Annotated in this window: 48 protein-coding genes and 1 riboswitch (2 of these 49 cut by a window edge); of the genes, 22 read left to right on the top strand and 26 right to left on the bottom strand. The window is 43.7% G+C overall.

Features of this window, described 5'->3' with window-relative positions:
* Positions 1-484: the 3' portion of a hypothetical protein gene (locus ACVBJC_RS04700; protein WP_447159666.1), read on the top strand. The gene continues 1,505 nt to the left of window position 1, outside the view; 484 of the gene's 1,989 nt are visible here — the last part of the coding sequence; its start codon lies beyond the left edge, outside the window; it ends in the stop codon at positions 482-484.
* Between the two features lie 56 nt (positions 485-540).
* Here ACVBJC_RS04700 and ACVBJC_RS04695 read toward each other — a convergent pair whose 3' ends face one another.
* On the bottom strand, positions 541-1,035 hold the full coding sequence (locus tag ACVBJC_RS04695) for a peptidylprolyl isomerase (protein ID WP_447159667.1): 495 nt from the start codon (positions 1,033-1,035) through the stop codon (positions 541-543).
* A 424-nt stretch (positions 1,036-1,459) separates the two neighbouring features.
* Between ACVBJC_RS04695 and ACVBJC_RS04690 the strand changes: the two genes are divergently transcribed.
* Positions 1,460-2,845, top strand: a complete 1,386-nt coding sequence (locus ACVBJC_RS04690; RefSeq protein ID WP_447159668.1) for an aminotransferase class V-fold PLP-dependent enzyme — start codon at positions 1,460-1,462, stop codon at positions 2,843-2,845.
* A gap of 159 nt (positions 2,846-3,004) precedes the next feature.
* On the opposite strand, the gene ACVBJC_RS04685 is transcribed toward ACVBJC_RS04690, so the two are convergent.
* From ACVBJC_RS04685 to ACVBJC_RS04660, 6 genes are all read right to left on the bottom strand, one after another.
* Positions 3,005-5,383: an EAL domain-containing protein gene (locus ACVBJC_RS04685; protein ID WP_447159669.1), complete on the bottom strand. Its 2,379-nt coding sequence runs from the start codon at positions 5,381-5,383 to the stop codon at positions 3,005-3,007.
* A 1-nt stretch (position 5,384) separates the two neighbouring features.
* A complete protein-coding gene (locus ACVBJC_RS04680) occupies positions 5,385-6,323 on the bottom strand; it encodes a transporter substrate-binding domain-containing protein (RefSeq protein ID WP_447159670.1) in 939 nt (312 codons plus the stop codon).
* Positions 6,324-6,646: 323 nt separating this feature from the next.
* The gene (norW, locus tag ACVBJC_RS04675) at positions 6,647-7,867 is read right to left on the bottom strand and encodes an NADH:flavorubredoxin reductase NorW (protein ID WP_447159671.1); all 1,221 of its coding nucleotides are present in this window, start codon (positions 7,865-7,867) and stop codon (positions 6,647-6,649) included.
* Between the two features lie 4 nt (positions 7,868-7,871).
* The gene (gene norV, locus ACVBJC_RS04670) at positions 7,872-9,353 is read right to left on the bottom strand and encodes an anaerobic nitric oxide reductase flavorubredoxin (protein ID WP_447159672.1); all 1,482 of its coding nucleotides are present in this window, start codon (positions 9,351-9,353) and stop codon (positions 7,872-7,874) included.
* A gap of 281 nt (positions 9,354-9,634) precedes the next feature.
* Complete coding sequence (locus tag ACVBJC_RS04665; protein ID WP_447159673.1) at positions 9,635-10,726, bottom strand: cysteine synthase A; 1,092 nt, start codon at positions 10,724-10,726, stop codon at positions 9,635-9,637.
* A 257-nt stretch (positions 10,727-10,983) separates the two neighbouring features.
* The gene (locus ACVBJC_RS04660; protein ID WP_447159674.1) at positions 10,984-13,389 is read right to left on the bottom strand and encodes a PKD domain-containing protein; all 2,406 of its coding nucleotides are present in this window, start codon (positions 13,387-13,389) and stop codon (positions 10,984-10,986) included.
* Between the two features lie 870 nt (positions 13,390-14,259).
* Between ACVBJC_RS04660 and ACVBJC_RS04655 the strand changes: the two genes are divergently transcribed.
* Both ACVBJC_RS04655 and ACVBJC_RS04650 read left to right on the top strand, forming a co-directional pair.
* Positions 14,260-14,571, top strand: coding sequence for an Mg2+ and Co2+ transporter (locus ACVBJC_RS04655; protein ID WP_447159675.1), 312 nt, complete (start codon positions 14,260-14,262; stop codon positions 14,569-14,571).
* Entirely contained in the window at positions 14,568-15,599 is a 1,032-nt protein-coding gene (locus tag ACVBJC_RS04650; protein WP_447159676.1) for an HlyD family secretion protein, read from the top strand. The genes ACVBJC_RS04655 and ACVBJC_RS04650 overlap by 4 nt, the downstream gene beginning before the upstream one ends.
* A gap of 63 nt (positions 15,600-15,662) precedes the next feature.
* Here ACVBJC_RS04650 and ACVBJC_RS04645 read toward each other — a convergent pair whose 3' ends face one another.
* Entirely contained in the window at positions 15,663-16,343 is a 681-nt protein-coding gene (locus ACVBJC_RS04645; protein ID WP_447159677.1) for a Bax inhibitor-1 family protein, read from the bottom strand.
* A gap of 228 nt (positions 16,344-16,571) precedes the next feature.
* Between ACVBJC_RS04645 and ACVBJC_RS04640 the strand changes: the two genes are divergently transcribed.
* The 3 genes from ACVBJC_RS04640 (at position 16,572) to ACVBJC_RS04630 (ending at position 18,527) form a co-directional block, all read left to right on the top strand.
* Entirely contained in the window at positions 16,572-17,393 is an 822-nt protein-coding gene (locus ACVBJC_RS04640; RefSeq protein WP_447159678.1) for a helix-turn-helix domain-containing protein, read from the top strand.
* 134 nt (positions 17,394-17,527) lie between these two features.
* On the top strand, positions 17,528-18,109 hold the full coding sequence (locus ACVBJC_RS04635; RefSeq protein ID WP_447159679.1) for a GNAT family N-acetyltransferase: 582 nt from the start codon (positions 17,528-17,530) through the stop codon (positions 18,107-18,109).
* 166 nt (positions 18,110-18,275) lie between these two features.
* A complete protein-coding gene (locus tag ACVBJC_RS04630; RefSeq protein WP_248471200.1) occupies positions 18,276-18,527 on the top strand; it encodes a DUF2999 family protein in 252 nt (83 codons plus the stop codon).
* 246 nt (positions 18,528-18,773) lie between these two features.
* Here the strand turns inward: ACVBJC_RS04630 and ACVBJC_RS04625 are convergent, their stop codons facing one another.
* Positions 18,774-20,105 carry a toxin-antitoxin system YwqK family antitoxin gene (locus ACVBJC_RS04625; RefSeq protein ID WP_447159680.1) on the bottom strand — a complete coding sequence of 444 codons (1,332 nt, stop codon included), beginning with the start codon at positions 20,103-20,105 and terminating at the stop codon, positions 18,774-18,776.
* Between the two features lie 238 nt (positions 20,106-20,343).
* Positions 20,344-20,850 (bottom strand): MarR family winged helix-turn-helix transcriptional regulator, encoded by a 507-nt coding sequence (locus ACVBJC_RS04620; protein ID WP_447159681.1) that lies wholly within the window; start codon positions 20,848-20,850, stop codon positions 20,344-20,346.
* Positions 20,851-21,011: 161 nt separating this feature from the next.
* Between ACVBJC_RS04620 and ACVBJC_RS04615 the strand changes: the two genes are divergently transcribed.
* Together ACVBJC_RS04615 and ACVBJC_RS04610 are read left to right on the top strand one after the other, a co-directional pair.
* A complete protein-coding gene (locus ACVBJC_RS04615; RefSeq protein WP_447159682.1) occupies positions 21,012-21,908 on the top strand; it encodes a DMT family transporter in 897 nt (298 codons plus the stop codon).
* A gap of 154 nt (positions 21,909-22,062) precedes the next feature.
* A riboswitch (purine riboswitch) is annotated at positions 22,063-22,162 on the top strand.
* 137 nt (positions 22,163-22,299) lie between these two features.
* Positions 22,300-23,670, top strand: coding sequence for an NCS2 family permease (locus ACVBJC_RS04610; RefSeq protein WP_447159683.1), 1,371 nt, complete (start codon positions 22,300-22,302; stop codon positions 23,668-23,670).
* Positions 23,671-23,820: 150 nt separating this feature from the next.
* On the opposite strand, the gene ACVBJC_RS04605 is transcribed toward ACVBJC_RS04610, so the two are convergent.
* The 3 genes from ACVBJC_RS04605 to ACVBJC_RS04595 form a co-directional block, all read right to left on the bottom strand.
* A complete protein-coding gene (locus ACVBJC_RS04605) occupies positions 23,821-24,576 on the bottom strand; it encodes a hypothetical protein (protein ID WP_447159684.1) in 756 nt (251 codons plus the stop codon).
* A 2-nt stretch (positions 24,577-24,578) separates the two neighbouring features.
* Entirely contained in the window at positions 24,579-25,745 is a 1,167-nt protein-coding gene (locus tag ACVBJC_RS04600) for a BamA/TamA family outer membrane protein (protein ID WP_447159685.1), read from the bottom strand.
* A 241-nt stretch (positions 25,746-25,986) separates the two neighbouring features.
* Positions 25,987-29,235 carry an HD domain-containing phosphohydrolase gene (locus ACVBJC_RS04595; protein WP_447159686.1) on the bottom strand — a complete coding sequence of 1,083 codons (3,249 nt, stop codon included), beginning with the start codon at positions 29,233-29,235 and terminating at the stop codon, positions 25,987-25,989.
* Between the two features lie 280 nt (positions 29,236-29,515).
* Here ACVBJC_RS04595 and ACVBJC_RS04590 point away from each other — a divergent pair, with 280 nt between their 5' ends.
* Both ACVBJC_RS04590 and ppnP read left to right on the top strand, forming a co-directional pair.
* Complete coding sequence (locus ACVBJC_RS04590; protein ID WP_447159687.1) at positions 29,516-29,788, top strand: DNA polymerase III subunit epsilon; 273 nt, start codon at positions 29,516-29,518, stop codon at positions 29,786-29,788.
* A 402-nt stretch (positions 29,789-30,190) separates the two neighbouring features.
* Positions 30,191-30,472 carry a pyrimidine/purine nucleoside phosphorylase gene (ppnP, locus tag ACVBJC_RS04585; protein ID WP_447159688.1) on the top strand — a complete coding sequence of 94 codons (282 nt, stop codon included), beginning with the start codon at positions 30,191-30,193 and terminating at the stop codon, positions 30,470-30,472.
* A 118-nt stretch (positions 30,473-30,590) separates the two neighbouring features.
* Here ppnP and ACVBJC_RS04580 read toward each other — a convergent pair whose 3' ends face one another.
* Both ACVBJC_RS04580 and ACVBJC_RS04575 read right to left on the bottom strand, forming a co-directional pair.
* Positions 30,591-30,995, bottom strand: a complete 405-nt coding sequence (locus ACVBJC_RS04580; RefSeq protein ID WP_447159689.1) for a hypothetical protein — start codon at positions 30,993-30,995, stop codon at positions 30,591-30,593.
* Positions 30,996-31,129: 134 nt separating this feature from the next.
* Complete coding sequence (locus ACVBJC_RS04575) at positions 31,130-32,140, bottom strand: tetratricopeptide repeat protein (protein WP_447159690.1); 1,011 nt, start codon at positions 32,138-32,140, stop codon at positions 31,130-31,132.
* A 293-nt stretch (positions 32,141-32,433) separates the two neighbouring features.
* On the opposite strand from ACVBJC_RS04575, the gene ACVBJC_RS04570 reads away from it, so the two are divergent.
* Complete coding sequence (locus tag ACVBJC_RS04570; RefSeq protein ID WP_447159691.1) at positions 32,434-33,597, top strand: tetratricopeptide repeat protein; 1,164 nt, start codon at positions 32,434-32,436, stop codon at positions 33,595-33,597.
* Positions 33,598-33,638: 41 nt separating this feature from the next.
* Here the strand turns inward: ACVBJC_RS04570 and ACVBJC_RS04565 are convergent, their stop codons facing one another.
* The 3 genes from ACVBJC_RS04565 to ACVBJC_RS04555 all read right to left on the bottom strand — a co-directional run bounded on the left by ACVBJC_RS04565 (position 33,639) and on the right by ACVBJC_RS04555 (position 37,073).
* Positions 33,639-34,367 carry a DUF6445 family protein gene (locus tag ACVBJC_RS04565; protein ID WP_447159692.1) on the bottom strand — a complete coding sequence of 243 codons (729 nt, stop codon included), beginning with the start codon at positions 34,365-34,367 and terminating at the stop codon, positions 33,639-33,641.
* A 280-nt stretch (positions 34,368-34,647) separates the two neighbouring features.
* Positions 34,648-36,255, bottom strand: a complete 1,608-nt coding sequence (locus ACVBJC_RS04560; protein WP_447159693.1) for a BCCT family transporter — start codon at positions 36,253-36,255, stop codon at positions 34,648-34,650.
* A gap of 440 nt (positions 36,256-36,695) precedes the next feature.
* Entirely contained in the window at positions 36,696-37,073 is a 378-nt protein-coding gene (locus ACVBJC_RS04555) for a hypothetical protein (RefSeq protein ID WP_447159694.1), read from the bottom strand.
* A 238-nt stretch (positions 37,074-37,311) separates the two neighbouring features.
* Here ACVBJC_RS04555 and ACVBJC_RS04550 point away from each other — a divergent pair, with 238 nt between their 5' ends.
* From ACVBJC_RS04550 to ACVBJC_RS04540, 3 genes are all read left to right on the top strand, one after another.
* Positions 37,312-38,964 (top strand): SulP family inorganic anion transporter, encoded by a 1,653-nt coding sequence (locus ACVBJC_RS04550; RefSeq protein ID WP_447159695.1) that lies wholly within the window; start codon positions 37,312-37,314, stop codon positions 38,962-38,964.
* A gap of 36 nt (positions 38,965-39,000) precedes the next feature.
* Complete coding sequence (locus tag ACVBJC_RS04545) at positions 39,001-39,672, top strand: excalibur calcium-binding domain-containing protein (protein ID WP_447159696.1); 672 nt, start codon at positions 39,001-39,003, stop codon at positions 39,670-39,672.
* Positions 39,673-40,042: 370 nt separating this feature from the next.
* Positions 40,043-40,891, top strand: coding sequence for a hypothetical protein (locus ACVBJC_RS04540; RefSeq protein ID WP_447159697.1), 849 nt, complete (start codon positions 40,043-40,045; stop codon positions 40,889-40,891).
* A gap of 331 nt (positions 40,892-41,222) precedes the next feature.
* Here ACVBJC_RS04540 and ACVBJC_RS04535 read toward each other — a convergent pair whose 3' ends face one another.
* From ACVBJC_RS04535 to ACVBJC_RS04525, 3 genes are all read right to left on the bottom strand, one after another.
* Positions 41,223-42,137, bottom strand: a complete 915-nt coding sequence (locus tag ACVBJC_RS04535) for a DnaJ C-terminal domain-containing protein (protein WP_447159698.1) — start codon at positions 42,135-42,137, stop codon at positions 41,223-41,225.
* Positions 42,138-42,597: 460 nt separating this feature from the next.
* On the bottom strand, positions 42,598-43,569 hold the full coding sequence (locus ACVBJC_RS04530) for a transposase (RefSeq protein WP_447159699.1): 972 nt from the start codon (positions 43,567-43,569) through the stop codon (positions 42,598-42,600).
* Between the two features lie 31 nt (positions 43,570-43,600).
* Positions 43,601-44,587: a PD-(D/E)XK nuclease family protein gene (locus tag ACVBJC_RS04525; RefSeq protein ID WP_447159700.1), complete on the bottom strand. Its 987-nt coding sequence runs from the start codon at positions 44,585-44,587 to the stop codon at positions 43,601-43,603.
* Between the two features lie 222 nt (positions 44,588-44,809).
* Between ACVBJC_RS04525 and ACVBJC_RS04520 the strand changes: the two genes are divergently transcribed.
* Complete coding sequence (locus ACVBJC_RS04520; protein ID WP_447159701.1) at positions 44,810-45,880, top strand: nuclease-related domain-containing protein; 1,071 nt, start codon at positions 44,810-44,812, stop codon at positions 45,878-45,880.
* Between the two features lie 349 nt (positions 45,881-46,229).
* Here the strand turns inward: ACVBJC_RS04520 and ACVBJC_RS04515 are convergent, their stop codons facing one another.
* Positions 46,230-47,531, bottom strand: coding sequence for a HipA domain-containing protein (locus tag ACVBJC_RS04515; protein ID WP_447159702.1), 1,302 nt, complete (start codon positions 47,529-47,531; stop codon positions 46,230-46,232).
* Between the two features lie 3 nt (positions 47,532-47,534).
* Entirely contained in the window at positions 47,535-47,771 is a 237-nt protein-coding gene (locus ACVBJC_RS04510) for a helix-turn-helix domain-containing protein (protein WP_447159703.1), read from the bottom strand.
* A 579-nt stretch (positions 47,772-48,350) separates the two neighbouring features.
* Between ACVBJC_RS04510 and ACVBJC_RS04505 the strand changes: the two genes are divergently transcribed.
* The 3 genes from ACVBJC_RS04505 to ACVBJC_RS04495 all read left to right on the top strand — a co-directional run bounded on the left by ACVBJC_RS04505 (position 48,351) and on the right by ACVBJC_RS04495 (position 51,567).
* Positions 48,351-49,727 carry a tyrosine-type recombinase/integrase gene (locus ACVBJC_RS04505; protein ID WP_447159704.1) on the top strand — a complete coding sequence of 459 codons (1,377 nt, stop codon included), beginning with the start codon at positions 48,351-48,353 and terminating at the stop codon, positions 49,725-49,727.
* A 367-nt stretch (positions 49,728-50,094) separates the two neighbouring features.
* The gene (locus ACVBJC_RS04500) at positions 50,095-50,622 is read left to right on the top strand and encodes a hypothetical protein (protein ID WP_447159705.1); all 528 of its coding nucleotides are present in this window, start codon (positions 50,095-50,097) and stop codon (positions 50,620-50,622) included.
* 372 nt (positions 50,623-50,994) lie between these two features.
* Positions 50,995-51,567 (top strand): recombinase family protein, encoded by a 573-nt coding sequence (locus ACVBJC_RS04495; RefSeq protein WP_447159706.1) that lies wholly within the window; start codon positions 50,995-50,997, stop codon positions 51,565-51,567.
* Positions 51,568-52,263: 696 nt separating this feature from the next.
* Here the strand turns inward: ACVBJC_RS04495 and ACVBJC_RS04490 are convergent.
* Positions 52,264-52,500 carry a hypothetical protein gene (locus tag ACVBJC_RS04490; protein WP_447159707.1) on the bottom strand — a complete coding sequence of 79 codons (237 nt, stop codon included), beginning with the start codon at positions 52,498-52,500 and terminating at the stop codon, positions 52,264-52,266.
* 179 nt (positions 52,501-52,679) lie between these two features.
* On the opposite strand from ACVBJC_RS04490, the gene ACVBJC_RS04485 reads away from it, so the two are divergent.
* Complete coding sequence (locus ACVBJC_RS04485; protein WP_447159708.1) at positions 52,680-53,225, top strand: hypothetical protein; 546 nt, start codon at positions 52,680-52,682, stop codon at positions 53,223-53,225.
* Between the two features lie 229 nt (positions 53,226-53,454).
* Here the strand turns inward: ACVBJC_RS04485 and groL are convergent, their stop codons facing one another.
* Complete coding sequence (groL, locus tag ACVBJC_RS04480; RefSeq protein ID WP_447159709.1) at positions 53,455-55,101, bottom strand: chaperonin GroEL; 1,647 nt, start codon at positions 55,099-55,101, stop codon at positions 53,455-53,457.
* A gap of 96 nt (positions 55,102-55,197) precedes the next feature.
* Positions 55,198-55,488 (bottom strand): co-chaperone GroES, encoded by a 291-nt coding sequence (locus ACVBJC_RS04475; RefSeq protein ID WP_220782516.1) that lies wholly within the window; start codon positions 55,486-55,488, stop codon positions 55,198-55,200.
* 246 nt (positions 55,489-55,734) lie between these two features.
* Here ACVBJC_RS04475 and ACVBJC_RS04470 point away from each other — a divergent pair, with 246 nt between their 5' ends.
* Together ACVBJC_RS04470 and ACVBJC_RS04465 are read left to right on the top strand one after the other, a co-directional pair.
* Positions 55,735-57,096: an MATE family efflux transporter gene (locus ACVBJC_RS04470; RefSeq protein ID WP_447159710.1), complete on the top strand. Its 1,362-nt coding sequence runs from the start codon at positions 55,735-55,737 to the stop codon at positions 57,094-57,096.
* Between the two features lie 66 nt (positions 57,097-57,162).
* Positions 57,163-57,671 carry the 5' portion of a Qnr family pentapeptide repeat protein gene (locus tag ACVBJC_RS04465; RefSeq protein ID WP_447159811.1) on the top strand. The gene runs 148 nt beyond the window's last position, so only the first 509 of its 657 coding nucleotides appear in the window; it begins with the start codon at positions 57,163-57,165; its stop codon lies off the right edge, out of view.

The following is a 57,671-nucleotide window of genomic DNA, read 5'->3' as shown; positions in this document are numbered from 1 at the left end:
TCACAAGCTGTTTACCCTACATAAAGAGAGGAATAACAGCGATCAATGGTTAAGTCAGTTTGAACTAAACGCAGGCTCTATCGAGTTTATAAAAAAAGTTAAAGCTAATGATGGTGAAAGTACAAACAACATCATTTTGATGGGCAGTGCTAATGGCCTAGTGTTTACAGAAAAAGGAAAGTTTTTTAATGCTGAGACACTCAATTTAGAATGGAGTGCGCCTTTTGAGCCTTGGATGGAAGCTAAACCATACCCTTTAATAATTAGTAGTGAACTAAATAAAGTTTATCAGCTACATGGAAGTAACTGGGAGCCAAGTTTCAAAACATTCTCACTCGATACTGGTACTTATATTAACCTAGAAAAAGCAGATTTTATTGAAGGGGCTTATCAAGGATTAATTATCAGTAACGGAGGAGCAGGATATATTGTCACTGTTGCACCAAATAAAATTACTCGAATAGGTAAGAGTTACCTTCCCTAACCTAGAAACAAATGCAGTCTCTGCCACGAGACTGCATACTAATTATGCCTTAAAAGTTACTGATTGATGGTGACTTTCTCAATAATTATCACCTCTCTTGGCACGTCATCATGATCGCCCTTTGAGCCCGTTTTAGCCCGACCAATCTTAGTCACCACATCCATACCTTTGGTCACTTGACCAAACACAGCGTAGCCCCAGCCAGCGTTGGTGGTGGCCGTATGATCTAAAAAGCTGTTATCGGCTAAGTTAATAAAAAACTGCCCTGTTGCAGAGTGCGGCGCGTCGGTGCGAGCCATGGCAATACTGCCACGCACATTTTTAAGCCCTCTATTAGCCTCATTGACGATAGCTGCACGGGTTGGCTTTTCTTCCATTTCAGTGGTGAATCCGCCGCCCTGGATCATAAACCCTTTAATCGCACGATGAAAAATCGTGCCCTCAAAAAAACCGTCTTCACAGTACTTGATAAAGTTCTTAGCACTGACAGGTGCCTTGTCAAAATCAAGCTCTATCTCAATATCACCAAGGTTAGTGGTAAAGGTAATCATGGTCGTTTCACTCTCATCAAAAAATTATGCGGCGAAGGTAGCACTTTTAGTCAAACTTGACTGTAAAAATATAGCTTCTACTCGCATCAATTTTTGCCTTTTAGACAATGAATTTCATTTTGCTACAAAATGCTAAGTCACACTGGCTAGCCCTGCTAGTTTTTATGAAAAAGTTAAATTAATCAATAAAAAATCAAGTTTAAACACGTCAATAACACAAAGCGTCAAATTACCGTCAAAGCTATTGAAATCCATGGATTTATGACAAAAAAGCAAAATACTATATGCGATATAAATCACGTTATTAGCTATTTTTAGACTATAAAATCCATCAATAAACATAGCATTTACCACCTAACAACCAAAAACAACAAATAAAAATATAAACAATTAATTTTAAAGACAATTAAAGGCGAGGATAAATATGAAACATGAAAATCAAGCAAGCTTAGCTAATGTCGATCGCAGACGTTTTTTGAAGACAACGACAGGTGTTGCACTGGCGGCTGCCGGAACAACGCTATTACCTGCAAGCGCTCAAGCGAGCACTGATGAGTATATTGAGACTTTCCATGGTCACGGTTCAGATCATGGCTTTTGGAACAAGGTACGTAATGAATTCATTTTAAATAAACGCACCACTTACATGAATATCGGTACAGCAGGTACCATGCCTAAGCGCGTACTGAAGAACTATAACCGCACCAATGAGCAGATCTCGATTAACCCTTGGAACAGCAATATTCCAACCTTAGATTATGCTAAGCAGATCGCCCCGAGTTTTGGTGCAGATGAACATGAATTGGTGCTATGTCGCAATACTACTGACGGTTTATGCACCATTATCAATGGCCTGCAGTTTGAATATGGCGATATCATTTTAACCACCAACCATGAGCACCACGGCGTTACAACGCCACTAAAGCATGTGGCACAACGCTATGGCGCCGAAGTCATTGAGTTGGCACTGCCGGTGTATACACCGAATAATGAAGTCAGCAGCGATGATTTCGTGCAGGTGTTTAACGACGCAGTCAACCTGTATGGTAACCGAGTACGCTTGATGGTGTTCTCTCACGTCACCTTCACTACAGGCACCACCTTGCCTGCTAAGCAAATCTGTAAAAAAGTCGCCATTCCAAATGGGATTATCACCATTGTCGATGGCGCCCACACGCCAGGTATGTTCAATCTCGATTTCCATGATATCGACTGTGACTTTTACTCTGGTGCAGGCCATAAGTGGCAGTGCGGCCCTGGCGCAACCGGCTTTCTATATGTACGTGATAACGCCAATCGTCTATTTGAGTTTTGGAGCGATCGCGAAACACCACTATGGTTCATCAATACCTCTTCATCTGCAGCTGAAGTACAAACTAAGTTGCAATCAGTTGGTCAGGATAACTACCCAGCAAAACGTGCATTAGCAGACGCTTGCGCACTGTGGGATGAAATTGGACGTGATGCAATTGAAGAGCGTATTTTAGATTTAAGCGCGCTGTGTAAGAAAGAATTAGCTAAGAAGTTCCCTGATGCAATGATCTTCGCGCCGAATATTCGCAAGCTTTCAAGCGGCCTAACCACGTTTAACCCATTTGATGACTTAAACAATGGCGAGCTACTGACCGAGTTTCGCGACCGTTTACATGAGGAGTATGGTTATATCGTTAGAACCACCTCTTTCTATCTAGACCCAAATGACCACATCAAGACTCACTCTTTGCGTATCTCGACTCACCTTTTCCACGACGACGATGATGTTAAGGGACTGGTTAAGGCGATGAAGCAACTCTATCGCGAAATGAAGTAATACCAATAGGTGTAAAGTGAGGTGAATCCCCTCGCAAAATTTACGCTTACAGAAATAAAAACGGCCTGTCTTTTATCAAAGACAGACCGTTTTCTGATTTAATCGCAGCGACTGGGCCTGCTCACTGACTTATTCAACTGGCTTATTCAACGGGCTCGTTCAACTGACTTGCTTAATATCCCGATTTTGGGTGATATCAGTTTGCTGGCTGCATAACGGCTCATTAAGTGATAGCTGATCATTAATTAATAGCTGGGTAAACTCAGCCGCAGGAACCGGACGACTAAACAGATATCCTTGACCGAACTCACAATTATTTTGCTGTAAAAACAATGCTTGCTGTTCGTTTTCAATCCCTTCAGCAACCACCTTAAGCTTTAACGATTTCGCCATCGCCAGTATGGCTAATACCAGCGATTCATCGGAGCTACAGGTGCTCATATTATTGATAAAGGCGCGATCAATTTTTAACTTTGAGAATGAAAACTTCTGCAGATAGCTGAGCGCCGAATAGCCAGTACCAAAGTCATCAATAGATAAGCCGACGCCGAGTTGCTTCAAGTATGACAACATCTGCATCAGGGCATGACCTTGATCGATCAATAAGCTCTCAGTCACCTCCATATCGAGCTGACTTGCAGGTAAGCCTGTAGTCCTTAATACATCCACAATCCGCGCCTGTAACTGCTCACAATAACGGAACTGTACACTAGAGAAGTTGATCGCTATCGTGATTGGGCTAATCGCCTGCCAAGCAGCAGCTTGAGTACAAGCCTCATGTAAAACAATGTCACCGAGTCGGTGGATCAAACCATTTTTTTCCGCCAAAGGAATAAAGTCTTCAGGCGAAACAAAACCAAGTTCACTGTCGGTCCAGCGCATAAGCGCTTCGGCAGCAACTATTTTGCGTGTGGTAAGATCTAAGATCGGTTGATAATAGATCTCGATATCACCTTGCTGAACAGCCTGATGCAGACGCACATTGAGTGCAAAATTTCGCTGTATATCGAGGTTCATACTCTCATCGTAAAAACTGAAACCGTTTCTGCCCATATCTTTAACGCTATACAGGGCCGTATCAGCACGTTTCAGTAATGTCGACGCATTGCTGCCATCTCTAGGATACACAGACATACCAATACTGGCAGAAATAAAGAACTCTTGTTGCCCAATATGGAACGGCTTTTCAAACACAGATAAAATACTATTTGCCACCAGCTTGGCTGAATCTTGATGCTGGATCTCTGGCACAATAACCAAAAACTCATCACCGCCTAAGCGCGCTACAATATCAGTGGTACGCACAGCATTTATCAAGCGTTCACTGGCTTGCTTTAATAGTAGATCCCCTGCGTGATGTCCCTCGGTATCGTTCACCTGCTTAAAATTATCTAAGTCGATAAACAGCAGTAAAACTTGAGCCTGTTTCGCATGCGCGGTACGAATCGCCTCTTGTAAACGAGCCATACCATGGGTGCGATTAGCTAAGTTGGTTAATTCATCATGAGTCGCCTGATAAGCCAGCTGACTTTCCGAGGTCTTACGTTTGGAGATCTCTTCATGCAATTGAGTATTTTGCATCGCCAGTTTTTGCTGTTGCTCTGCAGATAACTCCACTTGTGTCTGGAGCACTAAGTTGGCGTTATTGACGCGCATTAGAAAGATCAAGCCCATAAATACTGGCAGCGCAAGCAGCGAAATCGCAGCAATAAACCAAGCAGAGGTAAAAATATCTTGTTCGCTAACAGGTTCAAACCAAGCTTCTAATGTAAAAGGAGTCGAATATACCCTTTTTTCAAAATAGATGAGCCCAGAAGAGTCTTGTCCGCTTAAGTGTCTTAACTTTGTCTGGTTGTTAGGCAGAGAATCCCAAACTGAAATATCGCCAGCAGACGTGATCAACTTGATACAACTGCCGCTGTCTTTATGTTCCTGAGTCGAGAGTAATTGAATAAGCAGGTCGGTATTAAAATAAGCAACCAAGATAGCCATAGGCTTATTCTGATGATAAATCGTCTGCAATAACTGAACGCTAATGCCATTAGCATCTTTAACGAGGTGCATCTTCTGGCCAACAGTCTCCATCTCTTTAATTGGCAGTTGGCTAATATCAAATTTCTGCTCAGGCTCAGTATCGATAATGACTGTTTCACCTAATCCAACAATCATCACCCTAGAATAGATCAGCTGATCCTCCATCTTATTGGACTGGGTAAAATTATCTATCGTCCGAGTAAGGCTAAACAAGCTTGTTCCTAAGCCATACTGCAGCGACATACCTGCGGCTAGGTTTGAAAAATAAGTATTCACATCACGTTGAAGACTTAAATTAGCAATGCTCTTTTCACTGGCATCGAAGAAAAAACTTAAACTCTCGGTGTAATTACTTACCCTGAGATTCAGCGCGCTATTCTGTGATTCCTTTAAGCGACTCTGACCTAAGTTAGTTACAGTCAAGATAAGGATTAAATATCCGCTGAGTAAGATACCCGCGATAATGATGGTGGTTTTACTATTAAACCATTTTAAGTGTTTCATTTTAATGATGAATACCAGCAGCAGACTGCTCAAAATAGTTTTGATAATAATGGAACACTGTCGGATAGTACTTTTTCACTAACCGATTATAGCTACCATCTAAACGGATCTGCTTTAGATACTGATTAAAGGCCTCACGCAGCTGCGGCGAGTTCTTACGAAAGCCAATAGCCATTCTTTGGTCTTCTGAAATGGGACCGATAATCTTAATCGAATTAGGCCATTTATCTATGGCAATAAGTGAATCTGCAACATCGAGTAATGTCGCTTCAGCTTCAATAGTCAGTAAAAATGGCACCATTTCATTCAACTGCAACTGCTTAGTGGGCAAAATGATATTTGCTTGCGTCAAATGTAAGTCATAAAGATCAGGCTCTAAGCAAGACTGCTCCATCGCCAAAATATCACGACCTTTGAGTAATTCTTTAACCATGGCGACATCCTTAAGCGTTGACCCCGTCGGCTTAATGGGCTTCAACTCTGATCCGGTACGTGCCACTAGCCATACCGCCGATGGAAAGTAGTCATCAGAGAAATCAATAACTTCCTTACGCCAATCTAGGGTAGTCAAGCCGTTGCCTATAATGTCTCCCGCTATCGGCATTGATTCACCGTAAACAATCTGCTTATCAATAAACTGCGCATTACGACCGGTCAGCTTACCCAGAACCGTTGTCCATTGTGCTGGCACAAACTGATATTCAACACCAAGATGCTCAGCAAAGTTTTGCATCAGCTCAATATCGAGGCCACTATGGCTAATCTTGTTACCTTCTGTGTACTGAGAAACGAAGTTGGCATAGGGCACGCCGACATGACGTAACACCCCTTCAGCTTTAATCTCAGCTAAATCCCTTGCCATAACCTGAGAAGCAGACACCCAGAAAAAGAAAAGGACCAGCAAGCCTTTGTTCAACGTAGAAGTGCGCCTTGATTTCACTTGAAACCTCATTGTAAATGTCTCTCGACTTAAGGAATATTTAGGTAGAATTTTGAGCGTGGAGTATACCGATAGCCGCTATAAATTCCACGACCTAGCCAGCAATTTTAGCAATCACGCTAAGATTTTCTCACTTAGCATGACAAAATACAAAATAAACAAATTAAAACAAGCATATAGATACTAATCAGTAACGAGTCAATTACAAGTGAATAGCGTAAAAATAGTCAAAGACAACTAAAACCCAATAAAGAATAATCAATAAAAAATAGCCAATAAAAAAAGCCAACTAAGCTGGCTTTTAGGCAAGCTTACGTAAACTGTTAATTTAAAAGTTTAAGTAAAGCAAAAGCATTGGTCATGTGTCCCTGCGTTACAACAAAGCCTTGCAACTCTCCATCACAATTAAACGCTGTTACACTGCAACCATTCGCATCAATATCCAGCTGCCAACGACTTACATTTTTAGCGGCATTTCCCGCAAGTTGAATGGGGTAATGTGGCGTTTTAACTTTGACTAACATGGCTGGTAATGTGAGTGTCGTCGCCTGACCCAGTAATGTTTTAGCCAATGCGTTAGCGCCCAATAAAGCAGGTTGTAAATACGCTAATACCTGACCATTAATTTCAGCGCAGTCACCGATTGCAAACACATCGCTAGCAGATGTTTGCAGGTAATCATCCACCACAATCCCGCGGCCCAATTGCAGTCCAGCCTGTTTGGCTAAATGGGTGTTAGCTTGCAAACCTACAGCACAGAGAACGCGATCGACACTAAAAATGTCACCTGTCGCTAACTCAACCTCCAGCCCCCCACCATGATTAAGATCAGGAGTATTATTAAGACTAGGAGTATTAAGCTCACTGTTCTCGATTATTGCGCTATTAGCGCCATAATCAATGCGGCTAACCGTATTACTAAGCACAAGCTGCACGCCCAATTGCTGCATCTGCTTAGCGAGTTGATTGGCAATATACTCAGGTAATAAATTTGCCATCAGTTGATCGCAAGCATCCACGGTGATCACTTGTTTACCCGCACTGGCAAGATCCATCGACAACTCGACTCCGATCAAACCTGCGCCAATCACTAAGATCCGCTCCGCTTGATGCAAATCTTGTTGGCAACGTTGAAATTCTTGCAAACTATTTAGCGTCACCACGCTATCAACTGCCATGCCAGTCATCCTTGGGACCACCGCGCTTGCACCCGTTGCTAACACCAGTTTTGCATAATGATGGATTTTTCCTGCAGCGTAGATCTGGTGTAGTTCCGGAACAATCTCTTCCACATAAGTGTTGGCATGTAGCTCAAAATTCAGTTCTATGGCTAACTCTGATCCTGATATTCGCACCAGATCACTCGCTAGCTGCTGCTTTGAAAACACATGGCTCAAGTCTGGTTTGTTGTAATCATCACCATTATCAGCAGTAAAAACGTGAATCGCAGTAATGGGATCGCTACGCCGGATCGCTCTAATAAGCTGGTAAGCGGCAAAGCCACTGCCAATAATGATAATCGGTGCATCATGTTGGTCCTTCATCACGCTAAGCCTCTGCTATTGGTTGGAATACGCCTTTACCAATCCCACATTCAGGGCAGAGAAAGTCTTCAGCAACATCGGCCCATGTAGTGCCTGCCTCTACACCTTGATTTGGCTCACCAATAGCCGGATCATAAACCCAATTACACACAGTGCAGAGCATAGATTGTTCGCTATTTTCAAGGCTGCTAACTGCGGCTTTAGCTGCTGGAGTAAAAGATTCTACAGCCAAGCCAGCCTTCGGTTGTTCGCGGTTAACAATGTTTTGCTTTAATGGTTCTGATAGATCTTTAAGCGCCCATTGTTTAGCAATATGTCTGCCGTAATCACGACATTCGCGCATCGCTTTACCGTCTGGTCGCCATTTAGTTTTCATGCCATATGTAGTTTCAAAGCCCGCATCAGTTAAGCGAGTATGAATGCGATCCACCGCGCCACCATTCCAACCAAAACTACCAAAAGCACCCGCTTTCTTATTTTTAAAGCGCAAGCCAGTGATCTCTTCAAGCATGCCAGCCACTTTTGGCATCATCACGTTATTCATGGTTGATGATCCCACCAAGATCCCTTTCGATCTAAAAATGCTGGCAAGAATGTCATTCTTATCTTGGCGTGACACATTAAAGACCTTAACCGCCACACCCGGATCAACATCATGGATCCCTTGTGCAATCGCATCGGCCATCATGCGCGTGTTATTCGACATAGAATCATAAAACAGGGTAATACGATCTTCTTGGTAATCATTCGCCCACTCAAGATACTGATGAATGATCTGAGTCGGATTATCACGCCATACAATGCCGTGAGAGGTTGCGATCATATCCACTGGCACATTAAAGCTCAGCACTTCATGAATTTTCGCGGTGACTAGGCTGCTAAACGGGGTCAAAATATTAGAGTAATAACGCAAACATTGATCCATTAACTCGGTTTGATCGACTTCATCGTTAAACAGGTGCTCGTCGCAATAGTGCTGGCCAAAAGCATCATTGCTGTAAAGTACCCCATCACCTGTTTGGTATGTCATCATGCTGTCTGGCCAATGCAACATCGGCGCTTCGATAAAGATCAACTGCTTACCATTACCGATATCTAAGGTGTCACCGGTTTTCACCACATTAAAGTTCCACTCTGGGTGATGGTGATGACCCACTATCGAATCAACCGCATTCTCGGTGCAGTAAATCGGCGTGTTAGGAATTTTTGCCATCAATGCAACCAGTGCGCCGGAATGATCTTCTTCTGCATGGTTAATAACAATATAATCAATCTGATGTAGATCGATCTCCATCTCTAGATTTTGAATAAACTGCTGACTAAATCTGTGGTCAACGGTATCGATCAATACCGTCTTTTGCTCGCGAATAAGATAACTGTTGTAGCTCGTACCTTTAGTCATCTTAAATTCTGTACCGTGGAAATCTTGTACTTCCCAGTCGCGTTGGCCTACCCAGTGGATATTGTTTTTTACATGGATTGTCATATGTGCACCTATTACTTAATTCAACTAGTGTGTTTACACTAAACTTGAATAAGTAATAGCAGTTAACATGCCAACACATTAACAAGTTGATTATGCTGAACTAAATAAAAAAACACGAACAAAAATATGTCTAAATGACATCAATAAATCACATCAAAAAGACACTGACTATGTCTTAATTACAATGACATGTAACTCCGAACAGTTGCAGTAATGGGAGTAAAGTTTTATATCGTTATCAATAAAAATATAACTTAGCTCCCAATCTCAGCCGATATTATCTACTCAAACTGAACTTCCACGACCTCCGATAATGGCTGTTTTTGATAGCGACTAAACATCGCCTCAGCCGTTTCACTCTGTTCACTAATGCCCTTTTCTTGTAAAAATTGTTCATTGTAGAGCTTAGATGAAGAGCGTTCTGGCTGGTCACAATAAAAAGTTACTATGGTATTACCTGAGCCCATTTTTGCCGCAGCATAAAGCGCTCCCGCGACATTCAGCGCTGCGCTACTGCCTAACACTATGCCATCATGCGATCTAACATGCCGAGCGATGGCAACCAAGTCGAGATCAGGCAGGGTGATCGCTTTATCGATCTTCGCCTGATTAAAGTTTTCCACCAAACGCATAATGCCGATCCCTTCGGTAAAAGAGCCTCCACTAGAGGCATATTCGCCCATTTTTAGGTAGTGATAAATACCGGATCCATTGGGATCTACCAGCCAAGTCTGCAACTGTCTATTCTTAGCTGATAGATAACGAGAATTGCCAGCAATGGTGCCACCAGTGCCCGCAACTGAGACAAGTGCATCTATTTTGCCTTGGGTTTGCCGCCATATCTCAGGGCCTGTATGAACGAAGTGAGCCTGACTGTTACTGGTATTTTCAAATTGATCCGCCCACCAGTAATCACTATTTTCTTCCCCAAGACGCTTTGCCGTATGATAAAAGTGCTCGGGGTTGGCAAAAGGACAGGCATCCACTAACTTAAGTTCGGCATCATAAAGCGAGATCATCTGCTCTTTCTCCCGCGCTTGGCCTTTAGGCATCACAACTAACATCTTGAACCCAAGAGCCTTTGCCACCAAAGCTAAGCCAATACCTGTGTTACCCGCGGTCCCCTCGACTATGGTCATTCCAGCAGTTAACTTGCCACTAGCAACAGCATCTTGCACCATCTGCAGGGCGGCGCGATCTTTGATAGAACCGCCGGGGTTTTGCTGTTCACACTTAAGTAAGATCTCACAGCCACTAAGATCACTGAGACTGTTAATACGTAATAGATCCGTATTACCAATAAGCTCAGTGATATTGTTTGAAATGCAATCGGCGGGGGGTAACTGGCATGATGAGCTTAGGGGAGCTGACATAGATAACAATCTCTGTTGCTGATACTCATTCAATATTAGGCACAGATTTGATTTAAGCCAAATAGCCGAAGTTAACCTAATAGCGGCCAGTGACTCACTAACCTAACTCTCTGCATAAGGGCACTACCATTTTATAAAAGGATGAATCTGCTTATGAAAAACACTTTAAGCTAAAAACAAAAGGCCTCTTCAATGACGATGAAGAGGCCTTATCAATGAACATCATGTGCAGCAAAATGCTACATATTTACTTTAGATTACTGGTTGAGCATAGATACTCTATTTGGCTCAAGGATCATGCGTTGAACCGCAGAGTTAACCATTGGGCTGCTCGATAGTCGCTTACTCGGTGAGTTTGCTTGCTCTGAATTAGCATTGTTGAAATACTCTAAGTCAATTAGCTCGTACATGTTCCAGCGTGGTGCAATATAGTAGTTCCACTCATCGGTAGAGTTTTGACGCCAAACCTGCGCTTCTTGTACATAGAAACGCTTACCTATACGACCATCAATCACTTTTAGTAAACGCCACTCGCGGTACTCGCAAGACTCGTCTTTATCCCAGCACTTCCAATCGGCAAAGCTATGCTTTAACTTACCGTTAGTCTCGACGGCCCAAGTCATTGCATTACCAGAATAATTGATTAGATTGGGCGGTGTGCCTTCGGCGTCCCAAAAGCGAGTTCCAGAGTTGTCATCTCGCGTTTGGAAGCCAAAAAATACGCTCTCGGCAGCAGTGCAATCCAGACTCGTTACTGAATAGCAGTAATTCAGCTTATCACCATCCCAGGAGTCGGCTGACCACTGATTAATTGTAGTTTGCCAATATTGCTCTGTGCCTGTTAAAGCGGTTTCTGTAGTAAAGCTTGTCGCCGCATCTAACTGAGTCGCGAAGCCAAATAACGACGCAAGCAACTGACCATCTTTATCTGAAGCTTCAGCATAGATCGCCAAATCACCCTCACTACTATCGATAATAGAGTAGGTTTGATTAAAGTCAGCAAAGACTAGTACTAAAGTGCCGTCTGTTACAGACCAATCAAACTCAGCACCAGTGTCCTTACTCACACCACTGCCACCAGCTAGAAATTCCAGCACTTCAAAGTGATTACTGTCTTTGCTTATGTCGTTATAGACCTCAAATCCCCATAAACCGGCAATATTCGTATCGACGAACTCGACACCTGCGGTTGCCGACTTACGCATCAAAGTATCAGAGGAATATGTACTCTCCCAAGTCTCCGTAATAATTTCACCATCGACTTCAACAGGTGACATAATCACTTTAGTGACACTTTCTACTCGATAAGTATCTAATGCTGAGCCTGTTGTCAGGCGCGTCATACGCTCGGTTATTGGTTCATTACTCACTTCAACTTGAGTGATCCCTGCCGCGAGGATTTTATCTCTCAGCTCTTGTGAGAGCTTATCTAATGAGCTAACACTTGGGTAGCTCGCACTAGGCTGAGCGTCTGTATATGTGAGTAAAATATCCCCAGCTTCAACCAACCAAGTGAACTTAGAAACACCATAGCTAGTTGCAAGCTCACCACTGTTATCATCGGCAAACTCATAACGACTGCCGCCTCGGGCAATGAAAGTCGGTGCTACTGGAGTAGTTTGGTAATATAAAGATGGAATATCAGCAGCTTCAACTGGCGGCGTTAATTCAGGATCGGTAACTACAATATCAATCGCCGCTTCTATAGCGCCTGGAGTCGCCTCTTCAATGGTTTCAACCAATGCATTATATTGAGCAGGGTCAGCAAGCACAGATACTAGATCGGCACCGTCTTCAAGTATCGCCTCATTACTATTAATTAGGATCTGTACAACAGCAGCAGCCTCAATCAAGGCATCCGGATCAATCTGACTTTCAACGAGTTCAAAGGCCTCTAAATTACTAGGCTCTTCACCGCCATTGGCAGCAACGAGAAGACTATATAATGCCGTCGATACTGCAGAGACAGAGATAGCAGGCGTATTCTCTACCGCTTGTACGCCTTGAGATGCGACTCTTTGATACTTTGGACTTGCCTGAACCTCAACAATAAGTCCGCTCAACTGAGATAATGAAGGTAAAAGCGAAGCGAGTTCCAAGCTTGATTCTGTAGCCGCGGTTAGCTTCACACTCGAGTTCAACTCAACATCATCATCAACAGCTAGATCAACACTAAAGTTACCCGTCTCATCGACTAAGCCTTCTACAGCCTCATCACCAACTGTCGCAGCCACTTTAGCGCCAAAATATTGTTCACCTACGACTTTACCAGCTAATTTATAGATATTTTCAATACGTTCAATATTGGTGTCAGCGGTAACTGCTGTCGTTGCGCCTTCATTATCAGTAACAGTCACTTTAAAGCTGATTGGCGTATCGATAGCAACTGAAGGAGCTGTAAAGCTGATTTGCGCCGAATCGATACCTGTAAGTTCTAGCTCTGGCCCTGCAGTTTGCTCCCATAAATAACTTGCGATACTGCCATCGCTATCACTCGCAGATACTGACAGTGTTGAGGCTGACTTCTCTGTCAATGGAGCAAACTCGGCACTTAGCATAGGCGCGGTATTGGGGATTTCGATTGGAGTGTTGTCATCTGAGCTGCCACAACCACTAATTAAAGCGCTACTAACAAATACTGACAATATGCTTTTCTTCAACATGATTATTATTCCTATAATCTTTCTTGTTAAACATCGCGAGTAAGCAAACTGACGAAAGAAGGGAGGATTCCATTAGCTCACTCTCTAACATCACAGACCCACGACTCATTTTAGAGACATGATCTTACAGAAGTATGTAATCAATTTGTGTAAGTATTTACTCAACAAGGTAAAAGCGGTGTTAAGCTTTGTTTAATAGGGGCATTAAAGATGAATTACTGATGAAAGCATTGAAATAGCTAGTGAAAAATATAGCCAACTTTCTACTCGCATAGTGCATTTTTTATAATCGTTATTAATTACCCACTTATCAACACCATAAAAAGTCATTCTATATCGAGTCATGCAAACGATAAGAGCTCAATCAATTCATATGGCTTTATAGAACGACTTCATTGACTTACCCCTCCCCATTAAAAAATAGGAAAACAACAAACTGGATATTAGGTGCGTTCCGAGTAGCTATTTCGCGGATGATTATCTTCATACATATCGTTCAAAACAACATATAGCGCTAAAAACAAACGCTTAAGCGATAATCCCTACCAAAAAAACCAAAAAACAAATACTGATAGCAAGCTACTGATTAAATGAAAATAAAATTAAAGATAAATAAAATTTAAGCAGCATTTCACCGAATGCAAACCCAACTTAAAGCATGAAAATACTCAACAAAATGCATTTAACTAAACTAACGTATCAAAATAAACTCCCCCCTAAAACATCGATTCATTATCAAAATAGCAATTTAATGACACAAATCTCTATAACTGCCCCAAGAGTTCAACCTGGGTTCAGCTAGCTAACGCTAATATTCTTTTAATTTAATGCCTTTTTTAGCCTAGCGAGTGGCTTACTTAAGAGAGTTTAATGAAGATCCATGACACAGATTTAGTCTATGAAAGCCTGCCAAGCGTAATGGTTTTACTCGATTCAGTGGCCTTTATGTGGGTCGTTACCCTGATCACTGTCGCCATATTTGCCTGGACAGGCCTAAAGCTTTGGCACTTACACTCATTACCCAAATACCTGGCTAAAGAGCGCGGCATGCAGCAGGCCAAACTGGTCTTTTGGCTCTGTATGTTAGGTCTATTTTGGAAACCGCTTTGGGTACTGGCCGTTATCGCTATCGTGACCGATTGGGACCGAGTACAACAATGGATTAAAGGAACCCGCACATGAAAGAGATAATGCTGCCCTATATTTTTATCGTCTGGCTACTGTTTAAGTTCAAAGTGATCAAGTCCAGACCACGCAACTATTTCATCAGTGTATTTGTTGGCTGCTTAATTGCGATAACCCTGTTTTTGGCACATCGGTTTTATTCACCAGCAGATTTAACTAACTCCACCACGGTCAGAGCGCCCCATGCGATCTTATCACCCGCTTTCGGCCAACAAATAGCAACCGTCGCCATCGATCACAATCAGCATGTTAAAAAAGGTCAACTGCTATACACCCTAGTCGATGACAAGGTCAGTAGCGCGATTGATGAACTCCAGGCGCGCATTAACGAGATTGAACGCAGCATCGAAGCCACCGAAGTTAAGCTGGCGCAAGCAAAGCGTACTCATCAACGCAAAGCCAACCTTGGCGAGCATGTTAGCGAGCGCGACTTAGAAAATGCCGAGGATAACGTAGAGATCATTAAAGCTGAGCTTAAGGTGCAACACGCTCAGCTTGAGGTGCAATATGCCCAACTACGTAAGCAACAATTTGAGCTCAAACGCCTTGAAGTTCGCGCTCCGTTTGACGGCATGGTGACCCATGTTTATATCGCCGATGGTTCACGGGTGGGTGCAATGCACCTATGGGACACTGGGCGAAAATTTGTCGAAATGCGTATTCCCGATCAATCCTTTGCTTATATTCAACCGGGTCAGTTTGCCGAGTTTTATATTGACGCCTATCCAGGTCACATTTTTAGAGCAAGAGTACACAGTAAGGTTGAGGCAACAGGTGAGGCCCAAGGAGATATCTTACCTCGCGAACAGATGGTATCTCGTCATATCAACTTAGGTTCAATGCCTGTTGGGCGTACCGTCATACTGGATGTGGATGCCGCCACTATGGCCATGTTACCAATAGGAGCAACTGGGTCTGCGTGGATTAGCGCCGACAAACCATTATCGATATTGGGATTTCTCGATATCATTGGCGGCGCAACCGTGCGCTTAACCGCGGTTAAGTCTTACCTTAATCCGCTATAACGCAATCAAAAACAAAAAGCACAGCTTAGGCTGTGCTTTTGTTCAATCTCATTTCGTGCCAAATTACGAGCGCAGTGATTCAATAAGATGCAGAAGACGCATAAATAAATTAATAATGTGCACATACAGCATGCCACCAAAGTCTATCGCTTCATCTAAGGTTTCACCGTACTCACAAGCAACGGCCCAAGTGTAACCAATGTAACCACACATGCTCAGTGCAGCAATCAAATGGATCATATCGTGACTCTGACCAAAGAACAGCAACCAAGTCAGCTCAACTGACACAATCCAACCACCTACCACGCACAATACTTTACCAAAACTAACAAAGAGCTTAGGCACAATCGTTGCTGTAATAATCATTAGTAAGGTAATGCCTGCAGTGTACTCAACAGCTAACGCGACCTCTGCAGCAGTAAATCCTTGTAGGAATAGGCTCAAGGTAATACTGATACTCAAAGTCATCAGGTTGTAGCCTAAAAAACTAATCAAGGGCACCGGATACTTGAGCATAATCAAGCAGCCAGCCATTAATGAAGCAAACACAACTGCCAATAACACCCAAGGATTTATCCATTGCAGTATTTCAACCGGAAAATACGCAACAGCAAGATAGTTAATGCTAAAACCCCAAATTAGCACTAAGCCAATCACTAAATTGAATACCCGTTTGCTTACAGGCCTGTCTTCTAAAAAGACACCTGATAAATACCGATTCATACTGACTTCTGATCTTTGCATGCCAACTACCTTTTGACTAACACCAAGCGAATGCTATAAATTTCGCGTAGCTTAACCAAGGCAGTAGTTTAGCTATATAGCGGCGAATAACTTTTGCAGAACATATCAACAAACAAGGCATTAACTGCATAATACATATACAAAAATCATCATTCTGCACTTCAAATCTTCCTAGGCTAACCTCTAAAGCCTGTTATTATTCAAACACGGCCTTTTATCGAGCTAGCTATGATCACTTGGAAACATCAAATAGACTCACTAAAGCACCTGATTGATTGGGTGTGGTATCTCGATGTTTCTGCTGACGACAACATTGATGCCATGCCGCAACTGGTGCCCAATGTGAATGCCCATTATATTATTTCGCCCAACCAGCAGCCCTATCAATACACCAGTGCTAAAGCTCAGTTTTCAGGCCGTGGCAGCTACTTGCTTACAGCCAATACTCAAACTTTGATCCTTGATGATAAACCGCCACTGACCCGTTTAGGTTTTCGCTTTACTCCCACGGCGCTGTATCAACTTAAGCAACAGCAAGCTGGAGTTATCAACCAATGCGTAAAAATAGATTGGCTAGATGATTTACTGCCGCCTAAACGCTATCAAGCCTTAATAGCGCAAGCAAATAAAGAAACACTGCTACAGCAGGTTGAGCGAGATCTCAGCCCGCTGCTCACCATCGCAAAGTCTGACCCCACGGTAAACTTAGTTGAAAAGTCCTTACTCTTTATCGAACAAAGCAATGGCATGCTCAGCAGCGAGCATTTAGCCAAGCAGTGTTTTTGTACCAAACGCACCTTAGAGCGTGCCTTTAGCAAAGTGGTTGGCTTGAGCATTAAGCAATATCAAACCATAGTGAAGTTTGAGGCATTGTTTACCCATCTATACCAGCATCCGTTAAATCCAGATTGGGCCGCTTTAGCCGATCAATATGGCTTTAGCGATCAGCCACATTTGATCCGCCAGATGAAAAAGATCTTAGGCGTAACCCCAGCTGGTTACATCAGCGCACGGGATCTTGTTATCGATATTTATGGCGACTTTGAATAATAAAGCTGTTCCGCTAAAGCTGTTTGCAGCAATTGGTTTGAGCAAACGTTAGCTGAAACTTGTCGCAAATGTTCAATCGCTAGCTTATTGGCCACGCTATGATGGGCGCATATTCATTATTTAGGTAAGCAACATTGTCGATTACACAATTTAAATTAGGCCAAGCAATCCCATTAACAGACTCGCTAACGATTGAGTTAATTAAGGCGAGTGATCTGAGTGAGATCATCACCATGCTGGACGATCCTAAGGTCGCAGAGTATTTGTTTTTCGCACCATCGCCAGTTGAGGTTTACCAAGGCTTCTTTAACCCGATTATTGAAAACACCGCAGAGGCGATTAGCAAAGGCCAATGGCCAGATAACATCACTGTCGTTATTCGCGATCTTGATGGTCAATATATGGGAATGGCTGGCTTACCTGCGGTTATGTTTATGCAGGGTAACTTTGAAGTCGGCTATCAACTGCCAGTGCACGCTTGGGGTCAAGGTATTGCCACTGCGGCCTGCAAGTTTTTAACTCATCTTGCCTTTAGTGAGCTCGATGCCCATAAAGTGACTGCCGATTGCCACATTAGTAACACCGGCTCATATAAAACCATGCAAAAGTGCGGTTTTGTGCATGAAGGTACCCAAAAAGATTATTTCAAAATGGCGCTGGGGTTTGACGACCGCGTGCACTATGGCATCACCAAGGCGCAATTTCAGGCTTTATAAGCATGATTATTACCCGCGCAGTTAATGCTTCAGCGCTGCTATAAAGGCGCTTTACCAAAGTCGTAATCGGTAAAACTTGGCATACTGTCGATTTAGCTTGGTATAAAAACCGTGATGAGTGTTAAAATCTAGGCCTATTGATTTTAGCCAACATAAAGGTAAGGCAATGAACCCGATTCTTGCGATCTTAAAAGAACATAACGTCAGTGATGAGCAAGCTAAAGAGCTGTTCCAAACACTAACTGAAAACCCAATGATGGCCATGGCGGTAATTGGTCAGCTAGGTATTCCACCAGAGAAGCTACAGCAACTTATGGGCCTTGTGATGCAAAACCCTGCCTTGATTAAAGAAGCTGTTGAAGAGCTAGGCCTAGACTTTGCCAAAGTTGAAGCGGCAAAAGCCCAGCTGCAAAAGTAATAGTTGCAAAAGTAAAGCACCAGCTCTTGCAGTAAGTAGCTTGAATACTGCAACAGAAGTTATCCTAAACGCCTTGCGCAGCCTTTGCTACAAGGCGTTTTTGTTTCTAACGGCCATTCATTAGGCGTTGCTAAGCGATACACTCAAGCACAGATGAAAATGCTTATATCAAACCAATTATAATCATCAGTTTTTCCAGCGCTTTAATCATCAATCTTTTAACCACAAGCTTTTAATCATCAAGCTTTAGTCACGCGCCATTATCTTAGGCTCTGCAAACTTAGGGATAGTCAAATCATTAGGAATTAGCGGTAGCACTGCACCAATCACATCGTGACCATCGCTGGCATCAACAAACTTCCACGTTTTACCAATATCGGTAGAGTATCCCAATAAAGCAGAGTTCCTGAATATCTTGCCTTCTGCAGTTTGTGTACTAATTGTCATCGGCAAATAAGCGCAATATTCATCACCATCAATAAACATTTGGGTGGGCTCAGTAAATGTCGCTGAATCTTGACTAAAAGCGCCTGACTTCATCCTTTCGGTGAACTGCCAAATAATACGTTGATAAGCGACCCTTGCACCTTCAAACATTATCTCTTCATCGAGAATAAAGCCCATAAAGGTATCAACATCGTTATCTGTAATACTTTGCTGAAACAGCTTGGCGGCGGCGAGAGCCTTGGCAACCATTCGCTGACCTTGAAGGTCGTAATACTTCTGCTCACCACTGGGCTGCCCATTAATAACCGCCGTGTCCCACTTCAGTTGCCCGTTAGGCCAAAACTCTTGTAATGTGCCATTACCTTGAGCATCGAAATTGGCTCGTTGATCTAGTGTTCCATCCTCTGAATAAGATTCAGCGAAGCCGACTATCTGGCCATCTTTAAAGTTACGCTTAGCTCTAAGGCTGCCGTTGTCGTGGTAATCTGTAAATTCGCCCTGCTCTAACCCTTCATCAAAAAATCCCTCTTGTGCGAGCAGACCATTTTCATGAAAACGCTTTCTTATTCCCGCAGGGTAGTGCTCGTCATAATGTAGTGTGCCGTCCTCATAAAAAGTCTGCCAATGACCCACCCTATCAATTCCTAGCTCATAGCCGCGGAGCTTCAACTGGCCATTATCAAAGAAATATTCAACTAACTCAGGTTCTAGTTCGACTTTTGGCTCAACGGGGAAATCGGCTGTTTTCATAATAAAGTCTGTATTGAATGACTCGCCTTTCTCTTGTTCCTCTTCAGAAAGTGTCGCCAAAACAGGCAATAATGCTTCGATTGAACCTTGTAACTCCTGCTTAGCAAGTGCATCAAATGTCGCTGAACCGCTCGACTTTTTAACCTTAGTTTGTACTTCAGTACTTTTACCAACGTCATAATCTACTGCAACCACTACTTTGAGCTGGCTAAACTCAGTGTGGCTTTGCAGCGCTTCTTCCCCGGCTATCAAGCTCAATACATAGCAGCGCTCAAAGGTATTGCACTCAATGGGTTTACGCTTTGCTTGATCGCTGCAACCCACAAATAATAAGCTGATGAACATAAAGCCAAGAGTAATAATAGATTTAATAAAATTCATAGGGTTACAACTAACAGCGATAGATGCTGTGCATCCTAAAGTAAAAATCAACCAGGCGAAAGTACAGTATGTAAACTGAGAGGGATAGCTCGCTATAAGTGGCTAGTACGGGACTTATTGTCATATGTGTAAAACAAGGCCAACAACTTTGCAGGCCTTGCGGTGCAATAAGCTTGGGATGATTTATCATCTTTAATTCGCAAGACGTAAACCTGAGAATAAATCTAAGGCATTAAATCTAATTGGTTACCCCCTCTCCAGCGCCTTCAAACCCTGCTAACCAGGTTTTCAACAGTAGGTTTAGCGCGGGTTGTTCAGCATCTGACAACTGTTCAACTAATTTGTGTTGGATCCGCACATGGTCTTCAATGGCTTTATCTATGGTGTTAAAGCCTTTTTCAGTTAAGCCCACCGATACACTGCGGCGATCTTGTTTACTGTGCACTCGCTCTATTAAGCCTTTGGTTTCAAGCTTATCTAAACGGTTGGTCATGGCTCCCGAGGTGAGCATCATCGATGACAACAAGGCTGATGGTGTGAGATTAAACGGTTCTCCTGAGCGCCTTAATGTCGCTAAAACATCGAACTCGCCCATGGTCAGGCCGTATTGTTTATGACAAGCTGCAATCTCAGCCTCGATGTGTTTTTGCAAACGCATAATACGCCCGAAAATAGCCATCGGCAGCGTATCTAAATGCGGCTTCTCTTTGGCCCACTGTGCTATAACCTTATCGATATCTTCCATTTTTCACCTTTAATTTGCGTCAAGCAGGCACACCACTAATAAACTTAACACTCAGATACTTTACGCGAAGATACTTTATAAGAAGAGACTTTACAAAAATAAACTATCGGTCCACAATGAAATATATCTTCATACAAAGATACTTAACATAAAGGTAGTTTATGAATGTGTTTATTGCCATGATCCCAGCATTTTTTTGGGGCACAACCTACGCCATGACGCAGCTTACTCTGCCCGACTGGCCGCCACTGCTACTAGGAGCGATTCGTGCCTTGCCTGCTGGATTAATTTTACTGGCAATTAAACCTAGCCTACCGAATAGAGCTGACTGGCCAATTTTAGTTAAACTCGGTGCCATCAATATTGCCATCTTCTTCAGCCTCATTTTTGTAATGGCTTTGACACTGCCCTCAGCATTATCAGGTGTAGGTATGGTTTCGGTGCCCGTATTTGCCATGCTATTTCATTGGCTGATTAATAAAAAACGCCCTAATCTACTACAAGCTATATCCGGTCTCGTTATTGTGATCTTGGCTTGGCAGCTGTTTGACCCAAGCTCCATCAGTTTAAACCCTGTCGGGCTGTTCGCTATGTTGGCCGCAATAAGCTGCATTATTGTTGGCAGCACCATGACTAAAGAACTCGGCACACGTATTCATTGGTGGACGGTACTGACGTGGCAGCTCATTATTGGCGGCAGCTTGCTACTTTTGGTCTCAGGCATTGAGGCTTTATTCTCAGCAGATAAGTACCTAGCTATAGCCTCTGGATTTAGTCTAATGAATAGCTTTGGGATTGGCTGGATTGTGCTGCTAAACACAGTGCTCGGTTACGGCTTATATGTATGGTTATTACAGCGTATGAGTGTGGTTGACTTTACCTTTGGCAGTATTGCGAATCCAATAGCAGGGATTATCAGTGGCATTTTGTTAGTCAATGAATCTTATAACTCACATCAATATCTACTGATGGCAGGGATGATACTAGCTTCAGTTTCCCCCGCGTTAATCCAAATGCTTAGTCGACGCTTTACGCTGGCATCGACAACTAATAAGTAAGGCTGCCAAGTAATAAGGTCAGCCTTTGCCGCTGACCTTGTTACTGTTGTTTTTGTTATCGCTCTTATTGTTATAGCTGTTTTTGCAAAAAAGCATGATCTATTGCACATTTCCCCCCGTCTTGCTTGCGCCCCACCAGCAGCTGCGTACAATCCGCGCCAACAATTTATTGTGCTGTATATCGCTGGAAATTTGGTCCAGAAGTCTCTACCACAAGACCTAATCTTGTGACTACAGCCCAATCACCGTCCGTTGCCAAACACTTGGCAGCCCAGTGGTATCTGCCAATAAATTTATTGAATTTCTAATGTAAGAAGAATACGTGAGCGCTGCATAGAGCCTCATGTATGAAGAACGCATTAATAACGCATCAATAAAATAAGGCATCACTGTGGCGATCTCTAGCTTACTTCTACGTACGGGGCAGTCCCGTTTTATGGAATCGACGTTCCAACTTTCACAGCGCAATGCCAATGTTGGCACCGAGCTCTACGCCGGTTTTATCACCTTTTTAGCCATGAGTTATATTTTGGCGGTGAATCCGGCGATCTTGGGCAGCATAGAGGGAATGGATAAAGGCGCGATCTTTACCGCCACCGCCTTAGCTGCCGCGTTAGCCACCTTGATAATGGGTTTTTTCGGTAACTACCCAGTCATGTTAGCGCCCGGTATGAGCATGAACAGCTTCTTTAAGGGCATGTTAGCGTCGAGCTCAGTTGGGCTAATTTGGCACGAAGCCCTGTTCGGTATTTTTCTGTCCGGCATCGTCTATCTGATCTTTTCCATGACTAAGATCCGCAAACAGATGATCGAATCGATCCCAGAAGATCTTAAGCTCGCAATCACGGTTTCATTGGGATTATTTATCGCTTTTCTCGGCTTAAAAAATGCAGGCATTATTGTCGCCCACCCAGCCGTGCTCGTCAGTATGGGAGACATTACTCAGCCTCAAGTTGCAATAGCCTTTATCAGCCTTTTTGTCGCGGTAGGTTGTATGGTGAGAAACATCAAGCTGGCCACTTTTATCGCCTTTATCGCCTCGATTACGCTCACTCTCATCAGTGATGCCGTGCTCGGTACTCAGTACGCGCCGATCCCCGAAACCTGGTTTAGCGCACCACCAAGCATAGAGCCCAGCTTTGGTAAGGTGTTTAATTTTGAGTTTCTAACCGCTGACAAGTTATTTGATCTGCTGTTTATCGTGATCATCTTTTTTATCGTTGATTTCTTCGATGGTTTATCGACCATTGTCGGTGTGGGTAAAGATGCAGGTATTATCGATAAAGACGGTAAAGTACCTAACGCTCGCGCCGCATTAGTGGCTGATGCTGGCGGCACCGTCATTGGCAGTGTATTAGGCACCACTTCCATTACCGCTTTTTCAGAGTCAGGCATCGCCTCGGCTCAAGGGGCGAAGACGGGGCTAGCTGCGGTTGCTACTGCGTGTTTATTCCTATTGGCACTCTTCTGTTATCCGGTATTTTCAATGTTCTCAACCGCAATTGTTGCCCCTGCGATGATTGTTGTCGGTATTTACATGGTGGGACGTTTAGGCAAAATTAATTGGGATCATAAGCCATCATGCATTGCAGCCTTCTTTACCATCATGTTCACGATTTTAAGCTTCTCACCAGCCAACGGCATGGCGATGGGCTTTATCAGCTATGCGTTCTCCATGGTAGTTGCAGGTAAAGGCCGTGAAGTGCATCCGATTATCTATGTTTTATCGATCATTTTTATCGCTTATCTGGTGATGCTCTAAGCTAACACCTGCAAGAATAGAAAGGCCTGTGCAATTAAGCTATGGCCTTTTATCCTTGCTGCAACACTTAAATAAAAAGCACATAAATAAAAAGCACTCTAAAAAGAGTGCTTGTTATTTAGCTATAAACGCAAAAATGAAGCGTCAACCTTAGGACTTATCGCAAGTAGAGCTATAGTGATTAAGCTCAATAAGGCCACGTAATATAATGCCGTGATAGCGGGCTTTAACCAATTGATAATCCATAGAAGGTGCAAAGTAATAAGTCACCTCTTCGCTGCCCGTTTGCTTAACCGGAATGACGCTTAACTCACCCCAATGGGCAATATTTGTTGTCAGCGGTTCTTGTACATAATATTGATACGGCTCTATTGCATCGGATGCCTGCCTGATTAAGCGAAATTGTTGTCGCCCTTGTAGCAAAAACTCACGCATCTGAATGGCCAAGGTATCGACATCGCGGAGCGGAATATCAGTAGAGTCGTAACGCTCGATATCACCATCAATATCCACCTGAGAGCTCAGGCCATTAGCGCTAAAGCTGGCGCGCATATCTCGGGCGCGAAACCCGGTCACTTTTTGATGAAACTGGCTGGTAAGCCATTGACGGGTTAGGTTCGACCAAGCAAGCGTTGCAGTTTGATGGTATTGAGTACCAATACCTAGAATACTGGCCTCACTTTTAGTAATCACCTGCGCGGTTTGGCCTTGCCAATTCTCCGTACGATCCATCGTGCCTGTATGGATGCCACTGACGTAAATATCGTATTTAGCGTTACGGCTACACTGCTTAGGCTCTGCGGCCATTACTGCGTCTTTTGCTGCTGCATCACTAGCAAAAACATTAGTGCTAGCGACACCAAAGAGTCCGTACAAGCTTATCATGATGGCAAGGTTACGACTCATGATTAAAAGACTTCGTTCACATTAAGGTAGAAGTTAGTTTCGTTCTCGCCCACACCAATATCTAGGCGTAAATTAATATTGTCTTTGATTTTAAAGCGGAAACCAGTGCCGTATGAAGTCATTAACTCTTCATTAAGATCGCTCACCTTTGATGCTACGCTACCCACACCGCCCCAAAACACCATGCCATAACGCTGAAAAATAGGTAAACGGTATTCAACTTGGCCCATCATCATCTGCTCGTCGCGGTAACGGCCTTTGATATAGCCACGCATCGCTCCTGAGCCACCGAGGTCTGGCAACATGTTCCAAGGCACATCGCCATTGGTAAAATGCCCCTGTACCTGCCAAGCGATAAGACCTGGCGCCGAACTCAGCAAAGAGGTTGAGCTCAAGTCGATATAATTTGCTAACTCAAGATTGTAAGTCGAGAACGTCGAATATTCGCTGTTTTGATACAGACCGGCATCGATTTGGAATAACCAACCTTTAGTGGCATTTAAGCGGTAATCACGCGAATCATAGATACTGGTTACCACCACTCCCGAGCTAAAATTATTTGGCAGAAGTGTATCTGAATCTACTGGCATCTCTGTTTCGACCAGCTCTAATTTTTCAGCACTGGCGTAAGTGAAATCTGCGCCCACACCTAGAAAGTAGTTATCGGTAATTTCCGTCATCCAGCGTGGTTTAAAACTATAAACTTGCTCTTCAAACTCATGGTGATTAGCGTCGATATTACCTTGTTCGATACCCTGTCCATAATAAACAGCCGCTTCGTTATGTAGCTCTAGCCCCAGCTGTAAACGCTGCTTACCACCGTTGAAAAAGGTCATATTTTCAACTTCAACACCATAAGAGTTGTTCATCGACACAAATGAGTTTAGTACTAAGGATGATGGCTGCTCATCACTCGATGCGCCGTCTGTTTTATATAAGCCCACCATCAGCAAACCCACACCAAACTTCTTCTCAGGCGTGTAATAGGCCGTAGGCAAGTAGCTCATATCGATAGGCTTACTCTGATCAAAATCACCGTCAGCACCAAACACAGACAAGATATCGTCGACCCAAGTCGGCTCCATATCTTTAGGCGTTTCAAATAAAGGTTCTACAGCGACAGCTTGATGAGATAAGGCCAGCAGGGTTAACAGCAAAATCCGTTTCATAAATACTCGAATTAATAGTGAAGAAAATAGACGTTTATAGGCGATATGCTGTGAAAGAAACGTGATGACTCTGGTCGCGATTCGCCGAGCGCGCATTCTACCACTACAGCCACATTCAACAATGACTTTTTTTGCTTAAGGATTAATCAGCCAATAATTTCCGATAACGTATTTATTTAGTTATAAAAACAACCAAGCTCCATAACTGGTAGAGCTTAGTTGTCGCTACAGCAATAATCGTTTAAGCACTTTTATTTAACGACTCAGGCTGTAAATACTTAGCGATATCGATCTCATTTATCTGAGCCGAGTCCAAAAATTTATGCGCATATTCAAGATAGATCCCGCTCGATAAAAATAGCTTAAAGATATCCATATCTAAGTGTTCATCGAGTGCCATCTTATGCAAAATATCAATAGCAACGCTAAGAGGTTTAGCTTTTTTATAGGGTCTATCGGCAGCGGTTAGCGCTTCGAATATATCGGCCACCACTAAGATCCGCTCAGGAATCGATAAGTCGGCAGCGCTGAGTTTACGTGGGTAGCCCGTGCCTTTTAAGGTTTCGTGGTGAGTCGAGGCGTAGCGCGGCACTCGTGCAAGCTCGGGTGGGAACGGCAGGTTCTCTAACATCTTAATGGTACTGGTGACATGCTCATTAATTTTAAACCTGTCTTCAGTGGTCAAAGTGCCTCGTGAGATAGAAAGATTATACAGCTCACCTAAGTTATATTGATATTCAGGGATCGCCATTTTAATACCAAACTTAGGATCAAACTCCACCTTATTGATCCGCTTGATAATATGTTCAGGTTTATCGCGCAGCAACGGCTCTGTGACCGGATAAACGTCCTCGCCTTCTCGTTCACTAAGATTAAGTTCTTCGACTGGTGACAGCCCTAGCCTATCGTCAAAATGACGCTGCCAGCTGATTTTAGCAAGCTCGGCGAGGCGATCTGTCGACTCTTGATCCATAAACTCGCCGCCAACATTGGCCTTGGCGATAAATTTAAAGTCCTCTAGCAATTGCGATCGCTGCTGATGGAGCTCTGCAAGAAGCAGTTCTTCTGACTGCTCGCCCGACGGCTTAGCGTCTTGCTTACACAATATCGTTTGCTTTAGATATTCAATCTCGGCGTCTCGCCACAACACCTCAAAGCGCATCCTAACCTCATGAATACGGTTATAAACGGCTTCAAGCTTACTGCCCTTATCGACGATATATTCTGGGGTGGTGATCTTGCCGCAATCATGCAGCCAAGCGGCGATTCTAAACTCGCGCTGCTCATCATCGGAGTTAAATTTAAAGTCCTTAAAAGGGGCTAGTTCTGAGTTTTCTGCAGCCTGAGCCAACATCAGGCCAAGCTCTGGCACTCGATTACAGTGTCCTGCGGTGTAAGGAGATTTATCATCAATAGCTTGCGCTATGAGTTTGATAAAAGACTCCATTAACTCCTTTTGATTCTCCTCATGCGCCTTAATCGCACTCGACATATCCATCATAGAGTGCGCCAATTCATCAAGCTCGGTGATGCTTGACTCAACTCGCTTCACTGCATCATATTGACGGTTTTTAATCTTGTCATTTTCAATCGCCAATAATTTAATAGGTCGAATAATAGGAGATGAAAACAGCCAGGATACGGGCAAGATAATCAATAAGCAGATGCTGGTGAGCAAAATAGATTGCTGTACTTTCTCAATACTGGTCGCAAGTAACTGCTCCATTGGCACCACAATCGCAAAATACTCTTGATTCCCAGCTGAAGGCTCTTCACTTCCAGCCGATGCATCACCAAAAGGGGTTACATAAACAAACTCCTCAACCCCATTTAACTCACGACGAATTAAGTTTTGTTGGTTTTCCGGCTCAGCCGCTAGATCAATAAGGGCTTCAAAAGGCACAGTCCCTTGCGTTAATAAAGTCTGCTTTACTCCTTCACCAAACCACTTAGCCCTCAGAGCTTTGATTTGAGCCGGGGTGATATTAGCTAAAGCCTGATTAATGATTTCAATAATATCTGCTCTGTGAGCAGGCATCACAACGTGTAAACCGGTATTCAGTTTTATCGGAGAGAAATCTAGCTGCTGATGATATTGGATGTGCTTAACAAAAAACTGATTAGCTGTGTAATGCAATATGATGCTGCTATCGAGCGCAGCAAAAATCTCCCCCTGTTCAACCGCATGCAATATGGCATAGGTGGAAGGCATCTCGACTATCTCAATCTGCGGATAATTTTGCTTAATAACCTCAATAATCGACCAACCAGTCGGTATCGCAACCTGCTTACCATTGAGTTGCTCGATATGCGTGATCTCTGGCGTTCCTTGCTGGGTTGCTATCGCGTAGGGAAGCTCAAGAAAAGGCTCGCTAAACTTTCCTAATAAACGTGTCTCATCGGTTTTAATCACAGAGTGCAGCATGTCTAGTTCATGATCTTTATAGCTTTCAGTTAATTCACTCCAGCTAAAACCATTGACATAGTTCAACTCTAATCCTGTCATATCGGCAACCAGATTGAGTAGATCGACACTATAACCCTGAGGCATGCCTGATATGGCAAAATCAATAGGCGCCCAATCGGTTTCATTGGACACTAACAGCGGCTCAGTATTTTCTACCAGGGCGCGTTGTTTTGCAGTCAAAGCTAACTCTTTAGACTTAGGCATTTCAATCGCCGTCTTTTGTACTTGGTTCGATGCGATTAGCTCACCACTTTGCTTGTAGAGATAAATATTTTTCTCCGTGCTCCCCTTTTCACTCTCCCCCTGCATAACCAGATAATCTGAAAGTGATGACAGGGCGATATCTAAGGCAAGCACGATTTCGGAGTCTGCGAGCTTTATCGAATAAGTTTGCCCCGGAGATTGCAAATGCTGAAACAGATAAGGCTCTGTTTTAGAAACTGCATGAGTATGAGCATCAACAAACCAAGGCCTAACTCTAGCGTCATACTCACTGGGCTCTGTTTGCATCACGCGTAAATTAAACTGCTCATCGAAATAGGACTGCTCTTTTCGCCGTAATGTCCCCTCACCACTGATGGTAATCATCACCCAACGATCTAGATGGGATGCATTAAGCTGCTTTCTTATTATTGGGTGTGCATCCAAATTAATCAGCTCATAAAAATCCCCATTAGGCATGCCTACATAAATGCCATAAAACAATGGGTTAATTTGCATGACGTCAGCAAACGCCTGCCTGACTTCAGGATTAAAGGCACCATCTATCACAGGCGTATCAAAGTTTGACAGTAAGTGAGTGGTATTAATCGCGCGATTATCGACTTGAGTAAGGTAGCTACTGGTATTTTTAGCGGTAAGATTGTAGAGCTTAACAGCGGCATCTGTAGCCATGTTTTTACTAAAGTAATATTGCAAACTAATGGCAATCGCGGCGGTTAGAATAGTGGCTAAGATAAAGATCCCAACCACGGTAACACGAATGGTAAACCGTTTATTACTCATCTTGGCTAAGTCGCCCATAGTATCCTAACTCTGTCATCCAATCCTTGAATCAACATCTTACAACAAGGCTGTAACAAATAAACAGCTTGAAATGAAAACAAAGTTCCCACTCACTCCAGGTGACTAAATTAAAGCAAGCTAGAGAATAGTCTAAACCTTGAGCAAGCACTGATTGCATGGGGTTATTAGCCCATATTATGCTAAAATAGCTGATCAGCTTTATGAATGTGCAGCAACTCTCATTTGTGTAACTGAACGTAGTAAAGCCTACCGTGATTAACTGATGAGGATACAAGATATGAGCAAGCTAAATGCTGAAGAGCGTAAAGCACGAGATAACGAACGTTTCGCGCAACGAGTAGATGAGCGTAGAGTGAAAGGCGAAGATGTGGTTGCGTACGCGCTTGCCAATAAAAAAGCCTTTAAGTTTCTGACTAAATCAGAAAAACACAGCCTTAAACAAAGACAAGCTGCGCTTCTGGAAGAAGCGAATACAAAAGCGACACAAGAATATAAGCTGAAAGAGCAGCAAGAATTAGAAAAGATTGAAGCGGCATTTACTGAACAGTAGAGCCCGATGAACAGCCATAATCACTGTGGCTGTTCTCCCCCCTCCCCACACACAAAAAAAAGCCGATTTTATTGGGACTTATATTTGCACTTATGCTGTAAACAGCCAAATTGACATCGATACTTCTCGCCTAAGTGATCACCCAACCTTTGTTCTCTTCGATAAAGTAATTGCGTTCATTAAGACTTATACCAATTGGTATTAGCCCGCACTAATAGATAGCACTGATAGATAGCCCTAATTAAAACGCCGCTCACATTTAATCGATAAACTCAGGCAGATTTTATTTTGGGACTTATACAATTGATATATTATCCCGCCGTTGAGTCACTCAGCCCCAAACTTAGGTTGATTAGCCTTAGATTCTCAGAGTAACCAACACACTAATCACGAGGAATTATAATGCTAGCTGTTAATGAATATTTTGCAGGTCAGGTTAAGTCTATCTCTTTTGAAGGTGCCGACAAACCCGCATCTGTTGGCGTAATGGAGGCTGGTGAGTATGAATTTGGTACTGCGGCGCCTGAAGTTATGCAAGTGATCTCTGGTGCGCTAACGGTAATGCTGCCAGGCCAAACCCAGTGGCAAACATTTAACGCCGGTGAACAGTTTAATGTTATCGGTAATGCCAAGTTCCAGGTTAAAGTCGAGACCCAAACTGCCTACCTGTGCATCTACGGCTAACTCAGAGCTGGTCAAAATAACCATTCAAAAAGTGTAGCCGTTAAACAAGCAAACCATCCACTGACTGTTCCATAACGACGCTGTTGAACAGCTCAAACTGGATGGTTTTTTGCTTATGTTATTGAATCCACCGCACAAGTTCATCAGCTGTTTTCAACGCATACTGCCTTTTTACCAAGCGACCAGATGGATCAAAAAGTAACAGCTCTGCTGAATCAGCGCGATGCTTGGCTATCAATAACTCTCCTTCAGGGCTGCCGGTAGTCGCAATCAAAAAGTACGCTTGGTCACCAAGCTGGTCACGCGCGTCATTCATTTGCTCGGTCTGACTATTACTCACAGCAAGGCCATTGTCGTAAACAAACACGACTGTAGGTTTACCGCTGCCGATCTGCTCATGTGTTGCCTTAAACCCTTTAGGCATGACCATGACTAGCACGGCAAACAACACCACTATGGAAGCGATTACCCCCAAAGCAATCCAAGGCTTACGACGAGTCGAGTTTGTTTTGTGTGTATCCAAGGTACAAATCCTTCTTTTAACGATTGAAATACAAAATAAAGTCACCCATTGTAATCAACTAACCTGAGGCGGATCTTAAAATTTGCAGGGAAAAATCTGGGTTTCATGCGCTGCTTGGTAAGCTGGCTATTTTACTACAATGACTGATTAACCTTACAGTTTTGAAACTGACTCGCAATACAGCGTTGACTGTTAATCTGTGCTTGCTGTAATTGCTGCTCATTGAGTTTAGCCATCATCTGTTTAAGCCGCTGCTTAGCAAGATCGTTACCTTGAAAGCTCGCCGCATCTAACCAGACATAAACCTGTATTAAATCAGACTCGCCATTAATACCGTTATACTCCAGAGTCGCCAAATCGACTTGCGCCTCTGGTGAGCCCTGAGTCGCCGCTTGCCATAACCATTGTTTCGCTTTTAACGTATCGACGGCTCCCAACCTGCCCTCGATATAAACCATACCGAGCTGATGCATAGCAGGAATATAACCGCGTTGAGCACTGAGTCGATACCAATCGACGGCTTGCTGTGGATTAGCGTATTCATCTAAATAGAGATTACCAAGCACAAATGGCGCTTCGTTGTGGCGATTATCACTACTTAGCTTTAGCCAACGCTCAGCAATAGTGAGATCTTTCTCGCCGCCATTGCCCTCCATGTACATAAGACCCAACATAAACTGCGCCTCTGCTTGATATCTAGGCTGTTGCTGACTCTGTTGATGATGTTGTTGCTGACTCTGCTGCTGATGTTGTAAAGAGTGGCTTTGATTCGCCACTTGTTCGTACCAATAGCGTGCCAATTGCGGCTTTGCGCGACTTGATGCCCCGCCTCGATACAACTCAGCCAAAGAATACTGCGCCCCCAGTGAGCCTTGCTCCGCCGCCACCCGATAAAGAGCCATTGCGCGGTTAATGTCGGCCTTTACTAGCATTCCCTTGGCGTACAAATATCCTAGATTAGTCGCAGCATCGACGTCCCCCTTAGCTGCATTTTCAGTGCATTCAGGTGATACAGCATCAGCCTGCCCCGCCACGGCATATTCACACCAAGGGTCAAATATCTTTGCAGCTAACTGAGTTTGTTGCTGGCTACCGCAACCAGCCAGAGCAAGGTTTGCGACTAAAATAGTCAATAATATACGCATAAGGAAGACCTGAAATCTGAATTTATGATTGTAAATAGTGCTGCAACTAAAGCGCATTATTTTGGCCAGTGATGATACAACAAGCCGCAGCTTACCGTTTGCTTTTGCATAAAATAGCCATGCCTTACAAGCGCTAATCCATGTAATGACTCAACCAAGAGTTTTTTTTCGCCTAAAAGCCCCCATAGGAACGATAGCTGTCGTTTATATCGCCAATAATGGCTATAGTGGTGTTAAATTGACCTAGCGCAATAGCCAGTTACTGTCGATACCAAAAACAATGGAGCTGTACCATGAGATGGATTTTCACTGTAGCAATATTATACTTACTATCTGCTTGCTCAAGTGTTCCGCCACAGCATTCGCAAAAACTGCCTGAGTTGCCACAAACCAATCATCAGCTTTTTAACGTATCGGGCCATAGCGTCCCAACATATGAAGATCTAGTGTCACTGACAAAAATACAAGTTGATGACATTCATCAATTCGTGAGTCAAAAAGATATCGCCATGCTTCCCAGACATAAGCAGGTATCAGAGTATCTATCTAAAAGGTTAGTTAATTTTAATTACCAAGGTGCTAACTATTCCGCCAGAAATGCCATGGATAAGGTGGGTGGAAATTGCATGTCATTAGCTTTATTGAGTTACGCCGTAGCAAAAGAGCTTGGTGTAGAGACTGTATTTCAAGTTATGCATACCGAGCCACTACTGTTAGATATTACCGCTGATTTCGCTGTAACATCGAATCATGTACGCACTTTTCTTTATGAAAAGAGTGGCAGCGAAAAAGAAAATAAGGGCTTTTATTTTTCGACTAGAAACTACCTAATACTGGACTATTTCCCAGGTCGTTATGATCGCGTCGGTAAAATTGCCAATAACAGTCAATTTATAGCGATGCTTTATCGGAACCTCGCGGCAGACGCCTTACTCGATAGTGATCTTGATTTAGCCTATAGCTTATTAAGCGAAGGAATTAAATATGATGATAAATATGCTCCCTTGATCAATATGATGGCGATTGCACATCGCCGTAAGGGAGATGTAGTAACATCTGATGCACTTTATCGTTATGGGCTCGCTGTGTCTGACTCAAAAATAAGCTTGCTCAGCAATTATCATTATCTGCTTTCAAAACAGGGAAATACTGAACAAGCAAGGAATGTAAAACAACAGCTGTTGAGCCTACAAGACTCTTCGCCTTATGACTGGTACCTGATAGGGCAAGATGCACTTGCCAATGACGACTTTAAAAGTGCGGAAATTTATCTCCGTAAGTTTTTAAAGAACACTCCGTATTACCACAAAGCCTATTTTGACTTAGCAAAAGCGCAATATGCGTTAGGCCAAAACGTGTCGGCCAAAAACTCTATCAAGCTCGCTTTAGAGTATGCCGAGTTGCCGCAAAACCAGCAGCAATATCTAGCAAAGTTAAACTGGCTCAAGCAGAAGTAGTTTTATCTAAGCAAACTAGGTTTAGGCAAGAGGTAGAAGCTCTACGCGCTGACGTTAAAAAATGAGTTTACTGAGGTTCGATTATTAAGCGCTTTTTTATCAAACTCAACTTGGTCTGTGATATTTGCGCTATGGAGAATATTGCCAGAATAGATCACTAACCGATTAGATTTAGCCTCAACAGAAAACACCTTTTCAAACAGTTCATCAGACTCATTAATATAGCCCGAACGCGCAGCAGCTGATTGCTCCACCTTCTCCACCATGTCCAAAATCATCTCTTTATCATCAAATGAGAGATTTAGTTTTTCGCTATGTTTATAGCGGTAAAAACTCGTTCCCCCCAGATGGTTACCTTTGAGGTAATGTACCGCCGCCATTGAATGATCAGCCAAAGAATCAAAATGAGGCATCTTTTGCTTTGAGGTTAATTGCTGCGGAGTCAAAGTGACTTTAGATAGCCAGCATTTAGCAATCTGGTGTTGCTTAAAACACTCACCTTGAGGTTGCAGCGCCAACAATTCTAGTAGAGCTGATAAAGATTGATAATAGCTAGCGGGCATTTCATCACGCACACCAGGAAACAGCGTTCCGTCGGCGCCCTGCGGGTTAAAATATGCTTTGTTCTCGCAGTAATCGACTAAGGACTCAAAATCAGCGATAAAATCATCAATAACCCAAATCAAATGCTCAGAGTCTGCTAACTGCAGCACCTGAATTTGCGCGTCCGGGTTGATTACCATCTTGTTGATTTCTGAGATTACAGCCATAGTGATATCGTTCCTTTACATCAATATTTAAACTAGCTTCAATCGCTAGAGAGCCTGTTGCCTTCTAAACAAATCAACAACATACCCACTTACCGACATAAAATATACCTGCTTACGGCTAAATATTCGACTCCTTCCTCTGAAACAGCAACATATTACACTATCGATTTTCAATTTCGCGATAAAAAAAGCCCGACACTATTAAGCATCGGGCTTTAAAGTAAAAATTGACTCAGGCTGACTTTGCCGCATTCTTGCGAATGACTTTATTGGTGCATGATTAGCGAGAGCTTAGTGGTGCTTTACCAAATTGTTGCTCCGCCATCGCTTTAGCCATTTTGGGTGCTTGCCACAGCGAAGGTAACAAGACAAATGACACCGGAACGGCGGTGATCACAATAAACGATTGCAAGGCAGAAATTCCACCAGCTCCCATTGAAATCAATGCGATAGCAACGAGTCCCATCAATATCCCCCAAAATGCACGCATCGCGCCACTCGGCTCGGTAGACCCCGTAACAACCACACTAATGGTATAAGTCATCGAGTCACCCGTGGTGACAATAAAGGTAGTGGTTAAGATCAAAAACAAAATCGCAATCAGCGTTGGCATTGGTAACTGCGAAGTAATCGCTAGCAATACGCCCGGTAAGTTAAAACCTTCAAAAGCATTCGCAATAACCCCTGGGTTAGTCAGCTCAAACGCAAGGCCAGAGCCCCCCACAACACTAAACCAGAAACAGGTGATAAGCGGTGCAATAACCGATATAGAAAGGATCAATTGACGTATGGTTCGTCCGCGAGAAATTCGTGCAATGAAGATTGCCATCATAGGACCATAGCCAATGAACCAGCCCCAGAAAAACACCGTCCACCAACTGAGCCAGTTAGCATCGCCTCGGTAGAGAGACATAGGCACAAAGTTATTCACCATTCTCGCCATGCCCTGCATGTAACCATCAATGATGAAGCTGGTAGGGCCAAATAATAGAATGAAGATGATCAGTGCAACAGAAAGTAAAATATTGTAGCGGCTGATAAGTTGAATGCCGCGGCTTAGGCCACTTAATGCCGACAAGGTATACATGGCGATGGCAAACAGTACCACTAGACTTTGAGTGATTAAGGTATCTTGCACACCAAAAAGTGCATTGAGCGCATAGCTAATTTGCAGGCCAAGAAAGCCAATTGGGCCAATCGTGCCCGCAGCCACAGCAATAATACAAAATGTATCGGTTAAGGTACCGATCCAACCATTAAGCGCTTTGTCACCAAAAATGGGGTACAGCAAAGTACGCGGTTGCAATGGCAAGCCTTTGTCGTAGTGCAAGTGCATCAACACGATCGCCGCTAAGCTGCCGAGTATCGCCCACGCTAAGAAGCCCCAATGGAGGAATGATTGTGATAACGCATTGATTGCTAATGTGCGACCTTGTGCTTCACCATAAAAAGGTGGCGAAGAAACAAAGTGGGCAATCGGCTCTGCTGCCGCCCAAAATACACCGCCACCCGCTAATAAGGTACATAGAACAATGGCCAACCATTTGAAGGTATCAATTTCTGGGGTGTTGCGATTACCGAGCTTGACGTCGCCAGTTCTGGCGAAAGCTAAGTACAGACCAATAATAAAGTTAGCCAGCAATAAAATTTGCCAAAACGGGCCAAACCATTGAGTCACTTTTGAGAATCCAACTTGAATAATGCTGGATAGAGCTGAGGTATCGAAAACAGCAAGCAGTACGAACAGAACGAGAAAACCGCCACTTAACCAGAGTACTGGGCTGGCAAAGGCGTTAGAAGTATATGAAACACTGCGCTCAGGTGGATGAGCCGCAAGGTAATTTTCATCTGTTGATTTTCGATCGACAGATTGTGTCAAATTCGACATGTAGTGTTCACTTTTATCGTCGTCAGCCATTAAATGAGCACCGTTTAGTGCGGCCTATTTTAAGCTGATTCGGTGAATTTTCCTCGGCTATTGCAAAGACTTATAGCGACTTTGTAAAGGTTGAGGCTGTAAAAGGGGCGATATTTTAACACATACGAAAGTAGGAATAAAATCGAGACAAGTAATAGGAAAGTAGCAGTAAGTATTAGGCAATAGTGAATTATTTCAATTTGAAAGTGATTTCAAGCAGTTAATCTGTATTTGTGAATAACAATCAAGCCCCTCAAACGACACGGCGATTAAGAGTAATATCAACGTTCCGATGAAATAATGCGTCCAAGCTAATAAGCTTAGTTAATCTATCCTGGTTAATATATCTCTGGGTTAATTGACTTTGGATTATGCCAGTTGATAGAAGGGTGACTCTGCCACGACCGCTTTTAGTCAATGAGATCGTCAATTAATGCTTTCGCCCGCTCCTTGTACTCATCTTCGGTAATCATAGCGTCATCGAGCAACTGCTTAAGCTTCTTAAGTTTATCATCGGCTTCTTTTCTTTCACTTTCAGACTTATGTTTCCAAGCTTCCCAGGCTTTAGATATCGCTTCATAGGAGAAGGTACCTCCAGTCACCGCATACACAATAATCCACCCCGTAGCACCAACCGTACCAATAGGAGCAAAAGCTGGCACCGATAGTAAAATACCAATTGCCGTGGCACCAGCAAGCAGGGATTTAATGAAAATATTTTCTTGAATCGATTTAGGGATGAATTTCATAACAACATCATGTATTTGTGATGATAATAACTTAGCCATTACTGAGTCCTAAATGAAGATAAAAGCCTAACTTAAAGAGTATGACGCACTATAAGAATATTTCCCAATCACTCGCAGCGCTAGGCTGTTGGCTCCCGAGCTAAGGAGCTTAATAAAAATCTTATATTGAGAGTCAAACCCGGCCCCACTCTGCTAACCATTCGCCCACTTTGTACTATGCAAAAGGGTTCACTATTTGTTAAAGTCACGCGAATTATCAGCTTAAGAGGTTACAGTCTTGTTTAGAGAGCGCTTTAAGGATGTTAGTGTTAAAGGAGATCTATTTGGTGGTGTAACCACAGCGATTATCTCGTTACCTTTGGCCTTGGCGTTTGGTGTTGCCTCAGGAGCGGGTGCAGAAGCAGGCCTGTGGGGGGCAATTTTAGTTGGCTTCTTTGCAGCCTTATTTGGCGGTTCATCAACCTTAATCTCTGAGCCTACCGGTCCAATGACGGTCATAATGACTGCCGTGTTAACCAGTATGGTGGCAAAATATCCTGAATCAGGGATGGCGATATCTTTTACCGTCGTCATGATGGCCGGGGCATTTCAGTTTTTGATCGGCACCCTTAAATTAGGCAAGTACGTCACCTTAATGCCTTACAGCGTCATTTCTGGTTTTATGTCTGGCATTGGCGTTATTTTAATTATCTTGCAGCTATCACCACTGCTTGGACACGCCGCTCCTACTGGCGGAGTGATAGGCACACTCACATCGCTGCCGACCACCTTAGCCAACGTCAAATTCAGCGAACTATTTTTAGGTGTACTGACCCTAGCAACCTTATTCTTTTTTCCAAAAAAATATCGCAAATACGTCCCTGCACAGCTTGTTGCTTTAGTCGCGGTCACCTTATTATCAATAATATTATTCGACACAGATAGCATTCGCCGCATTGGTGAAATCCCAGCGGGCTTACCCTCTTTAGTCCTGCCTCACATCAATTCAGACATCTTTATGACCATGGTGATTGATGCGTTAGTGCTTGGCACGCTCGGCAGCATCGATACCTTACTCACCGCCGTTATCGGTGATTCACTAACCCGTAAAGAGCACGACTCTGACAAAGAGTTACGTGGTCAAGGGTTAGCAAATATGATTTCAGGTTTGTTCGGTGCGCTGCCAGGTGCTGGTGCAACAATGGGAACCGTGACCAATATTCAAGTCGGTGCACGCTCACCGCTATCAGGCATGACCCGTGCAGTAGTATTAGCCTTAGTAGTACTGGTCGCAGGCAGCCTAACAGAGCCTATTCCCATGGCGGTATTGGCGGGTATTGCCGTTTATGTCGGCTTTAATATTCTCGATTGGAGCTTCATTCAGCGCGCTCACAAAGTCAGTATGCAGGGCATGGCGATCATGTACGGCGTGATGTTATTGACCGTATTTGTCGACTTGATTGTGGCAGTGGGATTAGGCGTGTTTATCTCTAATATTCTGATCATTGAGCGCTTAAGCCAAGAGCAAGCACGCCAAGTTAAAGCAATAAGTGATGCCGACCAAAATGATGTCCCCCTCACGCCAAGTGAACGCGATTTACTTGATCAAGCCAATAATAAACTGCTGTTTTTATACTTATCAGGCCCAATGATTTTTAGTGTTTCAAAGGCCATTTCGCGTCAACATGCCAGTATTGGTGATTACCAGGCCATGATCCTCGATCTAACCGACGTCCCTATGATAGATGTCACCGTAGGGCTAGCACTGGAAAATGCGATTAAAGATGCGCAAGACGCTAATTGTGAAGTGTTTCTACTGTGCCCTAACCCGCAAACACAAGAGCAGCTTAATAAGTTTCATGTGATTGATTCGCTGCCAAACGCCAATACCTTCTTATTCCGTTATGAAGCCTTACAAGCTGCACTCAAACATGTGCAGAGAAATAGCTAACGATAACTTGATGTAAAAAAAAGGAAGCAACACAAAATGCTCATGGACAGAGGCACGCTTGTTCGTTGGAATGAAGAGAAAGGTTTTGGTTTCATCAAGCCAGAGAGCGCCAGTGCTCACGATATATTTATTCATATATCGGTATTAAAGCATATGGCGCGCAAGCCCATTGTGGGCGACCAAATCAACTATGTCTCAGAGTGGCAGCGCGCCGGAAAAATCAAAGCTGTAAAAGCCAATATTGAAGGCGTGGCTATCGTTGCGAGCAAATCAGCTAACAAGCCTATTAATAACCAGCATAATCAGTACAACACTCATAGAAGCCACTCGCCACAGCAAAACCAACGCCCAATTAAACCCTGCTTTTTGAGCAAGCTAGCTATCCCACTCATTATCGTTGTAGCAGCTGTCGGTTACAGCAAGTATCAGCAGATGAATGAAACCATAGTGCTCACCAATGATGATATTGAAAACATGCAGTGGGAGTTACCCGCAAAACCATCGAGCACTGGACTAAGCACTAGAGTAAGTGCTGCTGAAAATAAAGTTATCAGCCAGCCACAGTTTCGCTGTGAAACAGGTAAAACCCATTGCAGCCAGATGCGCTCATGTGCCGAAGCCACGTTTTACATTAAAAACTGTCCCGGCACTCAAATGGATGGCGATAATGATGGCGTTCCTTGTGAAAGACAACATTGCAGCTGGTGATAGCTAGATAAGCTTGCGTTGTAGCCAGTGCGGTGAATCAGACAATTATACTGCCATGCACAACATGGCAAATCTATACTCTCAAGAGATAGGCGCTTCAACAGTAAGCGGTGCACTAAAAACACGCCAATGACACAAGCCTAGCAACTATGCCGAAATAGAAAGCTATAGTAAAAATACGCGGCTGAAGAAACGTAACACCGCCTAGGTACTGAATAGCTAACAGTGACGGCGGACAGAGGGGATATTTAGCGCTTATAGCAAGTTTACCCTTACCTGTTTATCTGTAATAAAAGTCATTCACTATGTCTTAAATAAGTTAGACCAGAGCACCCACCAAGAATCAAGAATACGGACACCACTAACGCTCATGAGACTATTCCAACGCTTGATACTGTCGCTTGCAACTTGCCTTATAGCTTTCAACTCTTATGCTAACGATCCCGTACCGGCATCTTATGAATTTAAGCAATTATTGCCTGCATCTGCTTTTAAATCCCCCAAGGCAATACTGGATTACCAGCAAGCGTTAATCTCACTGCTCACCTCCTTTGGAGAGGTATCAGGTCAACTAGCCCTTAGCGATCATGGACTCATCAATTTTTATGATACTAAAGGGTGTCACTTGAAGCAAAATGGGCTAATACTGCGCCACCGTCGTCATCATGAACAGTGGCAGTTAACCTTAAAACTCCGCAGTAACAACGAACAATCACTCTATCAATCGCCATTAATGATGGCTGGTGAATTTCAAGCTGATGTCATAGCGAAACCAAAGCTACGTACTATCTATAGCATCGCCTCTTCTAAGGCTATTAACGCGGTGCCCAACAACCTCAATTTACTAGCACAATTATTCCCAGCCTTAGCTCAGCGGCCTCAGTTTGAAGTATTAGGTGCGCTGGAGTTAAAACCACTAAGCCAGCAACAAACGCAGCAAGCCGTGTACGAAGGACTCAAGCTTAAACTTGGTAAACACAAGCTGAAATTTAGCCTTACCATCTGGAGTCGTCCTCCCGAAAATACACCGGTAATAGCCGAGATATCTTTTAAAATTGGCAATAAGAAACATCCTCTTGATGATGAACAATTGCAATCGGTGTACAAAGTGTTAGATAACATATCCAAAATGCCTGCCTGGCAAAGCACCGTTGATAGCACTAAAACGCAATGGTTTTACCAACAAGCAACCCGCTTATGTCAGTCGCTAAATCATTAGCACACTAACAACCGAGCAATAGCCGTTAAATATCAGCCAAGTATTATCAGCCGATTGCAGCGTAAAAGGTACAGAAAGTAAAGACAGCGCCACCTTCAATTACCATGAATACGAGTGTGGTTGTGAGTGTGGTTGTGAATGTGGATAACGAGTGCGTTAGAGACGAGGCGATTTACTCTGCCCCTATTATTACCAATATTTATTACCAATATTTAAATTAGCTTAAAAGTTATGATTAAACTAAGCCCCCTACTTAGCGATAAGTAGAGGGTTTGACATGCTCAAATTTAGGCTTATGCACTTTTGTAATATGGCTCAGTGCACAACCAATTTAAAGTGTATTCACTTCCGTTAACGCTTTAAATTGTTCCAGTAATGAACGCTGCTGTTCAGTTAGATCCTGCGGGATTTCAACTTTAATTTTCACAAACAAATCACCAGTCGCCCCCTTACGATCCGTAACACCTTTACCCTTTATCTTGAACTTACGTCCCGGTTGAGTCCCTGCAGGCACTTTAAGCTTAAAACGCTTATCTAATACGTTAACTTCAAGCTCGCCACCCAATGCCGCCATCACCATATCGACGCTAGCGGTATAAATTAGATCGTTGTTTTCGCGCTCAAGAAACGCATGTTCGCGGGTTGCTATAGTCAGCAATAGATCACCAGCGGGCCCACCATGCAGACCAGCACTACCTTTGCCGGTGAAACGTATTTTTTCACCGTCTTTAATACCAGCAGGGATCTTAACCTTTATCTTTTTAGTTTCGCCATTAACCGGTAATTCAACGACTTTCTCAACACCTTGCACCGCATCAACAAAGTCTACAGTGAACACAAACTCTTTATCTTGGCCTTTTTGAACTCGACTTTGTCCGCCTCTTGATTGAGAAAACATATCTTCAAAATCAAAGCCATCAAAGCTTTGGCCACCAAATCCACGTTCACGCTGACTAAATCCGCCACCAAACATGTCGTTAAATCCATCTTGACTGTAATGACGCCCACCCTGGCCACTGTTTTCAAGCCCGGCATGACCAAATTGATCATATTTGCGACGCTTATCTGTGTCGGTCAGTACTTCATACGCTTCTTTAGCACTTTTAAATTTTACTTCTGCTGTAGCATCATCAGGGTTTTTATCGGGATGGTACTTCATCGCTAACTTTTTATAGGCTTTTTTTATCTCTTGATTTGAGGAGGCCTTTGAAACACCTAGCACGCTGTAATAATCTTGTTTAGACATGCTAAACCCTCACTAATGTATATCTCAAAAAAGGGCCATGAGTTTATCTACGCCCTAAAAATTAACAAGCTTATGTATCTATACCCAAACAACCTGAGAATATGAGCATAAGTGACTATTTAGTCCAACCTTGTCTTGCGCCGCTATTGTAATCCCAAAAGCCATTGCCACACATTAATAATCAATAATGCAAAAAGTCATCGCCACCCATAAGTAACCAATAACTTCTACTTTGAACAAGGGATAAAACCCTGCCACCCATTATTAATCAATAACATAGTTAACCGTCCTAAAAATGCTACTTGCAGGGCAAGTCAGTTGTCATCTGATTCAGATAAAATGGGTGAAAAGTCTTAAAAGTTATTGTTTAGTCGCTAAAATGATGAAATTTGGACGAAGAAAGACAACATAGAATATTAGGCTGCTAATAACATGGAATTGCTGAGTTTAACGGATTTACTTATCTGAGGTCGTAACAACTTCCGACAAAGTGCCGTCGCCTTTTTTCGAGATGTTCACAGTAGTCAGTTAACTCCTGTAACGAACCAACTGGCCCATGGAACAACTTACCAAAATCTGTAGCAAGCTTGACCCAGTTCTCACTTGGAATATTAAGTCTATTCAATAGCCTTTCAGCACTAGGAGAAATAGCACCGGGTTTATCATCACGAATGATTCGGCCAGTCTCATCTACAAGCATTAAATAATCTTGCAGCGAGAAATGAATGCCTTTTGGTTGGCGCTCCCTCTCATTACCAATAAACGACAATAACTTATCGGGTTGTTTTCCTTTAAGAGCAGCATTAACTCTTAACTGCAAGCTGGTGTAATCAGACTCTTCCGGGCTCCTCGCCATTTTGGCCCGAATAGGATTGAGTTCTACATAAGCCATACAAGCTAGCACAGCAGCCTCATCCAATAAGGCTTGGCTCTTAAATCGTCCTTCCCAGAAATGCCCAGTGCAATTGTCTTCGAAGTTGGCTTGTCTAGCGATAGGTTCGTTGAGGCAGCGCATAAACCAGCTGATATCACTCAGACGTGAGCGATAAGTCGCGATAAGGTGTTTGAGTGCGGCTACCATGCACTCCTCTATCACATCACCTTTAGCAAACTTCTGTGTTAAATCAGTACCATTAAACAGTTTGTGCCACTGCTCAACGACCTCTCTATCTGACCAACTGTTCACCATTTCAAGGTCAATATAAAGCACTACATGCAGATGGTTACTCATCACTGCATAGGCCGCAACATCTATCGCAAAAACCTCCGTTAACTTGAGTATTTGCGCTTCAACCCAACCACGACGATGGTCATAATTCTTACCTGTATATTTATCCTCACCACACAGGTAGGCACGGCGAACAACTCGGCTACAACAATGATAATAAGGCGTATCTTCAAGACTAATTAAGGTACTTCTTGCACGGGGCATAACAACCTCCTACTTAAGCAATACCTAAAGCCTAGTAAGAGGCTGCAAAGCATGCCATTAAGAATGGGTGTCTTCGATTGGCTTCTACACAGTCTTGTAATGACTCGCCGATAAGCTCAAATTCGCTATATTCAAATAGGAGATCCAGAGCGGTCAAATTACTAAACCATAACTTTGCGAATAATGTCTCAACTAGGTTTCCACTAATTTCTGGTAACACATTAGTGTAAAACTCAGCCTTACTGATACTGGCAGCAACAACCCCATTGCTGAACTCTAATTCTACAAGTTCAGCAAGTACATCTTTATGTCTGCTGGTCGCTTGTTTAATTATTTCATTGAATTCTTTGTAGTAGCTATCAGATGCTTCATCCCACTCTCCAAATACAAAACTTTTTAAATTCCGGAAAATTTGTTCCATTTCAGGCGGAACGGCATTTCTTCCAACAAGATTATCCAGCGCGTATACCAGCCAGTCGTCATTGATCTGAATAAACTCAGGATGAGCTTCACCACCATGGCAACGCTCATGACTATCAGACAGTACAAATACCCACTCCCAATCCGGGTATGTTCTAACACACCAATCATGGTAGGCTGCTAATTGCCCGTTACTGGCTGATGTACCATCTTTACGCTCGATACAAATGCCTTTCTTCGAATCGGCATCTAACAGTAATAAATCAATTCGTCTGGCTGTTTTTCCGGAAGATATTGGGACTTCTTGCAACACACAGAAACTTGAAAATGAACAAGCTAAAAACTTAGCTACTTTCAATTCCTTGTCATCTTTTACAGTAGCTAACGACGAAATAAGAGCTCTGACAAAGTATTCGCCTTGCGCATGCCCCTCCTTCGGATCAAGTAGCCAGCCCAATATTGAGCAAGTATTCAATTCATCAATTTTCAAAAGTTCAAAAACAGAAGTACTTCTTGCTCTAGAAGATAACTTTACAAAATCAGGGTCAGACAAAATAGAAGTGAGAGTGGTAACACTTTGTTGTGTAATCGTGGTCATAAATACGCATCCTGCAATAAATTTAACAATTCCATAAGGGACGCATAAAGTACACAACTATGTTTATTGGTTCAATAGCTGAACAAGTTACAGCAATACCAAGCTAAAACTCATTCTTTTCAGTAGCTTTTTCAGTCAAACAGCAGATAAAATGAGCGGCATAATTATCAAGCTGCTAGCTAATCGGTTATCGCTAGGCAGTAGAACGGACGCTATTGATAAATGATTCTGAAAACTAAATCCTTACAAAATGCGCAATCAGCCCAAGCGATTGCAGGCCAGCAGCAAGAACAAAACGTGGCGTTCTTTCTGCGCCGCGCTTATAAAGATCACCCCCAAGTTTTAGTGATCAACGACTTCAAGTTCCGCTTTAATGACGAAGTCGCCCAGATAGACCACCTCATTGTATATAGCTACGGTTTTATCTTGGTTGAGTCGAAGAGCATCAGAGGTCAGGTAAAGGTCAACCAACAACAGGAATGGACGCGCAGCCTAAGCACTAATCAAGGCAAGAGTGACAAGTGGCAAGGCATGCCATCGCCCATCAAGCAAGTTGAGCTGCAACAAGCTCTATTACTCGAATTATTAATGCATCATCGCAGTGAGATTTTAGGCAAGTTATTCGGCATAAAACAGCAAGGCTTCAAAGGTCGATGCTGGGATCATCTATGCGCGGTATCGAGTGACGCCATTATCGATAGAAAATCCATGCCCAAAGCGGTATCAGACAAGCTGATAAAATCCGAGTTTCTAGTAGAGAAACTCGACAAGGTGATGAACCTAAAATCTAAGTTTGCCAGATTTATACACGCTAGCGATACACGCCCAGACTTCAATCAACAAGAACTAGAATCTGTCGCTTCATTTCTTATCAAACAACATATCGCACCTAAATCGACTGCCACAAAAGCAAACACAGAAAAAAACAAAGTTGCCACAAGCGAAAGTACAGTGCCACCAGCTACAACTTCACTTGCAAGCGCACCAACGGAGTCAGCCGCTATCGCAAAGCTAGCGCAACAAACGATTGCAGAGCCAGCTCAACCCGCTCCTACCGAAAACAGCCAAGCAATACAGCTAGTTTTGCGCTGCAAACATTGCAGAGAATCAACGAATTACACACCAATGTATGGCAAATTCGGCTATTACATACATTGCAAACAATGCACTAAAAACACGCCGATGAAACAAGCCTGCCCACAGTGCAGTAGCAAGAATACAAGAGTGAAGAAAAGCAAAGAAACCTACACCTTGAGCTGCAATGAGTGCGGTTGCGGCCAACAGGTGATTTAGGGCTTAGAGGAAGTTTTCTCTGCCCCCCGTTTTTAGATTCTGTGACGCTAGTCGTCTTTCTAGCGCAGTAATATTGATGCAACTAGTAGGTTTCATCTGCAATAGTAACCTTGGTGATAAGTCATAGCCTTAAGCTAGAGGTAACTAAAACTAAACTTAGGCTCCAGCTAAAATCATCGACAGAACAGCTATGTAATTAACAACCAGAATAATAAAAGTCTCGATATCGTTAGATATCGAGACTTTTATTATTCTTTTTCAAGAAATTCGGCTTTAAGGTTTTCAGCTATAGACCAGCAGACATTTTGGCTAATTTTACGCCTGATAAACCGTGTTAGAGCAAGGCGAACTACAACTCAATCTCTTTGATTTCAGGCGCCATAGCTAAATAGCGTTCACACCTTGCCAATAGCTGCTTTCTATAAGCATCGACAAATGCTGTTTCATCTATATCAAGCGCTGGCAGCATAGCGATAACCTCATCTATGGTTTGGGTTATCTTGGTGGCCATTTGAGTTAGGTTGTTGACCAACAGCGCTCTTGGCAAACCTATATCTTCGATAAACGAGGCTAACTGATAGGCATAGATCTTATTTGGATCGAATTCATCATCGATCGCCATTGCTAACTCTTGCTCAAATTCATCGTATAGCGCGACACACACCAAGTCGTACCATGGTGTAGGCTCTAAGCCTGTGGGCGTCATAAAGAATGAGTAGTTTTTACCGTGAGCATCGGCATTGCCGGTAAGTAAGTTAAATAACGTCCATTGCAGCATATCTTGTTTAGCAGCCGCAGGATTACTGCACTGACTCGCTAAACCAAATAACCTTGCAAAGCTAACGCCCTCACGGATATCTTTTACATCACGGCCAGTACCGAAGTTACGCTCATACTTTTTGTTAACGCTAAAGCCGAGTGTTTGGCAGCTATCAATAATATGCCGTCTCAGCACTTTTTGCTCATCTGGCAAATAGCGGCGATCAAAACGCTCAACACATAGCGCTTTATATTGGCCAAAGTAACTGATATCAACATTGGCTACATTCATCGATATAGCTTTAGCTAAGCGCATGGTCAGAAATTCATTAATGACTAAATGCTGATGCTTTTCAAACTTCAAAATGTGCGTAGACGAAAGCGCGCCATCAGCAAAGCCGAATGCCTCACCGTTATAGAACAGATTCAGTTTTGACTGCACACCAGCGACCGACAACCTTGGCTTACCATCCCACACTTCCATTGGCCAAACATCTGGATCTTCGAGGCGCTTAATGACTTCAGCATCGCTTATCTCTCTGAATGACGTCTGAGGTAGTAATGTTCCTTTGAGGGAAAAGGCAATTGCACCTGCGGTATCTAAACCAATGCCACGAATAAGCGCAAAGGTGTTGCCCCTAGACACACCTAGCGATTCAACCAGATAGTCGAGCCCTTTGTTCTCGGGCAGCAAGTTAACCAAGAACATTGAGATTTGATTACTGCTGCCTGTGCCATTAAGTAGGATCATTGGGGAAATTGGAAAGCCATCTTGTTGCCAAGCATTACTGTAGCTAACCGAAAATACCTCAGTTGCGGTATCGAACGACAACTCACCGATAATTTGCTCACCAAGGTGCATGTCTAAAACAAGCTTGTTAGCCGTGGCCATCTGTTAGTACCACCCACTCGCGTTGTCACTACTGTTTTGCTTCGCAACAATCGCAATACCTAAACCATCGAGGATTTTAAACACTGTAGAGATATAAACATCTTCACCTTTTTCTACTCGGATAAAGGTCTTTTTAGTGACACCACACAACATGGCCGCCACCTCTTGAGTCAGCCCCGCTTGCTTACGGCTTTGTTTAACCTGTAAGCCCAATGAGTGTTGATCGAGTGAAGAGCCCATAACTAAATTCCGTAATGCTAACTAAAAGTGTACCTTGCTACACTTTAGCCCTGAATGTTCGATTATTCAATATAGAAGTGTAACAACATACACTTTAATCAGGTTTATACATCGAACAACACCAAAGGTGTAGTTTCATACACTATTGAGCAAGGCTTGCCATCAAACACCCTAAAAGTGTAACTGACTACACTTTTCTGCTTAACCTCGCCCGATAGCTTATCCTGCTAAATTTCATGCATTAAAAAACCCGACACTGTTGCCAGTCTCGGGTTTTTCTATTCTTTTACAAGAAGTGGCTTTAAGTTTTTAGGCTATAGACCAACATAGGCTTTACGTTCTAACGCAGGAAAAATCGCTTTAGAGCAAGGCTTCTTGCCACGACGTTTAGCTTTCTTAAACGAGTGGCAAGGTAACGCAGCTATAAACGATTTTAACCAGTTAGATTACATGCCCAATGTGCCTCAAGCACCTCCACAACCCGCAACCAGCCTCGAAACCCCTGATACTAGTAGCTTTGCTTTACACATAGGTGTATAACATCGCCGCATAACAATCCTGTTAGAATGAGGTCATCAGGTGGCAGACAATAAACATTTGGTTCAACGTGGGAACATATGGTGGTTCGTAAGGCGTGTGCCTCAAAACCTAAAGCATATCTACCCAGATTGCTCTCGCATCCAAGAGTCTTTAAATACCTCAGACATTCGTGTCGCTAGAGCCAAGAGAGATGTCCTCATAGGTGAGATGCAGAAGCTGTCTCTGTCCTCTATGAGTAGCCAAAGAAGCATGTTCAAGCATCACATGAAAGAGCTTAAAGCCATCAAGATGCAGGATGAAAAGCAATACAATAGGTTCCTTTCGACCCTTAACCAGCAGGAACTAGCGCAGGAGCAAGAAATCCCCGCCAATGCACCTGTATGGGATCGAGTCCTATCACCAGACTATATAGGCAAAGAGGATGATAAGGCGTATGTCGAGGCATTCAAGGCCGTTACCTCAGGACGAGACCATAGCCCAGAGTTCTCTATAACGCTGCTTGAAGCTGTCGATGAGTATTGCTCAGACCGTAAAGGCCAAGTCACGCCAACGACACTAACCAAGACTAAGCGTAGCGCTGAGTTACTCTTAAGCTTCCTAGGTAAGAAAGACCTGTTAGCTGACAGCCTAGAACGTCGTCAAGCCTATGACTGGCTTCGTCATCTAGAGACCAGCTATTCAAGCAACACGGTATTTGCTCACCTGAGTCATATGCGTAGCGTCTATAAGTGGCTCATCAATCGAGGAGACATGATCGGTAACAATGTGTTCGAGGGTCAGACCATCAATGCTAATGGCAGTCATCAGAAGTACCAGTTGTTCGAGTACGCTGAGTTGCGTCAACTAAATGAACTGATTGAGCTGCAGTCGGCCGAAGTAAACCTACACTTCAAGCTTGGCCTCCATACAGGGGCGCGACTATCGGAGCTAGGTGGCTTAGAGCTGACTCAGGTTATTCTAGATACCGACATCCCCTACCTGCTTATCAAGACAGGTAAACAGAAGACAGGTGTGACTCCTAAGTACCGTTCAGTGCCTGTTGCTGACAATGTCCTTGAGCTACTGAGAGCACAGTACGACATAGCATTGACCTCTGGTAGCCAGTACCTTTTCTGCGACACGATTTCAAACGATAGACAGGATGGTCGTGCGGCACAAGGCATAGGAGCTAAGTTTAGCCGAGTGAAGAAGAGGGTCACAGACAAGAGAACCAAGGCGTTCCATTCGTTACGTGTCCATGCAGCGACTTGGTGTCAGGCTCAAAACATACCAGAGCACATAACCTCGACACTACTAGGCCACAGCAACGGGCAGACCATGTCATACGCCTACTATGCCAAGCAGAACCCAGACCTGAGACCGTACAAGGAGGCTATCGAGTTGCTAGCGGCTTCAGTCTCTGAGGCTATCGACTAAATATCATACGTTATAGCGTGAAGCTACGTGAAATCTAGTGGTCAACACCTTGGTGGCTATTTCAGATTTCACGTAGGAGCACATTAGATAGAGTCCGCACTCCGGCACATGAATCACTTGCTGTGGTTACTCTTCCCTAAGAAAGACCACTCATGACACTTCCCTCTCCAAAAAGTCGTCAACACAGAATCAATGACTAAGAGCATGGTAGATTCGCATACTTTATAAACAGCAAGTATCAAGCGGTTATTTTTTGAACTTTGTGACGCAAGCGTAAGTATCTGAAGAAAAAGCACATGTACGAATTGCAATCAGCAGTTGTGACCCCATATCTATCTTTGACATTCACAACATGAGGCATCATTACATGGCTATTACGTACGAGAACCTAGACCCAACCACTCGCAATTACATGCGCAACGAAGTAAACCTAGACTTAGAGCAAGACAGAGTATATCGCAGCAAGCACCTCAATGTAGGCTTGGAAGATGCGTGGGACGATGCTCTAATAGAAGCTGTAATTACTCATGATGACACTTGGCTTGAACATCAAGTTGAAACGCAGAAAATGCTTAGAGACTCATATCAAAAGCGTACTCCGTCAGGAGGGGTGACTGTTGCTAAGGTACCTGTAAATGCAGCTCAGACCCTAGCAGAAGGCGAGTTTAACAGGTATTACTGCCGAGGTTTGTGTGCCAGAGCCATTGAAGAGGAAAGGCAGGTTGAAGTATACCGTGGGAAACCCGTACAAAATGCACGTAGCGCATCAGTAGCCATGATCGGTAAGGTTTATAACCCTAGAGAAATACTCGAAGACCTTAGGGCTAATCCTCTAGATACAGCCCTTGGTCTACCACCAGGACCTAACTCAGGGTTAACCATCAAACTTATCTAAGTTGCTTTGCAGAGCTGTATCTGTTCAGTCTGATGCAGCTTTTCAACCGTAAAGTACACAACCACACTTCTAAAAATGTCACAAATTTCGGAGGCCATCTTTAATAGGAGTCGTAAGCCTATTTCCCCCGTACCCCACCTAGCCTGACATAAAAACCATATCTTTTATCTACTCGCCATGCTACTGACACCCAACATTCTTGTTCCTATCGCTATGACTCGGAGTTCTATACCCGTAGGCTCAACAAACCATCGTTAGATGACACCATCATAAGTGACCCATAGCTCGTATCAACAAATTACCCATTGACATTGATGACACCCTTTACTATTGTTGACACCGTTTATGATACCACTCAATGAGACTAACCTAATGAGAACCTTTGCATACTGTCGTGTATCTACCGTTGAGCAGAACGCTGCAACACAAGCCCACCAGCTTAAGGAGAGAGTCGCTGACCTATTGGATACGCGCATCATAAGTGAATCTATATCTGGTGGTGTCGCTGCTATGGCTCGTCCAGCCTTTAAGGAACTAGTCGACCACAAGCTTGAGTCTGGTGACAGATTGGTAGTCTTGAAGCTTGACCGCTTAGGACGAGACGCTATTGATGTACTTCAAACCATTAAGATGCTGACAGAGAAAGGCGTCTCAGTACAATCGTTAGACCTGCCTGTATCTGACCTTAGCACTCCAGAGGGAAAGCTGATGCTTAGCCTTATGACTGCCTTTGCTGAGTTCGAGAAGTCTAGGATTGTCGAGAGGACACAAGAGGGTCTTGCGAGAGCTAAAGCCGAGGGTAAAACCTTAGGCCGACCAGTAGCAAAAGGTACGACTCAATCAGTGCTCAAAGCTAGAGCCGATGGTCTATCCCAAGCCAAGGTAGCTCAAGTGCTCGGTCTATCATTGGCGACCATCAAGAGACACTGGAACAAGGAGCTGTAAGCCCTCTAAATGATCCGTAGAGGCACGTTAGGCCTGACTTAGTACAATGGTAGCCATGAGATCTTATTGAGCCACTCAGGATCGCTTTAGCGTCTTTAAATGTCCGTCTGTCTGTGGTTACCTGTTTTTGTCGACCCAAGCTAGAACGCAGCGAAGGATGTGCAGTGGAGATTTTGCGTTATTAGGTAAATCAAGTAGTTACATTCAAGTGGTAAAAGTGGCCCCTCAAAGCGGACTATGGAAGAAGAGTCGATCTGTTGATGACCTCTCTACCTCAAGTCTAACCTGAGCCTCTCCTGTGGATACCCCTTGAGCCTCTAGCCTATAAGATTAATCTGGTCCCGTCTCTCTACTACAAGACATCCTCAGAGAAATACCTTAAGTAAGAAATCCCTATCAAGATAATAAATCCTATCTACCTATGACACCTAAAGACTACCTTAAGATTGCGTGGTCAAGTACCATAAATCAGCCTTTGCCACAAGTAATTATTGTGTTGATGGTCTTTTTTGCTGTCTGATTGAGTAAACTTTAGCCTCTCACTGATGACGACAAGATGAGTCGATTAGACGCTACAACAGTCATTATCTGGATGGTCGACAAGGCTCCTATTTGATCCTCAGTAAGGACTTATCGACTCATCTATACAAGGTCTAGAGTTTAAAGGTTGGTGCCTCTCAGCCCCTGTTTAGTGCCTTAGCTAACAGCGACCGCGTAGAGGCTTAAGGTCGGACTGATGATACAAGGGAGACCTGATAGTAATGCGTTGTTTGCCGCCTCTGGTGTCTGATGGACATCCCAATAAATCCTAAGCGCATCCTCTGAGGTGGCGTTGTGTACCTCATCAGTCATGACCATAGCCAGAGCGTCACATGTGCTGTCTATTTGTGCTTGATAAGTTGTCGGGATTGGTTGAATAGTATCTATTAGCATGGTTTAAATATCTCCTGTGTTATTTGAGGCGCGGAGGATAACCATAGACAATACTTCTTGTATCGATAGTCTCGTACATGAGACTTTTTCTTGTGACAACAGTCACTTAATGCCGACTCAACTGATCAACTCCTGATCAAAGCTCAGAAACATTAAGTAATTCACAAGGAAAAACACTCATGAAAACTATCCAGCTAACTTTCAATCAGGTCACAGCGACTATCACTTCTAATGAAGACGGCATGTACGCCCTTAACGACATCCACAGAGCCTTTGGTTTGTCTAAGACCAATGCCCCAAGTCAGTGGCGAAGCGACACTGCTTCACGTCTTCGTGACTCTGCAAATTTGCATAGTGAGAGACACGGTAAAACACAGCATCTTGTCGCTACTCAGAAAGCTCTATATGCCTACGCAATGTGGTGCGACTACGACTTCTATGATGCAGTGTTAGATGCATTCACAGCTATAACCAATGGTGACATCGCTAAGACAATCTCTATCGCTCGTTCGGTAGCTGACGTCCAAGGTGAACGTGCCTCTGAGTTATACGGTAAGCCGTACTTCGCCATGAAAGACGTTGCAGCAGTCTTGCAGTACACACACGTACCCACTGCGAACAAACTTTGTAACCACATGGTTGTAATGAAGAAACATGAGGTATGTGCTCGATCAGCACACGCCTTACTAGACTCCAAGTGGCATGCCCACGTGTTCCCCCCCTAAGTTTTGCACCTGCATATTTCCGGTAGCAGTGTGATGTGTACGAATAGAGTCTCCACTTCAAAGGTGGAGACTTCACGTTTCTTTAGACCACCAAGATACAGGTAACAAAAAGGGAGCCTTACGACTCCCCTCTTGGTGTATAACTTTTTGTAGCAATCAACTGTATAACATTAGCGTATAACACACTTATGTAAACCTTTGATTTTAAAGGGCTTGAGTACGCAAAGGCTTACATGCCCATGCCGCCCATACCGCCCATACCACCCATACCGCCCATGCCGCCCATATCAGCTGCATCGTCTTTAACTTCAGCAACCATACACTCGGTTGTGATCATTAGACCGGCAATTGAAGAGGCGAACTGTAGCGCGCTACGAGTTACTTTAGTTGGGTCAAGAATACCCATCTCTAGCATGTCACCATATGTGTCGTTACCTGCGTTGTAACCGTAGTTACCCGTGCCGTTCTTCACATTGTTAGCAACAACTGAACCTTCTTCACCCGCGTTAGTAGCGATTTGACGTAGTGGCGCTTCCATTGCACGTAGTGCGATGATCACACCGTGCTTCTGGTCTTCGTTAAGTACTTCTACTTCACCAATTTTGCTTGCTACGCGTACTAGTGCAACACCACCACCAGCAACCACACCTTCTTCAACCGCTGCGCGAGTTGCGTGTAGTGCGTCTTCTACGCGTGCTTTCTTTTCTTTCATTTCAACTTCAGTCGCTGCGCCAACCTTGATTACGGCTACGCCGCCTGCAAGTTTAGCCATACGCTCTTGAAGCTTCTCTTTGTCGTAATCTGACGTAGATTCTTCAGCCTGGATTTTGATCTGTGCTACGCGAGACTTGATTTGAGCCTCTTCACCGTTACCGTCGATAATGGTTGTGTCATCTTTAGTGATGATAACGCGCTTAGCAGTACCTAGATCTTCTAGAGTGGCTTTTTCAAGCTCTAGACCAATCTCTTCAGCAATAACAGTACCGCCAGTTAGGATAGCGATATCTTGTAGCATTGCTTTACGACGATCGCCAAAACCTGGTGCCTTAACAGCAGCAACTTTAACGATACCGCGCATGTTGTTCACAACTAGGGTTGCTAGTGCTTCACCTTCAACGTCTTCAGCAACGATAAGCAGTGGCTTACCTGTTTTAGCTAGACCTTCAAGGATTGGTAGCAATTCACGGATGTTAGATACTTTTTTGTCTACTAGAAGGATGAATGGGCTTTCTAGTTCAACGCTGCCAGTTTCTGGCTTGTTGATGAAGTATGGAGATAGGTAACCGCGGTCAAACTGCATACCTTCAACTACGTCTAGCTCGTTCTCTAGTGCTTGACCTTCTTCAACAGTGATAACGCCTTCTTTACCTACGCGCTCCATCGCAGTTGCGATGATTTCACCAATTGACTCGTCTGAGTTAGCAGAGATGGTACCAACTTGAGCAATCGCTTTAGTGTCTGAACACTCTTGAGATAGGTTTTTAAGCTCGGCAACAGCAGCGATTACCGCTTTGTCGATACCGCGCTTAAGATCCATTGGGTTCATGCCTGCTGCAACGGCTTTTAGGCCTTCAGTTACGATTGCTTGCGCAAGTACTGTTGCAGTTGTAGTACCGTCACCGGCTGCATCGTTGGCTTTAGAAGCAACTTCTTTAACCATTTGTGCGCCCATGTTTTCGAACTTATCTTCTAGTTCGATCTCTTTTGCTACTGACACACCATCTTTAGTGATAAGTGGAGCACCAAAGCTCTTGTCTAGTACAACGTTACGACCTTTTGGGCCTAGGGTAACTTTAACTGCGTTAGCTAGAACGTTAACGCCTGCTAGCATTTTTACGCGTGCGTCATTACCAAATAATACTTCTTTAGCTGCCATCTTTAATGTCCTTTAAATTCTTTTGAAATGACTAATGCGTTGTTGGCCAGTCGCTCGATCACGCATCAGTATTGGAAAATGTCTAAATGGAGTGAATTAGCTCACTACAGCCATTAGATCTGATTCAGAAAGGATTAGCACTTCTTCACCATCAATTTTTTCTTTCTTTACGCCGTAACCTTCGTTGAAGATAACGATGTCGCCAACTTTAACGTCAAGTGGCTGAACAGTACCGTTTTCAAGAATACGTCCGTTGCCTACAGCAAGAACTTCACCGCGGCTAGATTGCTCTGCTGCGCTGCCTGTTAGCACGATACCACCCGCTGACTTTGATTCAACTTCTGAACGCTTAACTATGACACGATCATGTAATGGACGAATATTCATCGATGGATACTCCAATTGTTTTTATGCCTAACTTATCTGCAGGCTTTTAAAGATAGTAACGACTTTACTCGATTTCACTTAAGTAAAACCAAAACTGTCGCTTGATGTTCGATACATGGGGGTTAATGTGCTCGGTTCCAAGCCCCATTTACAAAATAAATCCGATTTTTTTGACCCAGCCGGATAAAATTTGTGGCAATCCTGATAGAATTCGCCCTCCGAGTAAAGACTAGGCAAGAGTTCCCTATGAAAGACAGACACGGGCTGCTATCTCAGCCAATTGGTCGTGTACTGCTAAATATGAGCCTTCCAAACCTGATTGGTATTTTAACCATTCTCGGGTTCAGCCTCGTTGACACTTTTTTTATCAGCCAATTAGGCACCGAAGCCTTAGCGGCGATCAGTTTTACCTTTCCCGTGACCTTGATTATTTCAAGTATTGCTATCGGTATTGGCGCTGGAGTATCGACTAACCTAGGGCGCTTGATTGGCGGCGGACATGCAGATAAGGCAAAGGTGTTTTTACACGATGCATTAATGCTGACCTTCTTGCTTATTGCCTTTATCGCTCTACTCGGCAGCCTGTGTATCGACCCGCTATTTAGCCTGCTTGGTGCCAACCAGTCCAGCTTACCGCTTATTCATGACTATATGTTTATCTGGTACTTAGGGGCGCCACTACTGGTGCTGCTAATGGTGGGTAACCAAGGCCTGCGCGCCACAGGGGATACTCGTTCTCCAGCAAAAATCATGATGCTCGCGGCATTAATCAACCTTATTCTCGACCCATTGCTGATTTTTGGTATTGGGCCATTCCCACGCTTAGAGATTGAAGGTGCGGCGATTGCGACCGTGATCTCTTGGGTGGTGGCGCTGTCACTGTCGACTCATCTGTTGATTTTTAAGCGCCACTTAGTCGGCTTTGTTGAACTCAACATAACTCGCCTGAAATGCAACTGGAAGCAGCTGGCGCATATTGCTCAACCTGCAGCGATGATGAACTTACTTAACCCGCTAGCCAATGCCATTATTATGGCGATGCTGGCGCGTATCGACCATAGCGCTGTGGCCGCCTTTGGTGCCGGAACTCGCTTAGAGTCAGTGATGCTGATTGCTGTGATGGCGTTGTCATCTAGCCTAGTGCCATTTGTGGCGCAAAACCTGGGTGCGGGGCAACCCCAGCGTGCCCGTAGCGCGCTATTGCTGTCACTTAAATTTGTATTGGTGTTCCAAACCTTGCTGTATTTACCACTGCTGTTTTTAGCCAGACCATTGGCAGAGCTGTTTAGTAGCGACCCGCAGGTCATTGAGTGGCTCACCTTTTATATCTTGGTGATGCCTGCGGCCTATGGCCCATTGGGCATTGTGATTTTAGTGGCGACCTCGCTTAATGCCTATCACAGGCCGATGAGTTCACTTATCTTAAACGTGTGCCGTCTGTTTTTAATCATGCTGCCGTTAGCGGCGCTGGGCTCATATTTAGGTGGAGTGAAAGGTTTGCTCTTAGCGCTACCTATTACTAACGCGATTATGGGTATTGCCTGTTATATTTTGGCGACACGGATCTCGGAGCCAGAGAAAACCGATATCACTGTTAGCCAAGCTTAACGCTAATGCTAAATGCCAATTGCAGAGGCTATCGTTAATGCAACGTTTACCGCTAAGGAACAGCTCATGCACGCCGTTGACCAAATCTTTAATGATGAAGACTTCTCTGATCAGGACTTGCAAGATGCGCGCTTTGAGCGCTGCAGCTTTTATCAATGCCGCTTTAATCATAGCGACTTAACTGATGCCCAGTTTATCCACTGTAAGTTTATTGTGCCAGGTGAGGATAAGGGCTGTGACTTTAGTTACGCCACCCTGACCAATGCCAGCTTTAAACACTGTAATTTGAGTATGGCGATCTTTAAAGGGGCCCGTTGTTACGGCCTTGAGATGCGTGAGTCTAACCTACAAGGTAGCGACTTTAGCCGCGCTAGTTTTGCTAATTACATCACTCCGAAAAGCTATTTCTGCTCGGCCTATATCACCAACTGTAACTTAGCCTATGCCGATTTTGGCGGCATGTTACTGGAAGAGTGTGAGCTATTTGATAATCGCTGGCGTGGCGCTAATTTAACTGGCGCATCGATGAAAGGCAGCGATTTAAGCGGCGGCGAGTTCTCGCCAGAACAATGGGG

The sequence above is a fragment of the Shewanella sp. 0m-6 genome (assembly GCF_052977325.1).
This window is presented reverse-complemented; position numbering and strand designations above follow the sequence as displayed.

Bases quoted from the DNA above. Each gene is read 5' to 3' on its own strand.
- ACVBJC_RS04695 (WP_447159667.1), bottom strand. From the start codon at position 1,035: ATGATTACCTTTACCACTAACCTTGGTGATATTGAGATAGAGCTTGAT.
- ACVBJC_RS04690 (WP_447159668.1), top strand. From the start codon at position 1,460: ATGAAACATGAAAATCAAGCAAGCTTAGCTAATGTCGATCGCAGACGT.
- ACVBJC_RS04685 (WP_447159669.1), bottom strand. From the start codon at position 5,383: ATGAAACACTTAAAATGGTTTAATAGTAAAACCACCATCATTATCGCG.
- norW (WP_447159671.1), bottom strand. From the start codon at position 7,867: ATGAAGGACCAACATGATGCACCGATTATCATTATTGGCAGTGGCTTT.
- norV (WP_447159672.1), bottom strand. From the start codon at position 9,353: ATGACAATCCATGTAAAAAACAATATCCACTGGGTAGGCCAACGCGAC.
- ACVBJC_RS04665 (WP_447159673.1), bottom strand. From the start codon at position 10,726: ATGTCAGCTCCCCTAAGCTCATCATGCCAGTTACCCCCCGCCGATTGC.
- ACVBJC_RS04660 (WP_447159674.1), bottom strand. From the start codon at position 13,389: ATGTTGAAGAAAAGCATATTGTCAGTATTTGTTAGTAGCGCTTTAATT.
- ACVBJC_RS04655 (WP_447159675.1), top strand. From the start codon at position 14,260: ATGAAGATCCATGACACAGATTTAGTCTATGAAAGCCTGCCAAGCGTA.
- ACVBJC_RS04650 (WP_447159676.1), top strand. From the start codon at position 14,568: ATGAAAGAGATAATGCTGCCCTATATTTTTATCGTCTGGCTACTGTTT.
- ACVBJC_RS04645 (WP_447159677.1), bottom strand. From the start codon at position 16,343: ATGCAAAGATCAGAAGTCAGTATGAATCGGTATTTATCAGGTGTCTTT.
- ACVBJC_RS04640 (WP_447159678.1), top strand. From the start codon at position 16,572: ATGATCACTTGGAAACATCAAATAGACTCACTAAAGCACCTGATTGAT.
- ACVBJC_RS04630 (WP_248471200.1), top strand. From the start codon at position 18,276: ATGAACCCGATTCTTGCGATCTTAAAAGAACATAACGTCAGTGATGAG.
- ACVBJC_RS04625 (WP_447159680.1), bottom strand. From the start codon at position 20,105: ATGAATTTTATTAAATCTATTATTACTCTTGGCTTTATGTTCATCAGC.
- ACVBJC_RS04620 (WP_447159681.1), bottom strand. From the start codon at position 20,850: ATGGAAGATATCGATAAGGTTATAGCACAGTGGGCCAAAGAGAAGCCG.
- ACVBJC_RS04615 (WP_447159682.1), top strand. From the start codon at position 21,012: ATGAATGTGTTTATTGCCATGATCCCAGCATTTTTTTGGGGCACAACC.
- ACVBJC_RS04605 (WP_447159684.1), bottom strand. From the start codon at position 24,576: ATGAGTCGTAACCTTGCCATCATGATAAGCTTGTACGGACTCTTTGGT.
- ACVBJC_RS04600 (WP_447159685.1), bottom strand. From the start codon at position 25,745: ATGAAACGGATTTTGCTGTTAACCCTGCTGGCCTTATCTCATCAAGCT.
- ACVBJC_RS04595 (WP_447159686.1), bottom strand. From the start codon at position 29,235: ATGGGCGACTTAGCCAAGATGAGTAATAAACGGTTTACCATTCGTGTT.
- ACVBJC_RS04590 (WP_447159687.1), top strand. From the start codon at position 29,516: ATGAGCAAGCTAAATGCTGAAGAGCGTAAAGCACGAGATAACGAACGT.
- ppnP (WP_447159688.1), top strand. From the start codon at position 30,191: ATGCTAGCTGTTAATGAATATTTTGCAGGTCAGGTTAAGTCTATCTCT.
- ACVBJC_RS04575 (WP_447159690.1), bottom strand. From the start codon at position 32,140: ATGCGTATATTATTGACTATTTTAGTCGCAAACCTTGCTCTGGCTGGT.
- ACVBJC_RS04570 (WP_447159691.1), top strand. From the start codon at position 32,434: ATGAGATGGATTTTCACTGTAGCAATATTATACTTACTATCTGCTTGC.
- ACVBJC_RS04565 (WP_447159692.1), bottom strand. From the start codon at position 34,367: ATGGCTGTAATCTCAGAAATCAACAAGATGGTAATCAACCCGGACGCG.
- ACVBJC_RS04560 (WP_447159693.1), bottom strand. From the start codon at position 36,255: ATGTCGAATTTGACACAATCTGTCGATCGAAAATCAACAGATGAAAAT.
- ACVBJC_RS04555 (WP_447159694.1), bottom strand. From the start codon at position 37,073: ATGGCTAAGTTATTATCATCACAAATACATGATGTTGTTATGAAATTC.
- ACVBJC_RS04545 (WP_447159696.1), top strand. From the start codon at position 39,001: ATGCTCATGGACAGAGGCACGCTTGTTCGTTGGAATGAAGAGAAAGGT.
- ACVBJC_RS04540 (WP_447159697.1), top strand. From the start codon at position 40,043: ATGAGACTATTCCAACGCTTGATACTGTCGCTTGCAACTTGCCTTATA.
- ACVBJC_RS04535 (WP_447159698.1), bottom strand. From the start codon at position 42,137: ATGTCTAAACAAGATTATTACAGCGTGCTAGGTGTTTCAAAGGCCTCC.
- ACVBJC_RS04530 (WP_447159699.1), bottom strand. From the start codon at position 43,569: ATGCCCCGTGCAAGAAGTACCTTAATTAGTCTTGAAGATACGCCTTAT.
- ACVBJC_RS04525 (WP_447159700.1), bottom strand. From the start codon at position 44,587: ATGACCACGATTACACAACAAAGTGTTACCACTCTCACTTCTATTTTG.
- ACVBJC_RS04520 (WP_447159701.1), top strand. From the start codon at position 44,810: ATGATTCTGAAAACTAAATCCTTACAAAATGCGCAATCAGCCCAAGCG.
- ACVBJC_RS04515 (WP_447159702.1), bottom strand. From the start codon at position 47,531: ATGGCCACGGCTAACAAGCTTGTTTTAGACATGCACCTTGGTGAGCAA.
- ACVBJC_RS04510 (WP_447159703.1), bottom strand. From the start codon at position 47,771: ATGGGCTCTTCACTCGATCAACACTCATTGGGCTTACAGGTTAAACAA.
- ACVBJC_RS04500 (WP_447159705.1), top strand. From the start codon at position 50,095: ATGGCTATTACGTACGAGAACCTAGACCCAACCACTCGCAATTACATG.
- ACVBJC_RS04495 (WP_447159706.1), top strand. From the start codon at position 50,995: ATGAGAACCTTTGCATACTGTCGTGTATCTACCGTTGAGCAGAACGCT.
- ACVBJC_RS04490 (WP_447159707.1), bottom strand. From the start codon at position 52,500: ATGCTAATAGATACTATTCAACCAATCCCGACAACTTATCAAGCACAA.
- ACVBJC_RS04485 (WP_447159708.1), top strand. From the start codon at position 52,680: ATGAAAACTATCCAGCTAACTTTCAATCAGGTCACAGCGACTATCACT.
- groL (WP_447159709.1), bottom strand. From the start codon at position 55,101: ATGGCAGCTAAAGAAGTATTATTTGGTAATGACGCACGCGTAAAAATG.
- ACVBJC_RS04475 (WP_220782516.1), bottom strand. From the start codon at position 55,488: ATGAATATTCGTCCATTACATGATCGTGTCATAGTTAAGCGTTCAGAA.
- ACVBJC_RS04470 (WP_447159710.1), top strand. From the start codon at position 55,735: ATGAAAGACAGACACGGGCTGCTATCTCAGCCAATTGGTCGTGTACTG.